The sequence below is a fragment of the Enterococcus pseudoavium NBRC 100491 genome, assembly GCF_001544295.1.
Lineage (GTDB): Bacteria > Bacillota > Bacilli > Lactobacillales > Enterococcaceae > Enterococcus_A > Enterococcus_A pseudoavium.
The window spans coordinates 1-56,646 of sequence record NZ_BCQF01000019.1; the positions used below are offsets into that span (position 1 = coordinate 1).

Annotated in this window: 57 protein-coding genes and 2 pseudogenes; 17 read left to right on the forward strand and 42 right to left on the reverse strand. The window is 42.1% G+C overall.

The features are described 5' to 3' along the window. Positions 1 to 8 precede the first annotated feature (8 nt). The 3 genes from EP1_RS09410 to hbs all read right to left on the reverse strand — a co-directional run bounded on the left by EP1_RS09410 (position 9) and on the right by hbs (position 2,272). A complete protein-coding gene (locus EP1_RS09410; RefSeq protein WP_067626780.1) occupies positions 9 to 848 on the reverse strand; it encodes a TIGR03943 family putative permease subunit in 840 nt (279 codons plus the stop codon). Positions 849 to 863: 15 nt separating this feature from the next. After that, entirely contained in the window at positions 864 to 1,760 is an 897-nt protein-coding gene (locus EP1_RS09415; protein WP_067626782.1) for a permease, read from the reverse strand. Between the two features lie 236 nt (positions 1,761 to 1,996). Further along, positions 1,997 to 2,272 carry a non-specific DNA-binding protein Hbs gene (gene hbs, locus EP1_RS09420; protein ID WP_067626784.1) on the reverse strand — a complete coding sequence of 92 codons (276 nt, stop codon included), beginning with the start codon at positions 2,270 to 2,272 and terminating at the stop codon, positions 1,997 to 1,999. A 344-nt stretch (positions 2,273 to 2,616) separates the two neighbouring features. Here hbs and EP1_RS09425 point away from each other — a divergent pair, with 344 nt between their 5' ends. Further along, a complete protein-coding gene (locus EP1_RS09425; protein WP_245630603.1) occupies positions 2,617 to 4,122 on the forward strand; it encodes an AcpB/EbpR/MafR family transcriptional regulator in 1,506 nt (501 codons plus the stop codon). Further along, positions 4,100 to 5,614: an AcpB/EbpR/MafR family transcriptional regulator gene (locus EP1_RS09430; RefSeq protein ID WP_067626788.1), complete on the forward strand. Its 1,515-nt coding sequence runs from the start codon at positions 4,100 to 4,102 to the stop codon at positions 5,612 to 5,614. Before EP1_RS09425 ends, EP1_RS09430 begins: the two co-directional genes overlap by 23 nt. 72 nt (positions 5,615 to 5,686) lie before the next feature. Here the strand turns inward: EP1_RS09430 and EP1_RS09435 are convergent, their stop codons facing one another. Next, complete coding sequence (locus EP1_RS09435) at positions 5,687 to 6,076, reverse strand: hypothetical protein (protein WP_067626790.1); 390 nt, start codon at positions 6,074 to 6,076, stop codon at positions 5,687 to 5,689. Positions 6,077 to 6,452: 376 nt separating this feature from the next. Here EP1_RS09435 and ald point away from each other — a divergent pair, with 376 nt between their 5' ends. Both ald and EP1_RS09445 read left to right on the forward strand, forming a co-directional pair. Continuing rightward, a complete protein-coding gene (ald, locus tag EP1_RS09440; RefSeq protein ID WP_067626792.1) occupies positions 6,453 to 7,589 on the forward strand; it encodes an alanine dehydrogenase in 1,137 nt (378 codons plus the stop codon). Between the two features lie 81 nt (positions 7,590 to 7,670). Next, entirely contained in the window at positions 7,671 to 9,371 is a 1,701-nt protein-coding gene (locus EP1_RS09445) for a M3 family oligoendopeptidase (RefSeq protein ID WP_067626794.1), read from the forward strand. Between the two features lie 75 nt (positions 9,372 to 9,446). Here the strand turns inward: EP1_RS09445 and EP1_RS09450 are convergent, their stop codons facing one another. Then, the gene (locus EP1_RS09450; protein ID WP_067626796.1) at positions 9,447 to 10,229 is read right to left on the reverse strand and encodes an ABC transporter ATP-binding protein; all 783 of its coding nucleotides are present in this window, start codon (positions 10,227 to 10,229) and stop codon (positions 9,447 to 9,449) included. A 103-nt stretch (positions 10,230 to 10,332) separates the two neighbouring features. Here EP1_RS09450 and EP1_RS09455 point away from each other — a divergent pair, with 103 nt between their 5' ends. Together EP1_RS09455 and EP1_RS09460 are read left to right on the forward strand one after the other, a co-directional pair. Continuing rightward, on the forward strand, positions 10,333 to 11,028 hold the full coding sequence (locus EP1_RS09455; protein ID WP_067626798.1) for a TIGR00266 family protein: 696 nt from the start codon (positions 10,333 to 10,335) through the stop codon (positions 11,026 to 11,028). A 257-nt stretch (positions 11,029 to 11,285) separates the two neighbouring features. Continuing rightward, positions 11,286 to 12,872, forward strand: a complete 1,587-nt coding sequence (locus tag EP1_RS09460) for a putative polysaccharide biosynthesis protein (protein ID WP_067626886.1) — start codon at positions 11,286 to 11,288, stop codon at positions 12,870 to 12,872. 16 nt (positions 12,873 to 12,888) lie between these two features. Here EP1_RS09460 and EP1_RS09465 read toward each other — a convergent pair whose 3' ends face one another. The 6 genes from EP1_RS09465 to EP1_RS09490 form a co-directional block, all read right to left on the reverse strand. Continuing rightward, entirely contained in the window at positions 12,889 to 13,395 is a 507-nt protein-coding gene (locus EP1_RS09465) for a YbaK/EbsC family protein (RefSeq protein ID WP_067626800.1), read from the reverse strand. 4 nt (positions 13,396 to 13,399) lie between these two features. After that, complete coding sequence (locus EP1_RS09470) at positions 13,400 to 13,858, reverse strand: hypothetical protein (protein ID WP_067626802.1); 459 nt, start codon at positions 13,856 to 13,858, stop codon at positions 13,400 to 13,402. A gap of 528 nt (positions 13,859 to 14,386) precedes the next feature. Then, a complete protein-coding gene (locus EP1_RS09475; RefSeq protein WP_067626804.1) occupies positions 14,387 to 15,613 on the reverse strand; it encodes a DUF1015 domain-containing protein in 1,227 nt (408 codons plus the stop codon). Next, positions 15,613 to 16,800 (reverse strand): 3-phosphoglycerate dehydrogenase family protein, encoded by a 1,188-nt coding sequence (locus EP1_RS09480; RefSeq protein ID WP_067626806.1) that lies wholly within the window; start codon positions 16,798 to 16,800, stop codon positions 15,613 to 15,615. The genes EP1_RS09475 and EP1_RS09480 overlap by 1 nt, the downstream gene beginning before the upstream one ends. Then, positions 16,801 to 17,883, reverse strand: coding sequence for a 3-phosphoserine/phosphohydroxythreonine transaminase (gene serC / locus EP1_RS09485; RefSeq protein WP_067626808.1), 1,083 nt, complete (start codon positions 17,881 to 17,883; stop codon positions 16,801 to 16,803). A gap of 297 nt (positions 17,884 to 18,180) precedes the next feature. Further along, a complete protein-coding gene (locus tag EP1_RS09490) occupies positions 18,181 to 18,603 on the reverse strand; it encodes a MarR family winged helix-turn-helix transcriptional regulator (protein WP_067626810.1) in 423 nt (140 codons plus the stop codon). A 126-nt stretch (positions 18,604 to 18,729) separates the two neighbouring features. Here EP1_RS09490 and EP1_RS09495 point away from each other — a divergent pair, with 126 nt between their 5' ends. Next, entirely contained in the window at positions 18,730 to 19,029 is a 300-nt protein-coding gene (locus EP1_RS09495; protein ID WP_067626812.1) for a DUF2316 family protein, read from the forward strand. Positions 19,030 to 19,040: 11 nt separating this feature from the next. Beyond that, entirely contained in the window at positions 19,041 to 20,036 is a 996-nt protein-coding gene (locus tag EP1_RS09500) for an amidohydrolase family protein (RefSeq protein ID WP_067626814.1), read from the forward strand. Between the two features lie 56 nt (positions 20,037 to 20,092). Here the strand turns inward: EP1_RS09500 and EP1_RS09505 are convergent, their stop codons facing one another. The 5 genes from EP1_RS09505 to EP1_RS09525 all read right to left on the reverse strand — a co-directional run bounded on the left by EP1_RS09505 (position 20,093) and on the right by EP1_RS09525 (position 25,984). After that, on the reverse strand, positions 20,093 to 20,665 hold the full coding sequence (locus EP1_RS09505) for a helix-turn-helix domain-containing protein (RefSeq protein ID WP_067626888.1): 573 nt from the start codon (positions 20,663 to 20,665) through the stop codon (positions 20,093 to 20,095). 184 nt (positions 20,666 to 20,849) lie between these two features. Further along, on the reverse strand, positions 20,850 to 22,334 hold the full coding sequence (yjeM, locus tag EP1_RS09510; protein WP_067626816.1) for a glutamate/gamma-aminobutyrate family transporter YjeM: 1,485 nt from the start codon (positions 22,332 to 22,334) through the stop codon (positions 20,850 to 20,852). 626 nt (positions 22,335 to 22,960) lie between these two features. Continuing rightward, positions 22,961 to 24,556 carry an ABC transporter gene (locus tag EP1_RS09515; protein ID WP_067626818.1) on the reverse strand — a complete coding sequence of 532 codons (1,596 nt, stop codon included), beginning with the start codon at positions 24,554 to 24,556 and terminating at the stop codon, positions 22,961 to 22,963. Next, entirely contained in the window at positions 24,549 to 25,307 is a 759-nt protein-coding gene (locus EP1_RS09520; RefSeq protein WP_067626820.1) for an ABC transporter ATP-binding protein, read from the reverse strand. The genes EP1_RS09515 and EP1_RS09520 overlap by 8 nt, the downstream gene beginning before the upstream one ends. Positions 25,308 to 25,420: 113 nt before the next feature. Next, positions 25,421 to 25,984 (reverse strand): TetR/AcrR family transcriptional regulator, encoded by a 564-nt coding sequence (locus EP1_RS09525; protein WP_067626822.1) that lies wholly within the window; start codon positions 25,982 to 25,984, stop codon positions 25,421 to 25,423. Between the two features lie 158 nt (positions 25,985 to 26,142). Here EP1_RS09525 and EP1_RS09530 point away from each other — a divergent pair, with 158 nt between their 5' ends. Further along, positions 26,143 to 26,997, forward strand: coding sequence for an SDR family oxidoreductase (locus tag EP1_RS09530; protein ID WP_067626824.1), 855 nt, complete (start codon positions 26,143 to 26,145; stop codon positions 26,995 to 26,997). 196 nt (positions 26,998 to 27,193) lie between these two features. On the opposite strand, the gene EP1_RS09535 is transcribed toward EP1_RS09530, so the two are convergent. The 10 genes and pseudogenes from EP1_RS09535 to EP1_RS09580 form a co-directional block, all read right to left on the reverse strand. Next, a complete protein-coding gene (locus EP1_RS09535) occupies positions 27,194 to 27,394 on the reverse strand; it encodes a hypothetical protein (RefSeq protein WP_067626826.1) in 201 nt (66 codons plus the stop codon). A 113-nt stretch (positions 27,395 to 27,507) separates the two neighbouring features. Beyond that, complete coding sequence (lpdD, locus tag EP1_RS09540) at positions 27,508 to 27,897, reverse strand: prenylated flavin chaperone LpdD (protein ID WP_067626828.1); 390 nt, start codon at positions 27,895 to 27,897, stop codon at positions 27,508 to 27,510. Beyond that, positions 27,890 to 28,459, reverse strand: a complete 570-nt coding sequence (locus EP1_RS09545) for a UbiX family flavin prenyltransferase (protein WP_067626830.1) — start codon at positions 28,457 to 28,459, stop codon at positions 27,890 to 27,892. Before EP1_RS09545 ends, lpdD begins: the two co-directional genes overlap by 8 nt. A 9-nt stretch (positions 28,460 to 28,468) precedes the next feature. Then, positions 28,469 to 29,932: pseudogene (locus EP1_RS09550) on the reverse strand (UbiD family decarboxylase). Between the two features lie 86 nt (positions 29,933 to 30,018). Next, positions 30,019 to 30,900: a LysR family transcriptional regulator gene (locus tag EP1_RS09555; protein ID WP_067626832.1), complete on the reverse strand. Its 882-nt coding sequence runs from the start codon at positions 30,898 to 30,900 to the stop codon at positions 30,019 to 30,021. A 67-nt stretch (positions 30,901 to 30,967) separates the two neighbouring features. Then, the gene (locus tag EP1_RS09560; protein ID WP_067626834.1) at positions 30,968 to 31,540 is read right to left on the reverse strand and encodes an NUDIX hydrolase; all 573 of its coding nucleotides are present in this window, start codon (positions 31,538 to 31,540) and stop codon (positions 30,968 to 30,970) included. Between the two features lie 84 nt (positions 31,541 to 31,624). After that, positions 31,625 to 32,476 carry an AraC family transcriptional regulator gene (locus tag EP1_RS09565; RefSeq protein WP_067626836.1) on the reverse strand — a complete coding sequence of 284 codons (852 nt, stop codon included), beginning with the start codon at positions 32,474 to 32,476 and terminating at the stop codon, positions 31,625 to 31,627. Between the two features lie 73 nt (positions 32,477 to 32,549). Beyond that, positions 32,550 to 33,701 (reverse strand): pyridoxal phosphate-dependent aminotransferase, encoded by a 1,152-nt coding sequence (locus EP1_RS09570; protein WP_067626838.1) that lies wholly within the window; start codon positions 33,699 to 33,701, stop codon positions 32,550 to 32,552. A 20-nt stretch (positions 33,702 to 33,721) separates the two neighbouring features. Next, a complete protein-coding gene (locus EP1_RS09575; protein ID WP_067626840.1) occupies positions 33,722 to 34,444 on the reverse strand; it encodes an amino acid ABC transporter ATP-binding protein in 723 nt (240 codons plus the stop codon). Next, entirely contained in the window at positions 34,437 to 35,888 is a 1,452-nt protein-coding gene (locus EP1_RS09580) for an ABC transporter substrate-binding protein/permease (RefSeq protein ID WP_067626842.1), read from the reverse strand. The genes EP1_RS09575 and EP1_RS09580 overlap by 8 nt, the downstream gene beginning before the upstream one ends. Before the next feature lie 149 nt (positions 35,889 to 36,037). Here EP1_RS09580 and EP1_RS09585 point away from each other — a divergent pair, with 149 nt between their 5' ends. After that, positions 36,038 to 37,120, forward strand: coding sequence for an iron-containing alcohol dehydrogenase family protein (locus EP1_RS09585; RefSeq protein ID WP_067626844.1), 1,083 nt, complete (start codon positions 36,038 to 36,040; stop codon positions 37,118 to 37,120). A 92-nt stretch (positions 37,121 to 37,212) separates the two neighbouring features. Here EP1_RS09585 and EP1_RS13770 read toward each other — a convergent pair whose 3' ends face one another. The 6 genes from EP1_RS13770 to EP1_RS09610 form a co-directional block, all read right to left on the reverse strand. Continuing rightward, positions 37,213 to 37,440 (reverse strand): DUF4368 domain-containing protein, encoded by a 228-nt coding sequence (locus EP1_RS13770; RefSeq protein ID WP_083507532.1) that lies wholly within the window; start codon positions 37,438 to 37,440, stop codon positions 37,213 to 37,215. Positions 37,441 to 37,446: 6 nt separating this feature from the next. Continuing rightward, positions 37,447 to 37,593 carry a hypothetical protein gene (locus EP1_RS13430; RefSeq protein WP_157065588.1) on the reverse strand — a complete coding sequence of 49 codons (147 nt, stop codon included), beginning with the start codon at positions 37,591 to 37,593 and terminating at the stop codon, positions 37,447 to 37,449. Positions 37,594 to 37,733: 140 nt separating this feature from the next. Further along, positions 37,734 to 38,225: an AraC family transcriptional regulator gene (locus EP1_RS09595; RefSeq protein WP_067626848.1), complete on the reverse strand. Its 492-nt coding sequence runs from the start codon at positions 38,223 to 38,225 to the stop codon at positions 37,734 to 37,736. 41 nt (positions 38,226 to 38,266) lie between these two features. Further along, complete coding sequence (locus tag EP1_RS09600; RefSeq protein ID WP_067626850.1) at positions 38,267 to 38,659, reverse strand: helix-turn-helix domain-containing protein; 393 nt, start codon at positions 38,657 to 38,659, stop codon at positions 38,267 to 38,269. 85 nt (positions 38,660 to 38,744) lie between these two features. Then, entirely contained in the window at positions 38,745 to 39,614 is an 870-nt protein-coding gene (locus tag EP1_RS09605) for a carbon-nitrogen hydrolase family protein (RefSeq protein WP_067626852.1), read from the reverse strand. Between the two features lie 651 nt (positions 39,615 to 40,265). After that, positions 40,266 to 40,802, reverse strand: a complete 537-nt coding sequence (locus EP1_RS09610; RefSeq protein WP_067626854.1) for a GNAT family N-acetyltransferase — start codon at positions 40,800 to 40,802, stop codon at positions 40,266 to 40,268. Positions 40,803 to 41,112: 310 nt separating this feature from the next. Here EP1_RS09610 and EP1_RS09615 point away from each other — a divergent pair, with 310 nt between their 5' ends. Next, positions 41,113 to 42,543: a basic amino acid/polyamine antiporter gene (locus tag EP1_RS09615; RefSeq protein ID WP_067626856.1), complete on the forward strand. Its 1,431-nt coding sequence runs from the start codon at positions 41,113 to 41,115 to the stop codon at positions 42,541 to 42,543. Positions 42,544 to 42,579: 36 nt separating this feature from the next. On the opposite strand, the gene menA (EP1_RS09620) is transcribed toward EP1_RS09615, so the two are convergent. Genes menA (EP1_RS09620) through EP1_RS09630 form a run of 3 tightly spaced genes read right to left on the reverse strand, consistent with a single transcriptional unit; the run spans position 42,580 to position 45,562 of the window. Then, entirely contained in the window at positions 42,580 to 43,527 is a 948-nt protein-coding gene (gene menA, locus EP1_RS09620; RefSeq protein WP_067626890.1) for a 1,4-dihydroxy-2-naphthoate polyprenyltransferase, read from the reverse strand. 46 nt (positions 43,528 to 43,573) lie between these two features. Further along, positions 43,574 to 44,524, reverse strand: coding sequence for a 1,4-dihydroxy-2-naphthoate polyprenyltransferase (gene menA / locus EP1_RS09625; protein ID WP_067626858.1), 951 nt, complete (start codon positions 44,522 to 44,524; stop codon positions 43,574 to 43,576). A gap of 9 nt (positions 44,525 to 44,533) precedes the next feature. Further along, entirely contained in the window at positions 44,534 to 45,562 is a 1,029-nt protein-coding gene (locus EP1_RS09630; protein WP_425552595.1) for an FAD:protein FMN transferase, read from the reverse strand. Positions 45,563 to 45,871: 309 nt separating this feature from the next. On the opposite strand from EP1_RS09630, the pseudogene EP1_RS09635 reads away from it, so the two are divergent. The 4 genes and pseudogenes from EP1_RS09635 to EP1_RS09650 all read left to right on the forward strand — a co-directional run. Beyond that, a pseudogene (locus EP1_RS09635) lies at positions 45,872 to 47,293 on the forward strand (FAD-dependent oxidoreductase); the annotation flags it as partial. Between the two features lie 114 nt (positions 47,294 to 47,407). Beyond that, positions 47,408 to 47,824: a NusG domain II-containing protein gene (locus EP1_RS09640; RefSeq protein WP_067626862.1), complete on the forward strand. Its 417-nt coding sequence runs from the start codon at positions 47,408 to 47,410 to the stop codon at positions 47,822 to 47,824. Between the two features lie 11 nt (positions 47,825 to 47,835). Then, positions 47,836 to 48,399, forward strand: a complete 564-nt coding sequence (locus EP1_RS09645; protein ID WP_067626864.1) for a Gx transporter family protein — start codon at positions 47,836 to 47,838, stop codon at positions 48,397 to 48,399. Then, positions 48,396 to 49,382: a polyprenyl synthetase family protein gene (locus EP1_RS09650; RefSeq protein WP_067626866.1), complete on the forward strand. Its 987-nt coding sequence runs from the start codon at positions 48,396 to 48,398 to the stop codon at positions 49,380 to 49,382. Before EP1_RS09645 ends, EP1_RS09650 begins: the two co-directional genes overlap by 4 nt. A 65-nt stretch (positions 49,383 to 49,447) precedes the next feature. Here EP1_RS09650 and EP1_RS09655 read toward each other — a convergent pair whose 3' ends face one another. Both EP1_RS09655 and EP1_RS09660 read right to left on the reverse strand, forming a co-directional pair. Next, positions 49,448 to 50,146: an alpha/beta hydrolase gene (locus EP1_RS09655; RefSeq protein WP_067626868.1), complete on the reverse strand. Its 699-nt coding sequence runs from the start codon at positions 50,144 to 50,146 to the stop codon at positions 49,448 to 49,450. After that, the gene (locus tag EP1_RS09660) at positions 50,147 to 50,782 is read right to left on the reverse strand and encodes a pentapeptide repeat-containing protein (RefSeq protein ID WP_067626871.1); all 636 of its coding nucleotides are present in this window, start codon (positions 50,780 to 50,782) and stop codon (positions 50,147 to 50,149) included. It abuts the gene before it with no gap. Between the two features lie 191 nt (positions 50,783 to 50,973). Between EP1_RS09660 and lepB the strand changes: the two genes are divergently transcribed. After that, the gene (gene lepB / locus EP1_RS09665) at positions 50,974 to 51,543 is read left to right on the forward strand and encodes a signal peptidase I (RefSeq protein WP_067626874.1); all 570 of its coding nucleotides are present in this window, start codon (positions 50,974 to 50,976) and stop codon (positions 51,541 to 51,543) included. Positions 51,544 to 51,572: 29 nt separating this feature from the next. On the opposite strand, the gene EP1_RS09670 is transcribed toward lepB, so the two are convergent. The 4 genes from EP1_RS09670 to EP1_RS09685 form a co-directional block, all read right to left on the reverse strand. Continuing rightward, positions 51,573 to 51,995 (reverse strand): hypothetical protein, encoded by a 423-nt coding sequence (locus EP1_RS09670; RefSeq protein ID WP_067626876.1) that lies wholly within the window; start codon positions 51,993 to 51,995, stop codon positions 51,573 to 51,575. Between the two features lie 2 nt (positions 51,996 to 51,997). Beyond that, positions 51,998 to 53,296: a Y-family DNA polymerase gene (locus tag EP1_RS09675; RefSeq protein ID WP_067626878.1), complete on the reverse strand. Its 1,299-nt coding sequence runs from the start codon at positions 53,294 to 53,296 to the stop codon at positions 51,998 to 52,000. A 157-nt stretch (positions 53,297 to 53,453) separates the two neighbouring features. Beyond that, a complete protein-coding gene (locus EP1_RS09680; RefSeq protein ID WP_067626880.1) occupies positions 53,454 to 54,398 on the reverse strand; it encodes a permease prefix domain 1-containing protein in 945 nt (314 codons plus the stop codon). 3 nt (positions 54,399 to 54,401) lie between these two features. Beyond that, positions 54,402 to 54,728 carry a PadR family transcriptional regulator gene (locus EP1_RS09685; protein WP_067626882.1) on the reverse strand — a complete coding sequence of 109 codons (327 nt, stop codon included), beginning with the start codon at positions 54,726 to 54,728 and terminating at the stop codon, positions 54,402 to 54,404. 185 nt (positions 54,729 to 54,913) lie between these two features. Between EP1_RS09685 and EP1_RS09690 the strand changes: the two genes are divergently transcribed. After that, positions 54,914 to 55,999: an NAD(P)/FAD-dependent oxidoreductase gene (locus EP1_RS09690; RefSeq protein WP_067626884.1), complete on the forward strand. Its 1,086-nt coding sequence runs from the start codon at positions 54,914 to 54,916 to the stop codon at positions 55,997 to 55,999. Positions 56,000 to 56,335: 336 nt separating this feature from the next. Here EP1_RS09690 and EP1_RS09695 read toward each other — a convergent pair whose 3' ends face one another. Beyond that, positions 56,336 to 56,608: a zinc ribbon domain-containing protein gene (locus tag EP1_RS09695; protein ID WP_067626892.1), complete on the reverse strand. Its 273-nt coding sequence runs from the start codon at positions 56,606 to 56,608 to the stop codon at positions 56,336 to 56,338. Positions 56,609 to 56,646 lie beyond the last annotated feature (38 nt).

Below are 56,646 nucleotides of genomic sequence, written 5' to 3' on the forward strand. Positions count from 1 at the left end.
TTCTATTATTAAAATGCGCGATAGACGTATTGATTTTTTGGGGCACTAACCGTTTGCGCGTTTGTCACCGCCACGGTTGGGATCTGACGCTGGAAAGGTTCAAAGAAATCTAAGGTAATCGTCCCCTCCACATGAAGCCACTGATTATTTTTGACGGTTAAATTGGCCGGTAATTTGGTCATTAACCCGAAGACACCTGAGTCTGCAACACAGTGAATGATCCCAAAACGGAAAAGAAAATCATATTTTTGCTGGTCTTTTTGCGTCTCGTAGACAAAGCCATTGAAGGCAATTTTTTTACCTACAAAAGAGTTGGGATAATTATAGATCAGCTCCATCACTTCTAAGTAATTTTCATCCGTTACTTCTAGTTTTTGATCGGACTCATATTTACTCATCAATTTGGTCATCTGTTCATTATAATCGCTTTTATTGTAATAAATACTCGTATCTGGTTTTAAGTATTGGGTGTTCATTTCAGGATCACCAACGGACTCTTTGCTGACGGGAAAACTAAACCCTTTTGCTTCAACGATCGTAGTATCTAGGCTGATGGTGGGAAATAACGTTCCGACAACTAACGGCAACACCAATAACAGATAAGCAATCCCTCGTTGATATGGCTTAGTTAGACCATGATCATGCCCATGATGTTCCGTAGCGGCTTGATCTTTTTGCTCACTATTCGCCCAAATCCGCAGTTGCACCAAAGCCAGTAATAGCGACAGTCCCATCGTCAGAAAGACTAGGTACCGATAATGGACGTTGATGTACTGGTCCAGTTTGCCTGAAACTTGCAGATACATCATCAATTCAAAATAACCGGACAAAATTAAAAAACGAATCATTGACGGCCCTCCTTCTTAAATCACTAATGCATAAACTGTTACGATGACACTAATCAAAGCAATCAGCTGCACGATAAATTTCCCATGAAAACTGTGTTTCATCATCATCAAGTTTTTGATATCCACCATTGGGCCAAAAACTAGAAAGGCTACGATCGCATTGGTACCAAATAAACTCAATAGCGAAGAACCGACAAAAGCATCGGCTTCAGAACAAAGCGACATAGTAAACGCTAAAACCAACATGACTAAAATACCGATCAGTTTAGATGATGTCAGCTGTAACATGAATTGCGTTGGCAAGAAAACCTGCATCCCGCTGGCAATCAATGCCCCGATAATCAAGTAACGGCCGGTATCAAAGAATTCATCGATCCCATGAACTAGGACGGACCAGACATTGCTTTTAAATGATTTTTTCTCCTGCTCTCCGTGATGGTGCTCGTCATGCTCGTGTAATTCTGCTTTCAGGATCGGGCTGCGGTTGAAATAAGCGATCCATGAACCGATGATCAAAGCAACGATCAAGCTACCCAAGGCCCGTAAAAAAGCGAATTTGAAACTGTTGCCAAAGGCGATATAAGTCGCGAACAACACGATCGGATTAATGATCGGCGCAGTCACCATGAAGGCAAAGGCCGTATGTTCCGGGACTCCTTTACGCATGAATTGGGTCACGATCGGCACGATCCCGCATTCGCAAGAAGGAAAAAAGAAGCCTAAAAAAGACCCGACTAAAATGGCTAAAAATTTATTTTTAGGTAAGATTTTTTGGACACGCTCGGGCGTTAAAAAAACTTGCAACGCTCCTGAAATAATACAACCTAATAAAACGAAAGGAATGGCTTCGATTACGATTGATAGAAAAATCGTCCCCATCTGCAAAACTGAATGTGGCAGAAAATTAAACATCTGATTCCTCCAAATTTTTCACTGTTTTAAGATATACTCTTTTTCAGCAAAAGACACAAGAAAAATTTAATTCACAAACTTTTTTTAAGCTTTTTTTTATAGTTTCCGGGTTATTTTCTCGAAAAAAAAAGACGAGTACGACTGAATGTCCATCGTACTCGTCTGCTAGTTGTCCAGTTTGAAATGGATAGTCCGCTTAATCCGCTCTGAGCTATCCTCAATTTCTTAATGACGGTTTATTTAACTGCGTCTTTTAACTGTTTGCCGGCTTTAAAAGCTGGAGATTTGCTAGCTGCAATCGTAATTTCTTCGCCTGTTTGCGGGTTACGGCCTTTGCGGGCTGCACGTTCACGGACTTCAAAATTTCCAAAGCCGATTACTTGAACTTTTTCGCCAGCTTGTAATGATGATTGGATGCCTTCAAATAATGCATCTACAGCAGATGCTGCGTCTTTCTTTGTTAATCCCGTTTTTTCTGCTACTTGTTCAACTAAGCTTTGTTTATTGATCATAATGTATAGCCTCCACTATCTTTTTAATGTATTCCAAAGACAATTTTATTCGTTATTGCTTAGAAAGGCAACCGTTAACTCTCTTTTTTCTTTTTTTCTGGTTTTTTATTTTTTTATTTTTTATAAATAAAAAAATAAAAAAATAATTCATATATTTATAAAAAAAAGTTGTCTTTTAATTGATTAAATTGGTATTCTAAATTAGAATAATTCTTATTGACCACTAGTTAAATAACAAAAATAGTCGATAATTAAGATATCTTAGCTTGTTTTAGCCCCTTTCGGACATTATATTAAATAAAAAAATCATTCGAGGGGTTTTATTGATGAATCTTAGAGGGCTCATGAAACAAGAAACAACTAGACGCTTACGATTAATAGAAGAATTATATTACGCCAAAGAATGGTTGTCTTCAGAACAACTGATGGAACGGCTGAATTGTTCATTGCCGGCGTTGATCGGTGATGTTAACTTTCTAAATGAGGAGCAACTGCCGTTTAGAATCACGAAGACGAAAGGACTTTATTCCATCGACTTTGACTTTCATGCCACAATCGATGTAGTGTATTCTTACATTTTACGTAGCAGCCTCGAATTTCAAATTATCGAGAGCCTTTTCTTTGAAAAAAGTCGCGGGATTCAACCGGCAGCCGAGCGTTTAAACTGCAGTTTTTCCAATATGCAGCGCTATTTGACAGCCATCAAAAATACCATGGATGGCTGGGGAATCTGGGTCTGTCACCGCCCTTTACGCATGATTGGTGATGAAGCGGCGATTCGCCATTTCTACTATTTATTCTTTCGTGAATCACGCCTTTCCTTTGCCGAATATGGTTTCTCCAAGGACTTGGTCGAGAGCGTTGATCAGCTGATCCGCCGCATTTTAGTAACGAATCAAGTCACTAATAATTTAACTGTTCACTTCCAATTGATGCACAGTTTCCTGATTGGCCTGCAGCGGCAAAAACAAGGCCATTCTCTGAAAATAAACTTCCTAGAAAGCGGCTTGCACATTCCTGGGGTCTCTGAGCTTAGCCGTTTGGCTCATTTGATTCGGCGGGAGTCTGGCTTAGTTTTTGATGACTACCAACTAAGAGAGTGTCTATGGCCACTATTTTCTCATCAACTGATCTTAAATCAGCAGCAACAGGCTTACGCTTGTAAAATAAATAAACAGCTGGCCGTCTTCTACGAAACACATCGATTTTTACTGGAAAAAGTTAGTCATCTGCTGGCCGAGCCGCTTTCGCAAGCCGAAATGCTCGAAACATTGCGGTTGTTGGGGAATGAACTATCCAACCATGCTCCGCAAAAACATTCCATGGAGATCATTCAAGAAACAGACGCGATCATGCTGAATTTAATCGATAAAAAATACAGCCGTGAACTGAAAAAGTTAGAAAAGGTCGTTAGCGACTTTTTATTTCCCAAACAGTCGAGTACCTTAGTCTCCCTTTATATCAGTCGCTTAATCATTACCATCAACAATCTATTGCAACGCTTAGTCGATGCCCAACGACCGATCAAGGTGCTCTTATTATCAGATACCTCCACGACCCATGAACGCTTCTGGCATTCGATCTTTCCGGCATACATTAAAGGCGCGGTGGACTATGAGTATTTTGAGACACCTTTTATTTTACAAGGTCAGTTAGCCAGCCTAACGCAGCAATACGACTTGATTATCACAAATATTACAATGGCTGAACTAGTTTCAGCTTGTCCATTGATTGCGATTAATGCTTATCCGACAACTAAGGACTTTGAGCGGATCCAGCAATTTATCAATCAATTTGACCCCATCTCTCCCCGAAAGGAACGATCCAATGAACTTACGCCGACTACTTAAACGAGATAGCCAGCGTCAACTGCAGCTTATCGAAACCCTCTATTATTCTGAACATGCCCGCTCCAGTGAGGAATTGGCACACATCATCCACTGTACGCCACCGGCGCTGTTGAATGATATTCGGGCCATCAACCTTCAGAGTGATTATTACAAGATCATTCGTGAAAACAGCTTGTACCGTTTAGAGCAAAAGGACAACGCGACAATCGATGTGTTCTTTTCAAACTTATTGAACCGTTCCACGGCTTTCAAATTATTGGAAGCCATTCTATTTGAAGAATGCTCCAGTCTAGCCGAACTTTCCCAAAAATTATTTTGTAGTCTGACGACTGCCCAGACAGTGATGAAAGATCTACAGGAAGCCTTGAGCTGTTGGAAACTGACGATCTTGCGGCGCCCTTTTCGCTTAACGGGAAATGAAACGGCCATTCGTCATTTGTTTTTCTTATATTTCTCGGAAAAAAAAGTGGCTCGTGAAAACACCCGCTTTAGCTCAAAGTTCTTTCAGCTGGGGGATGCAGTGGTTCTTTCCATGATTGAAAACAATCATTTATCCGTTTCACTGGCGCAATACCAGCGCCTCTCCCTATGTTTTTTCATCAGCTTGGTCCGGATTTCAAAAGGTCATCGTGTAACCTCACGAACGCTAAATTCGACGAGCCTCGTTCCACCAAGTCAAAGAGCGACCACTCCGTTTAGCACCTTTTTACGCAAAGAATTAGGGTTGCTATATTCAGAAGATGTTATGAAAGATAGCTTTTGGCTGTTATATTCCGACATGTTCTTGTTAGGCGAGGAACAAAAAAGACAGGTTTTGAAAACTAATTATTCCATCGCCTATCATTATGAGACCCATTATGAATTAACCGAAAAACTCAGTCTGATGCTCAAAAAGCCTTTAAGTCCCCAGCAAAAAGATCTGTTGACAACGACCTTGATTAATCAGCACCTTTTTCATGCCAAAACCAAAGAAATCATCGGAGTCTTGCGGGATCGAAAACAAGATTGTCTGCGCCTTTTAGAAAACTTTCATGCCCATTGTGTCCATCAGCTGCGCAACTTAGTGATTGAATTTACCGAAGAATATCAGCTCTTTGGTTCACCAGAGTTTGTCGATAATTATGTTTATCAAATCATCGCCACGATCCCTAGCTGTTTGAACGATATGAAGCAATCCGAAAAAAATGTCAGTCTGCTAATCGTTTCAACCGATTCTAAAATGCAGGAAAGCTTATTGATTGAACTTTTACGTTTTTCCCTTAGAGGAAACTACACTATCCAACAAATCAACGTTAAGCAATTACATAATAAAAGCTACTTAGAAGTTTTTGAAGAGCACGATATTGTGATCAGTACCTCGACTTTTGATGTTCCTAATTGCCGCACTCCCATCATCGCCGTCGAGCTGTGTCCCAGCATTCAGTCTTTAAGTAAGATCCAGCAACTAGTTGATCAAACCAACAAGCAAAATAACCGCAACTTTTCCAACTAAAAAAGATTGTTGCAGCTACAAAGCATCTGATTCAGTAGTTGCTTTTAAAAAAACAGGTATGACCTAATTGGGTCATACCTGTTTTTTGGCAGCGGTTAAGCGCGCCAACTCTTTATCCATCGAAGTTTTCTCAGCCGTTAAGCTATCAATCATACGTTGGTATTTTTCTTTTCCATTCTTTTTCCGGATCACATTTAATTGTAGCGCCGAAAACAAAATGACGACTAACGCTAAAATCACGATTATACCGAAAAGCATATTATGATTTATGCGAATGAATGTATATATCAAGACGACCAAGGCAATCAAAATCTCAATCAGGCTAAGTTTTGCCCTGCGGCCGCCCCCAAATAAGATCCGGCTTAATGTGGTGCCGTTTAAGAGATCCTCATAACGCGTCAAACGCGCTTCTAAGAAACTGACTTGTTCTTTTAATTGATCGATTCGTTGATTTTCTGACATCGTGCGTTCGCTCCTTATTATCCTTGCCTTATTATCTCCAGTAATCGCCAATTGCGCAAATATTTTATTTATTATTATAAAAAAAATTGGCTTTTTAACACTCCTAGAGCAAGCGGATCGAAAATTAAAATATGCAAAGGGTTTCATTTGGTCAAGGTCATTCAGCAAACTGGAAAACTTTGCAAATTCTTATTTGAAATTGTCGCAAAGTCTTGTACAATTACCTTGTAAGCGAATTCATTTCGTGAACGATAGTCAAAGAGTAAACTTGGCTTTAGTTGATTTTCTTTCGATTAAAACTAGGGATACGAATGACGCCCCGCGAATTTTCAGTGTGAAAATTCGGACATATTAAACAGGATTAGGAGTGTGTCGAATGATTATTGGAATCCCAAAAGAAATCAAAAACAATGAAAACCGTGTTGCTTTACCCCCATCAGGTGTATTTGATTTAACCAATCGTGGTCATCAAGTACTAGTTGAAAAAGATGCTGGTAAAGGGTCTGCCATTTCAGACGAAGAGTATATCGAAGCTGGCGCTACGCTGGTTGAAACTGCAGCAGAAGCTTGGTCAGCCGAAATGGTTATGAAAGTCAAAGAACCACTTCCTGAAGAATACCAATATTTCCGTAAAGGATTATTATTATTCACTTATTTACATCTAGCAGCAAACAAACCACTGACTGAAGCCCTAATCAACAGCGGTGTCAATGCGATCGCTTATGAAAATGTTCAGCCAGCCGATAATACCTTGCCATTACTAGCACCAATGAGTGAAATCGCTGGTCGGATGGCTGCCCAAATTGGCGCCAACTTCTTAGAACGGGTCAATGGCGGTAAAGGAATCTTACTTTCTGGTGTTCCAGGGGTTCGTCGCGGCAATGTCGTTGTCATCGGTGGCGGTGTCGTTGGTTTGAACGCGGCGAAATTAGCCGTTGGTCTAGGGGCAAACGTAACGATTCTTGATGTGAGCGTCCCTCGTTTGAAAGAATTAGACATTATCTTCGGCAACACTGCCCAAACCATGATGTCAAATTCCTTCAATATTCAAGAAAGCTTAAAGAATGCTGACTTAGTAATCGGTGCGGTCTTGATTCCGGGACACAAAGCGCCAACACTTGTAACAAAAGAAATGGTTGCCAATATGCCCGATCATGGCGTGATCGTCGATGTTGCGATTGACCAAGGCGGAATCTTTGAAACAGAAGATCGCGTAACCACCCATGATGCACCAACCTATATCAAAGAAGGCGTCGTTCATTACGCAGTCGCTAATATGCCGGGGGCTGTTCCACAAACTGCTACTTATGCACTAAGCAACAGCACGATGGCTTACGCTAACTTATTAGCAAACAATCCGCTAGAAGAAATTTTGAAAAACAATTTAGCTCTTCGTCGCGGAGTCAACACCTTCAACGGCAAACTTACGATCGATGCCGTTGCTAAAGATTTATCAATGGACTATACACCTATTGATGAGATCTTAAACGAAGAATTAATGATGAATTCATAATAAACAGGAAGAGCCTGTCAGCCCAACGCTGGCAGGTTTTTTTGTTATAATAAAGTGATTCTGTATTTTAGGAGGTTTGTCATGCTTTTTTCTGATATTATTTATCAACGCCCCGATTTAGAGACTTATGAAACGCGCTTCCAACAAACCAATCAGCAGTTTGCGACTGCACCGGATTACCCGACTGCCAAAGCGGCCTTGGAAAGACTCAATCAAATGCGCGCAAATATGGCTAAAAATATGAAACTGGCCTATATTCGCCATTCAATCAATACTAAAGATCCCTTTTATTTACAAGAAAACGATTTTTGGGACCAGCATGAACCACTCGTTGATCAAATCCATAATCAGTTCTACCAAAGTTTGCTGGACTCCCCTTTTCGTTTGCAATTAGAGCAAGATTTCCCAAAAACGTTGTTTCTTTTTGCCGCCGATCAATTACGCCTGTTATCCCCTGACGTGATCGCTCTTAAGCAGCAGGAAAATGAACTTGTCAGCCACTATACACAGCTCATCGCTTCGGCCAAATTAGAATTTCAAGGCAAAAAACGCACGCTGGCGGAATTAGCAGGCTTCTTCAGTGATCCCGATCGAAAAATCCGGAAAGAAGTCCACGAACTTTATGAAAGCTTTTTTGCCGCCAATGAAGAAAAATTTGATACGCTTTATGATCAACTCATCAAGTTGCGGCATCAGCAAGCGCTGAAACTTGGCTTTAATAATTATGTGGAATATGGCGACCGATTAATGAATCGCTGGAGCTATGATCGGCAACAGCTCAAAGCTTACCGCCAATTTATCGCCGAAGAAGTCGTGCCCATCAATCAAGTACTCTATCAACGGCAACAACAACGACTAGGCGTCGAAGAGTTGCAGCATTATGATTTGCCACTAGTCTTTCCGCAAGGGAATCCGCGTCCGCAAGCAGATGCAGAAACTTTAGTGCGGAGTGCTCAAAACATGTATCATGAGCTTTCCAGTGAAACGGGCACATTTTTTGATCAAATGATCGATCAAGAACTGATGGACCTACTCAGCCGTCCCGGAAAACAAAGCGGGGGGTATTGTGAATTTATCGATGAAGTCGAAATGCCCTTCATTTTTGCGAATTTCAATGGGACTTTAGACGATGTTGACGTTTTGACTCACGAAACCGGTCACGCATTCCAAAGTTATTCCTCTCGTTGGATCAAAGAACCGGAATTGATTTTCCCAACGTCAGATACCGCTGAGATCCATTCCATGAGTATGGAATTTTTGACTTGGCCTTGGATGGAACATTTTTTTGGCACCAAAAGTGAACAATATAAATTGGCCCATTTAAGCAGTGCGCTGCAATTTTTGCCTTATGGCGCACTAGTGGACCATTTTCAAGAAGAAGTCTATCTGCATCCCGAATGGAGCCCTACCCAGCGAAAAAATTGCTGGCGGGAATTAGAACAGCGCTATTGTCCCGAACGAAATTATCAAGACTCCGCTATCTTGGAACGAGGAACTTATTGGTATCGGCAAGGTCATATTTTTGAAGTGCCCTTTTATTATATCGACTATACGCTGGCACAAGTCTGTGCACTGCAATTTTGGCAACGCAGCATCGTTGAAAAAGATCCCACAACTTGGCAAGATTATTTAACAATTTGTCAGATTGGCGGAAACCAGACGTTCTTAGAAACGGTCGCTTCAGCCCATTTAGCCTCCCCTTTTGATCGCCGGAAAATGAGCGCTCTCATCCAATCTGCTGCTCATTATTTAGCTGAAATCCCTGAAACAAGCCTACGCTAACAAAGGAACTCCGCTGCCTTTGCAGCGGAGTTCCTTTGTTAGGACATCATTCAAAAAGCTACGTGCTCCTCACTTTTAGGATTTAGGGATCACCATCAGCCGTTCTTCCCCCATCGCATGCAGTGCGATCGGCCGTTGATAAAAATCGTTCAATACTTGCTCCTGTAACAATTCGTTTCTTTTGCCTTGTTTAAATATTTTACCGTCACGAATCATCAAAACGTGGGTGAATTCTGGTAAAATCTCTTCGGTATGATGGGTCACATATAACAGGCTCGGCGCATCGGCAGTTTGTTTCAGCTTTTTGATGCGAGTTAAGAGTTCTTCACGGGCGAATAAGTCTAACCCATTACAAGGTTCATCTAAAATCAGTAATTCGGGTTTTGCCATCAAGGCGCGGGCGATTAAGACCAGTTGCTTTTCCCCTTGAGACAAGACTTGATAGACTTTGCCGATCAGTTTTTCCCCACCCAAAGAAGACAGGATTTGGCAGGCTTCTGCCAATTCTGCTTCCGAGTAATTTTGATAAATCCCGATACTAGCAAATTTTCCTGATAAGACAATATATTCTGCCCGCTCTTGGCGCAAAATTCGTTCCTGCAACGATTGACTCACCCAGCCGATTCGTTTCGTTAGATCCGGAATCGAGGTCCGCCCAAAAAGCTCACCTAAAACGGTCAATTTTCCGCTGGAAGGCCACAGATTGCCAGAAATCATATTTAGCATCAGACTCTTACCCGCACCGTTTAAACCTAGAACAACCCAATCCTCCCCCGCTTGAATCCGCCAATTGAGGTCTTGGAGCAATACTGTTTGCTGGCGTATAAACTGCACTTTTTCAAAAGCTAGAATTTCCATCGCTTCTCCTCCTTTTTTCCTTTTAATAATCTTATCAAAATCTTACCGTAAAGAAATCGAAAATGATATAATTTTAGCAACTATCCTTGAAAGGGGTTTTATTATGAATTACGAATTGTCAGACAGTACCTTTGCACCAATTGCTAAAGTGACTTTAAAAAGAGACGAACAAATCCGGATCGAACCCGGTGCAATGGTCTATCAATTAGGTGAAATCGAATTAGAAGGACATATGAATACCAATGGAAAAAAAGGCTTAGGCGGAGCTTTAAGCGCGCTGGGTCGCTCGGTCACTAGCGGTGAAAGTTTCTTTGTCAGCACGGCTACGGCCCATTCCGATGGTGCCGTCATCGCCATTGCACCGGCTGTACCAGGGAAAATTTTTGCTCTAGAGGTGGGGGCCGAACATTGGCGATTGAACACGGGCGCTTTTCTAGCCAGTGAAGAAACGGTCAATTACCAAATGAAACGGCAAAAACTTTCTGGGGCACTCTTAGGCGGCACCGGCGGATTATTTGTGATGGAAACTACCGGCAGCGGCCAAATTTTAGTCTCGGCCTTTGGTGATATTGAAAAAATCGAATTAGACGGTCAATCCCCTGTAATTATCGATAATCAACACGTGATTGCCTGGACTAGTTCATTAGATTATAATATTCGGGTTGCTTCTGGTACCTTTGGCTTCAAGACTGGTGAAGGCGTCGTCAATGAATTCCACGGTCGCGGAACAGTCTATATCCAAACCCGTAATCTTGAAAGTTTTGCCAACCAGATCGACACGTTCATTCCTAAATCTTAAAGATTCTTAGACAAGATTGTAAGTCAGGGGAAGAACGGGTAAAATATGGAAGACACTGTTGCAGAAAGTTGGTTTATATGACTGAAGAAAATCAATACAAAGACGAGTTGCCCAAAACATCTTCACGGATGACCCGTTATCATAGCGAAGTAGCCAAACCGGCTAAAAATGTCCGGCAAAAGCAAACTCCGCCAGTGACAAATGCGGCCCCGCAAGCAGCTGCGGAACCTAAAAAACAAGCCAGCGCCCAAGAAAAAATGGTTCAAAGTACGGCTTGGCTGACGGTGGGAAATATTTTTTCTCGTTTATTAGGTGCTGTTTACGTCATTCCTTGGATTGCTTGGATGCAGCCCCACGGCTTAGAAGCCAATTATTTATACACCAAAGGCTATAATGTCTATGCGCTGTTTCTCATGATCTCGACTGCCGGGATTCCCGCAGCAGTTGCTAAACAAACGGCCCGTTACAATTCCATGAATGAATACGGGTTAAGTAAAAAACTATTGTTCTACACGATGCGACTGATGACGATCGGTGGCGTGATTTTTGCGGCAATCATGTTTTTAGGTGCGCCCTACTTATCACAAGGAAATGCCGATCTCGTTCCGGTGATGCGTTCCTTGAGTGTCGTTTTGCTGATCTTCCCAGCGATGAGTGTGATCCGTGGCTTCTTCCAAGGGAACAACAACATGAAACCTTACGCGATTTCCCAGATCATTGAACAAATCGCTCGCGTTTGCTACATGCTGGCTTCGGCCTACATCATCATGCAAATGAACAACGGCAGCTATAAGACCGCCGTTGTTCATTCGACCTTTGCTGCGTTTATCGGGGTCGCCTTTGCGATGGCCGTTTTGTTAATCTCCTTGCTGAAAGAACGGACTGCATTTCGAGAGTTGATTAAAGAAAGTAACAATCAGATCAGTTTCTCTGGCCGCCAATTAGTCTTACAGATGATCCAACAGGCGATTCCGTTTATCATCGTCGGCAGTGCCATCAGTATTTTCAAATTGATCGATCAATATTCTTTTGAAAAAATCATGTCGATCGTGACCGATTACTCGGCTGCGAAAAACGCCGATTTATTCGCCTTGATCTCTGCTAACCCGGATAAATTGACGATGGTGGTGATTGCTCTAGGAACCGCCATGGCTACGGCTGGTTTACCGCTGATTACTGAGCGCTTCACGAAAAATGATCAGGCCGGTTTAGCGAAATTAGTCAGCAATAATATCCAATTACTATTTTTTGTCATGATGCCGGCTACAGTCGGGATGATCGTTTTGGCTTATCCGCTGAATACCTTGTTCTATTGGCCAAATCCCCTTGGTGCTCAATTACTCGCCGCTTCTTGTGTGGTGGGAATCATGATGGGCTTGTTCATGGTCAGCTCCACGATGCTGCAAGGTTTGGACGGTAACATGCAAGCTGTCTGGTTTTTAGCAGTCGGGATCTTCGTTAAGCTCGTCACACAGTTTCCTTTGACGTTTTTATTCGAAGCCTATGGTCCTTTGATTGCGACCTTCGTAGGATTCTTAGTCGCCAATCTATTTTTACTGGACCGTATCCATGTCATCACGCGGTTCCCTTTGCGAGAAACCGTCGCAGCGATTGCAAAAGTTACCCTTATGTCACTCATTATGGGGCTAGTTGCTTGGGTTGCGAGATTCGGTAGCGAGCTGATTTTAAGCCCGGATTCAAAAGTTCAATCGATGATCATTATTTTGATCGTAGCAGCTTTGGGGGGCTTCACTTATGTCCTCATAGCCTTGAAGAGCCGAATGGCTGATAAATTATTAGGACCACGAGTAGATGGCATCCGCCGTCGTTTGCATATCCATTAAAAAAACAGCGGGAAGCTTAGGCTTCCCGCTGTTTTTCTGGGATTGGTAGATAATGCGGTTCAATCCCTAATTTGGTTAAAAATCTTTGAAAGTCACTAAAGGCGATCACCAATGTGGCTGTGTTGGTATTAGGATGAAAGCCAATTTTTTGTGTTCGATCAATTGCTTCATCGATAACCAGCGTGATCTGATGTTCTGTATCGTGGGGCAAGGCTAACGGTGTCACCGATCCCTTCGTTAAGCCTAACAAATCAAACAATACTGCTTCAGAGGCAAAAGATAGATGTCTTTCATTCAACCCCTTTGCCAACGCCTTAATATCTAAACGCTTTTGTCCAGGACAAATCACAAAATAATACTTTTTACTCTTTTTCCCCTTCAGCAATAAATTCTTCACGTCACTGCCATCGATCGTAAAATCGATTTCGGCAACAGTAAAAACGGCCTGATGCTCTACTTTCTCATAAGGAATTGCCCAGTCAGCCAAAAGTTGATAGACTTCCTCTGCGGTCGCTTTTCCCATCTACTTACCTACTTTCCTTCAGAAAATTCCGCCAAGTAATGATTGTTTTGTTGACATGATTCAACACTTCCAGCTCGAGTTTTTTCGTATCTGAAACGTCCTGTCCTTGAAAGGCCGCCAACTTTTCGTAATTCAGTTGTAGTAATTCAAAAATCGGCTGGTTCGCTTCAGAAGGGACCAAACTAGCCGCCTCCGCCTGAAGTTGTTGAATAACAAACGGTGTTGTTTCCTGAAAGTAGGCATAGCCGTACTTCTGCAAATTATTTTTATAGGATTGTAGCGTAGCCAGTGAGGCTGCTAAAACTGCTGGTCCGTCTGCGGTTCGTTCCGGCACTTGTACAATTTTTTGAGGTGGCTGTGGCTTTTTCTTACGGGTAATTGCCCAGCGTGTTACCAAAAAAGTCACTAAACAAACCACTACGTTTGACAGTAAAACTGCCGGGTGTAAAAGATTTTCAATCATGACGTCACTTCCTCCAAGAGATGATACCATTATACCGGACTCCTTCATCAGAAGGAATTCATTTTTCTAAAATCAGAAAAATGAGCTGATTTTCACTTCGCATACGATCTAATTAAACAGTTCTATTGTTTTGAGACTCAAAATCATCGTCTGCGACTCCAACGCTTACTAACTGCTAAAAATTAGACTCGCAACTCCTTCATCAGAAGGAATTCATTTTTCTAAAATCAGAAAAATGATCCGATTTTCACTTCGCATACGATCTAATTAAACAGTTCTTTTGCTTAGAGACTCAAAATCATCGTCTGTGACTTCAATGTTTACTAACTGCTAAAAATTAGACTCGCAACTCCTTCATCAGAAGGAATTCATTTTTCTAAAATCAGAAAAATGATCCGATTTTCACTTCGCATACGATCTAATTAAACATTCTTTTGTTTTGAGACTCAAGGATTTCCCACTGCGACTTAAATAAAAAGGCCCTTCAAGTGCGTATTGCTTACACTTGAAGGGCCTTTCTTTTCTGGTTTATTTTGTTTCTAAATCATGTAAGAACAAACCGCTCAATAATTTTGGTTCAAACCAAGTTGATTTCGGTGGCATGATTTTCTGGGCATCGGCGACATCCAATAAATCTGTCATTTGGGTTGGGAACATCGAGAAGGCTAATTTCCATTCGCCGGAATCGACTAATTTTTCTAGCTCCTCGGTACCGCGAATCCCGCCGACAAAATCAATCCGTTGATCGGTACGAATGTCCTTGATCGCGAAAATATCTTCCAGCACATATTTTTGCAGCAAAGCCACATCGAGTTTCTCCACTGGATCATTGGGAACTTTCTCAGGCTTGATGCTCAAGGTATACCAAGCAGTGCCATCATATAATTGGCAATCACCGGCTTTAACTGGTTTTTTGACACCGGTTTTGGTCACTTGATAATTTTCAGCCAAGCGCGCCATAAAATCAACTGGCGGCTCCTCTTTCAACACCCGATTGTATTCCCAGATTGCTAATTCATCTTCTGGGAAAATAATCGACAAGAATTGTTCCGTCTCAGGATTTTCTGCACCGGCTTGCCGTTTTTCTAACCCAATTTTCACCGCTGATTCTGTTCGGTGATGGCCATCGGCGATGTACAACGCCTCCACCTCAGTAAATAAGGCAGCTAACTGTTCAATCGTAGCGCTTTGATCGATTACCCAAACACGATGGGTCACATCATGATAGCTGGTAAAATCATAAACCGGCTGGTGTGCTTGTTGCCAATCTTTGATGATGGTTTGTATTTCTGTCTGGGGACGATAGGTCAAGAAAATCGGACTAGTATTCGCATCGCAGGTCCGGATATGATTCATCCGATCGATTTCTTTTTCATGGCGTGTGAATTCATGTTTTTTGATTTTTTCATCAAGATAATCTTGGATCGAGGTACAAGCCACAATCCCTGTCTGGCTACGCCCCTCCATTACCAATTCATACAAATAAAAATAGGCTTCAGTTTCTTTAAACAACCAACCTTTGGCTAAAAAATCTGCTAAATTTGCAGCAGCTTTTTGATAAACTTTTTCGTCATAAGGGGAAAGATCAGTCGGCAGATCAATTTCCGCTTTGTCGATGTGAAAATAACTATAAGGATTATCCGCTGCCAAGGCTTTGGCTTCTTGGGAATTCACCACATCGTAAGGGAGTGCCGCCACTTTGGCTGCCAAGTCTTCTGCCGGACGAATTCCTTTAAAAGGATGCACTTGCACCATTAAAATTCACACTCCTCATTCCGCTTGATGGCCCGAACCCGAATAACTCCTTCTTTCTTACTCAACTGTTGGGTAATCGCAGCAATTTTAGCAGAATCCGTTTCTGAGACATCTACCAAAGTATAGGCATGCTCATCTTTCCCACGATTGACCATATTGTCGATATTGACCTCTAACGCGGCGATTTCTGAAGCAATCAAGCCTAACATATTCGGAATATTGCGATTGATGATAGTAATGCGATAAGGCGATTCGAAGGCCATTTCAACATTAGGAAAATTGACCGAACGTTTGATCACACCTGTTTCCAGGAAACGTTTCAAGCCGCGAGCGGCCATTTTGGCACAATTGACTTCGGCTTCTTCAGTTGAAGCACCTAAATGCGGTAACACCGTGATTTTCTCATGATGCAACAGTTTCTCTTCCGCAAAATCGGTGGTAAAACCGGCGATCCGTTCTTCATTAATCGCCTTCACTACCGCATCCGTATCGACGATCTCGCCTCTGGCAAAGTTCATTAAATGAGCGGTCTGCTTCATTTGGCTCAATTCCTCTGCACCGATCAAATGACGGGTCTGTTCCGTCAACGGCACATGAATGGTCACAAAATCGCAATTCGTCAAAACTTCCTTCAGATCCTTTGCGCGTTTGACCCGGCGTGAGATACTCCATGCCGTATCCACCGAAACATACGGATCGTAACCGATCACTTCCATGCCTAAACGATAGGCATCGTTGGCTACCATCGCACCGATTGAACCGAGTCCAATCACCCCGAGCTTTTTCCCTTCTAATTCAGTTCCCGCAAATTGCGCCTTTTGCGCTTCCGCTTGTTCATCGACATTGGCTCCCTTTAACGTTTGGACCCATTCAATCCCTTGAACCATTGGACGCACGGCCAAAATCAAACTACCAACCACCAATTCTTTCACGGCATTGGCGTTGGCTCCGGGTGTATTGAAAACTACAATGCCTTGCTCTGTACATTGTTTAACCGGAATGTTGTTCGTCCCTGCGCCTGCCCGTGCAACCGCTAAAACTGATTGAGGAAATTCGTAATCATGCAGTTTTTGACTACGTAAGATAATACCATCCGGTTCTTCGCTTTCATTGATACGATAATCTTCTTGATCAAAACGCGCCATGCCCTCTGGAGCAATCGCGTTGAAGGTTTTGATTTGGAACATCTAATTTCCTCCGTTCTCTTTTTCAAATTTTTCCATGAAAGTAACTAAAGCCTCGACCCCTTCTAACGGAAAAGCATTGTATAGACTGGCCCGCATACCACCAACAGAACGGTGGCCTTTTAAGTTTTCAAAGCCTGCTGCTAAAGCTGCTTGATTGAAGGCTTTATCCAAGGCTTCATCACCGGTGACGAAAGGAATGTTAGTGATTGAACGACTCGCTTTTTCAACGGGACTACTAAATAGCTGTGATTTTTCAATCGCATCATATAATAATTGAGCTTTGGCTTGATCCTTAGCGGTAATTCCGGCCACACCACCTTGAGCTTTGACCCATTCAAAAACGAGCTTAGCGATATAGATCGCATAAGTCGGTGGAGTATTATACAATGAATTATTTTTGGCTTGTAACGCATAGTCCAACATTGGCGCAAAAATCGCTTCTTTGTTTAGTAAATCTTCCCGAATGATCACGACCGTAAGTCCTGCTGGGCCGATATTTTTTTGCGCCCCCGCGTAGATCACACCAAAATCTTCCACTTTATAATCATTGGCCAAAATATTTGAAGACATATCTGCTACGACGGGAACTTGACCAAAGTTTGGAATCTTGGAATAGGCAGTTCCTTCAATCGTGTTATTGGTCGTAATATGCACATAAGCAGCTGTTTGATCGACAGCTGTTGGAATTTCAGGGATATAGGTAAAGTTTTGGTCTTCGCTAGAGGCAATCACTTCAACCTCCACATCAGATAACGCTTTAGCGGCACTGATGGCTTTTTTCGACCATGAACCAGTATTCACGTATAAGGCTTTTTTCCCCTGTGCCAAGTTCAAAGGAACCATCGTAAATTGCAAGCTCGCTCCGCCTTGTAAAAACAAGACTTTGTAATTATCAGGGATCGCCATTAGTTCACGTAATAAGCTTTCTGCAGCTTGAATGATCTCTTCAAATAAGGAGGAACGGTGACTCAGCTCCATCACCGACATGCCGCTATTTTTGTAATCAAGCATTTCGGACTGTGCGATCTCCAGCACAGCTTTCGGTAATACTGCAGGTCCTGCGGAAAAATTGTAAATCGTCATACTCATTCGCTCCTTCTTTATATTTGGCTGGACTTTTCTATAGAAAGCCAGCCCGATCTTCAAGCCAACACCTCCCTAGCTGTTAAACTGGTTTCAGCTGAACAGCTTCATTCACAGATTGATTGTGAAAAAGAGAACTAGCATTTTCGCTTTAAGATGTGATGACAATTATAACAGATGTTTGTAAATGATAAAAGACTAATTTTTAATTAATTGACTTATAATTTGAAAAAGAATTAGAAATTTTCAGTTCTGCTTGCATACGCTTATCCTACAAAAAAACGTAGCTACATTTAGCTACGTTAATTGTTCCTCTACTCGCTTTAAAAACGTTTGAAATTGCTGCTTTTCTTCACTTGAAAAAGCTTTATCAACTTGCTCACCTAAATCTTCAAAGATCGCTTGGACTTGCAGAACCATTTTTTCCCCTTCAGCTGTCAGATAGATATTTTTCTGGCGCTCATTGGCTTTAGGAATCTCACGATAAATGAATCCTTTTCCCTCTAACACTTTCAAAATATTCGTGACCGTCGCCTGCTGCTTGCCTAAATACCTCGCCAAATCCCGTTGAATCGTTGCTGGATGCTTAGAAATATAATTCAAGCTATGGGCTTGTAAACTGTTTAGTTGCACAGCTCGTAATTTTTCAAGTACAAAGTTTTGCTGTAAGATACCGATCTGATAGATTTTTTCAGCTAGATCTTTTCTCTGCGAAATCATGGACTCCCTCTTTTCTTTATCAATAGTTTAAATCACAACTATTTATTTGACAACTTTTTCCAATCAGCGTATGCTAAAAACAGTTAAAAATACAACTATTTATTTTAAAAGAAAGAAGCGGATATTATGTCCTTAAGCCCACAACAAATACAACATACTAAAGAAGAATTCCAAGCAAATTTTAAACGGAGTGGTCTGAGTTTAGAACAGATCGCAACCGACCTGGAGACGACTCCCGCGGTGATTGCCGCGACTTTGAACCTTGATGTTAGTCGCCTTGAAGATCCTTGGGTCTTGAAAAATTATTTAGAAGCTGCCTTAGCGCAACAAGGTAGCGCTAGTATCCCCTTCACCGCTCTAACGGGTGATTATCATCGCTATTGGTTTTTGAACAGTCGCCGAATTGATCAAAGAAAGATTGGTTAGGAGGAACCAAAATGAAACTAATTACTATTGAAGAACACTTTATTTCACCGACAGTCAATCAAGCATACACTCAGGTCAAAACGCAAAATGCGACCCCTGAGGAAAAAGCAAAAGCAAATTTTATCGCCGATTTCATCGCAAAAGACCCCAGAATTACCGAGATTGGTCCCACACGCTTAGCCTTTATGGATCAACAGGGAATCGACGTTCAAGTAATCAGCTACGGCAATAATAATCCAATGGACCTGCCGGCAGAATTTGCGATTCCCCTTTGTCGGCAAGCCAACGATGAATTGGCCGAGAAATGCGCCCAGTATCCGGGACGTTTTTACGGCTTAGCTTCATTGCCGGTCGCCGATGTTCCTGCTGCGGTGAAAGAGCTAGAAAGAGCCGTGACTGAACTAGGGTTAAGGGGCGCCCAGTTGACAGGAACTTTTAACGGCGAATTTTTTGATGATCAGAAATATTGTCCAATTTTCGCTAAAGCAACAGAGTTGGATGTCCCGATCGCATTACATCCGGGGGAAGTTAACCCCCTAATTACTGAACATTATTATCAAGGTGCTTGGTCGCCGGCAGTTACAACAGTGCTAGCTGGTCACGGATTTGGTTGGCATGCAGATACTGGTATTCATGTCATCCGCTTGATCCTGTCCGGACTTTTCGATCACTACCCCAATTTAAAAATTATTTCTGGTCACTTCGGTGAACTGGTTCCTTTCTTTTTGGAACGTTTGGATGAAAATTTACCGCCTCAATTGACCGGACTGAAAAACAATTTTGCGGATTATTACCGCAATCATGTCTACTTTCCTAGTGGGATGTTTTACGATGCTCCTTTCCAACTTTGTTTGAGTGAGCTTGCAGCCGATCATCTACTTTGGTCGTTAGATTATCCTTATGTTCTGCGGGATAATACTAGAACATACTTAACAGACTACCCAATTGATGAAGCATTGAAAGAACAGATTGCTTATCAAAATGCCGAAAAATTATTTAGACTCTAAAAAAAAGCCACCTCTGTCAAAAACAGAGTGGTCTTTTTAAAATTAGTTTTATCTCGTTACAATATCCCACTTACCCACATACTGAGCAATGTAACTACTACGACTAGCGCGGTAAAGGCTAGGACCATCCCCGTTTTAGTGAGTAGGTCTTTCCCAAAGTTTCGTCTATGGCGCTGTTGCTCTACATCCTCGCCTTCCATATAGGCAACGATCTCTTTGTAGGTCTTGATATTTTTTTCTTTTTTGATTTGCTCGATCTTGATTGACGCCCACATTCCGATTGCCCATAAAATAAATGGAATCACTAAGCCTCTGTTGCCAAAAAATTTCCAGGCTGGGCCGAATGATAGCGCTGCTGCACCAATCGTCCCTAACATGATCCAGCTATACTTATCCATCGCATCGTTTTTGATCCTTCTTTTCATCGTTTCCACGTCTCCTTTGACCAGTTCGTCTAAAGTCACGTCAAAAAGTACACTCAGCAATAACAGATTATGGATATCCGGATAGCTCCGTTCGTTCTCCCAATTCGAAATCGTCTGTCGGGAAACATAGATTTTTTCCGCTAATTCCTCTTGGGAAAATCCCGCCTCTTCGCGTAATCGTTTGATCTGTTTGCTTAAATCCATTTCATCCGCTCCTTCATCCTCACCATAAGACAACCCACCGATTCCCACTAGCAAAACTCTTTGTCATCGGCCATTTTTGCCTTGTCAAAAGTCTTTATCAGCCCGAAAAGCCTGTTAAATCAAAGCTTACCTTAATACAAAACAAAAGAAAAGCCCCAGCGAAATTTCGCTGAGGCAGTTTTTATTAAGCTTTTGAACGACGCACATAGTTTTGGTAAAGAATAAAACCAACAACTGTAAAGCCAACTGGACCTGCGATCATCCAAAGTGTATCACGTACGCCAGCACCTTCGATGATCGGTTGGAAGATCGTGAAGACGTTAGCACCTAATACTAATAGGAAGACAACAACACTGATAGCCATTGTCACGCCATGAGATTTGTACACTTCGAAAGGACGATCCAAACCTTCTTTTTTCTTGAATTTAGGGAATGCATAAATCAAGAACAAGTAAGGTAAGGTCATTGACACGTTTGCCATCAAAGTCAAAATGTTATAGAACGCAGATGGATCTGGAGTAGCAAAAGAAGCAATCAAGATAATCGCTACAACGATTGCACATTGTGCCCACATTGCATAGCTTGGCATGCCATTTTCGTTTAGTTCAGTAAATTTCTTAGGCCATAATTTTTTCGGTGTTCCCATGATCAACGTTTTCAGTGGAGAATACGTTAATGTAAAGAAGGCACCACTGTAAGCTAAGAACATACCTAGACCAGTGTAACGAGCAAACCAGTTACCCATACTGATAGCAGCTGCTTGGCTTAGGCCGATGCCTTTACCAAATTCAACCCCTAAGTTGTTCATCATTACGTAAGAAATGTTACCTAAGTTTGTTGTATCGCCTGATAGAACACTTTCCCAGTTAGTACTTACGCCCCATAGGAAGATTCCTAATGCGTAACCAACTGAAATAATCAAGGCAGAAAGAACGACCGCTTTAGGGAACGTTTTTTCTGGATTACGTGTTTTATCAACCATCCCACCAACAGCTTCTAGTCCGCCGTAAGCAAAGATTGCGAATACCGCGAAACCTAACAAACCGATTGGGCTTTGGTAACTAGGATTTGGAGAATTTAAAATGTGGTCGAATGGTTGAGCTAAATGTCCGCCATTGGCAACCAAAATAATACCTGAAATCACGATTAAAACAACGTTTAAACTAGTTACCGCAAGACCACCAAGACTTGTGATCTTAACAATTCCTTTAACCCCTTTGATTGAGACTAAAGTTACGATGATCATCCACACACAGGCTAAAAGACCAACCATTTGAGTGGAGTTTAAACCAAACATTCCTAATTTTTGCGTTTGGTCACTTCCGGCAAAAGCCGTTGTGAAAGGAATCCAAACTTTAGATGAGGTAGAAACCATCCAGACAACGTAAGATGCAAACCACATGAATGTTCCGATAAATGCGAAACGTGGTCCTACGCTGACTTCCAACCATTTGTACATCCCGCTGTTTTCACCTTTGATCGTTGAACCAAATTCAGCCATCATCAGCGCAAATGGGATGAAAAATAGAATCGCAGCTACGACATAAAAGACGATTGAGCCATACCCCATCAAGTAAAAGGCCACTGGTCCATTAGCGAACCCAAATACTGAGGTAAAGATCATCATGACTAAAGCACCAAGCGTCATGCCTTTTTCTGCTTTGGACATTGAAATCACTCCTATTTAATTTTATCTCGGGTTTTTTTTGTCAGTAATTATTCAAAATCTTCAATTAGTTATTCATTGAGCAAGAATTCATTACAAACTAGAAAACCCTAAATGTAACTTTACCTTGAAAAAACACAGAGTGCAAGATGTTCCCCTTTCCAAAATTTTCAGACAATTGTTGCTACTAATTGCTCAATCGCTTCTCATAATCCCTTATCAACAAATGATAAAATAACTATAATCCAACATTTTATCCACATTTTTTCAAAATCGTTTTTTTATCAATTTTGCAAACGACTTGAAATCACTGTTATATCACTCTTCATTTCTCCCTTGTTATAAATAGAAAGCGCTGTCCTTCTATTCGAAATATTTATTTAAAATTAAAAAAATACAGCGATCTTCCGTTGTTAAAACGCAGAAAGCTGCTTCGGCTAGCTTGAAGGCCCATAAAATTAAGAGAATGATTTAAAAATTTTTAGCAAAATGCCATTTTTATTCCATCAATCAACAATTAAAAAGCGTCGATAATTTAATGTTTTAGCCAATTTTACCTTCCATAATTGTTTTATGTAAACTTCTTTTTGTAAAAAAAAAGAATCTCATTGCGAGACTCTTTTGCTTAATTAATCGTTTAATTTGCGCCAGAAATTATTTCGGTTGATAAACAACCATGCACCGGACAAGATTGCTAGCCACAACATGACTCCGCCGTTTAATAAAAGCGGATTGAGATTCATCATCACTCCGATCACATACAACGTAATCAAGAGCACACCGATAAAAAGGGTCCCGAACATCCACAGCATCAAACCATAATTCCCGATGCCGCGGGTGAAAAGCTGACTGACATTGGTCCATGTGACATTCAACAAACGATAATCTCGGCTGAAGAAATGCAAGGACAGCAAATAAGTGCCCCATAAAATTCCCGCCACCAATGAAAACAACAGACTCAAGGGCAAATGCAAGACTAGCGCAATAATAGTCCCGACACCGCCAGCGATCAGCAGTTGAAGCTGACATCCCACCCAAAATTTTTGACGAAGATAGTTTGCTAATGACAACGGCAACGATTGGATAAAGGCGAAGTTCTCGCGATCCAATGAGATAATATTACTGATAAAGGACGTTTGGTTGAGCATAAGACAAGCAAAAACCAGGCCGCAGACGAAAAAGACGCCCATGAATTTTGTTGATAAGCTGGCTAAGTCAACCGGATTAGTCGTCACTAGCGTTCCTAGTAAAACGATCGGCATCACCAAAGAAGAGGTCAAAACTTGCATGATCAAATTCGGATTCTTCAGTAATTGGTGATTATAGCTGGCTAATTGCTTTTTCAAGGATTGATTGTTTTTTCGTTTACGTTTCGTCGCAACCGTTCGCGAGCCCTCATCACTGAATTGTTCATATAAGCTAGGGACTACGAAAAAGCGGAGAGCTAACAAGAACAGGCCGGTTAAAAGCAAGAGCCCTAGCAGTGGCACCAAACCTCTGATGGTCAATAATTCATGCATTACTTGATAGAATGGCAAAAAAATGCGAAAAGCATGGCGATCGACTATCTCGGTCCCATGATCCACTGAATTTTGTGAAAAATTGATGGCTAAAATCCCACCGACTGAAACGACCATCGAAAAGCCTAACATTAAACTAGTAAATAGTTTTTTGTGCTGACGAAAGAGCTTGGTTTTGGTCATCCCAAAAACGATCAAACTACAAAAACTGAACAACAAGCTGAAAAAGATTAAAAATAGTAAAATGGCACCGATCACTGCCAAAATAATTCCATAACCGCTTTTTACGGCGGTCAAAAAGAAGAGAATCAACAGGGGCAATAAAAACGGGACGATCGTCATGCCCACAGCTAGGAATTTGGCAACAAAAACCTCCCCTTGTTTAATTGGTAGCGGCAGATAATCTTGTAAATCTTTGCTCTCGAAAAAGACGTTAAAAATGGCCGATAGTGATTGAGAAAAGCCGATTAAACCAAACAGCGCCATATAATAAGTAAAATAGCCGGGCAATTTTGCAAAATCGATCATCACCATTGCCAGACCATAGATGACTAAGAAAACCACTCCAGACATCAAATATTGCTGGAGGATGCCGCGAATTACTTTTTTACCCTTACGACCTTTTTTACGAATTTGGTTCGTCGCAGAAGGATTGACATACAACATATTTACCGCGATCAAACGTTTTATGATGGCACTATTCATGCTGCTCACCCTCAATCTCGGCTATCAAGTCATCATCCGCTTGACGTCCGGCCATTTTAAGGTAAACACCTTCTAAAGATTCATTAGGATGATCTTGCAGTAAAGCTGTCACCGAGCCGTTGTAAATCAACTCGCCCTGTTTCAAGATCGCCAGCTCATCACACAACTGCTGAGCGGTATCTAGCACGTGGGTCGAAAAAATCACCGTTTTGCCCTTTTCAGCATGACGCTTGATCATTTCCTTGAGGTCAAAGGCCGCCTGCGGATCTAGCCCTTGCAGTGGCTCATCTAAGATCCAAATATCCGGATCAGGCAGTAGCGCGCCAATAATAATCGTTTTTTGCCGCATCCCATGAGAAAAACTTTCTAACGTCTCGTCTTCATGCCCTACTAAATCAAACAATTCAATCAATTCTTGCCGACGTTGCTCTTGCGACTGAAGTTCATAAGCCGCTGAAATCAAATCCCAGTATTCATTCGCAGTCAATTGTAAAAACAGATCGGGAGAATCCGGCACATAAGCAATCTTTTTCTTGATTGCTAAACGATCCGCCTTCAGATTTTTCCCATCAAATAATATTTCACCGCTTGTCGGCTCAAGAATACTGACCAAACTTTTAATCGTTGTCGATTTGCCGGCCCCATTATGTCCTAAAAAGCCAAAAATCGTGCCGGCTTTAATCGTTAAGCTCAAATTATTCAGCGCCTTTTTTTCTCCGTAGACTTTCGTCACACCTATTAACTCGATCATTGCTATCACTCCTTCCCTAAACTATACGAGAAAAGCCCCTTCATGACAATCCATCAGATAAAAAATGTGCCGCCGAGCAGATAGCTTCGTGGGGAGTCCAGTATTGATTAAATTTAGTTAATTGGTGCAAGCTTCGTAATATGATTCGAGAAACGTTCACAAATGAGTGTGGCCATTTGATCCTCGGATTCCACCATTCCCCCCTGACACCAAGTCAGCAGAACATTAAAAATTCCTCCTGCAATAAATTTGATATTGTACTTGCGATATTCTGGTGTGCATTCGATATCACAAATCAAATATTCAGAAAGCTCTTCAAGAAACGCAATCAATTGATCCAGTACTAACTGGGTCAGACCCGCATCAAAGAGTTTCATTAGAAAATCCTTGTGACTTTTCATATGGGAGAAATAGCGTTTGGTCATTTCATAATTGTTAACGTGCTCTCGATCAATCACCTGCACAAAGGCGCGATTGATCGTATCTAAACGCTCCATCAGAACGTCTTCTAAAATTTCATAGTTCCGATAAAAGGCCATCCGCGAAACTCCGGCCTTTTGTGAGACTTCACTGATTGAAATTTTTTTGAACTCCTTTTTATCCATAATGATCAGCAGCGCACCTAAAATCGAGTCTTTGGTCAGCTGCTTTTGATCCAAGTTATACGCATTAGTCATAACAAAATACCCCCTATTGTAACAGCACAGGCAAAACGAATTGAATTTCAAAATTGGCTCCACTATACTACATTCCATCGGGCGTTACAAATGCAACGCCGCAGTCCCCTCGTATTTTTGGTAGAGAGGACGGCTAATTAGAATGGAGGATTTTTAATATGCAAACATGGTTTATTACAGGCGCAACAGGTGGCCTAGCTTCAGAAGTCATTCAAGAATTACTGGAACGGGGAGATCGGGTAGCCGCAACTTCTCGAAAATTGGGTGCCTTAGATTCGTTGAAGGAAAAATATGGTTCTCAATTGTGGCAAACAACGTTGGATTTGACTAATGAAGCTGAGGTAAATGCAGTAGTCGCCCAGGCTTTTTCTGAGCTAGGAACGATTGATGTTTTGCTCAACAATGCCGCCTACGGACTTTATGGCGCCATCGAAGAGATCAGTGAGCAGCAAATGAAAAATGTCTTTGAGATAAATCTATTTGGTTCTTTAAGAACTGCGAAGGCCTTTTTACCCTTCTTTAGAAAACAAGGCCATGGACAAATCATTCAGATTTCAAGCATGGCAGGCCATTACTCGACACCTGCGATGGGCCTGTATAGTGCCTCAAAATGGGCGGTCGAAGCGGCGTTTGAAGCCTTGGCAGAAGAGGTCAAGCCCTTTAATATTCAAACTACCATCGTTGATCCAGGCGGAATCAGAACCAATTTTGTCAGCGGAAACGGTGCTTTCGGTGAACAATTAGAAGTCTATCAGAACACTGAAGTCGGCCAAGTAATCAGCATGATGAAAGGAGAAGTTCCAGGATTAGATATAGCCGCTTTCAAAAAAATGATTGTTGGTGATCCTGCCAAGATGGCGCATCAAATTATCAAACTTACAGAGCAGAAGACGAACCCCTTACGTATCGCGTTAGGCAGTGATTCTTATCAGAAAATCCACGAGAGCCTTGCCAAGCGCTTATCTTCCCTTGAGGCGCAAAAGGAATTGGCTTATTCCACCGACGCTGACTAGATAAGAACTACTCAATGACGAAAAAAGCGCCCGATCCTTTTCACAAAACGGATCTGGTGCTTTTTATTCGTCAATTTCCGCAAAACGCGGAAATTCTTTCAGTTTGTACTTCAACATCAGCTGTTGATTATCCTTTGTCCTTTTCGGCTTTTCGAACGGAATGCTTCAACCAATGAAATCTACTAGATCAAAATACTTAACTGGCCCGCTGCCACTTTTGCTCAATGTGGGAATCAGGCGTCTGACGCTGCTCCAGCTTGATGGCAGTCGCTAAGATTTGTCTTTTTCGTTGCGCTTCAAATTCGTTGATGCGTTCCCAATAACGCGCTTGGGCCTTTTGGTGTCTTCTAACACCGATAAACATAGCGCTAATCAAGATCAATAGAATAAAGATCATCCTTTTCAGCACCTCCTATGCCCTTATTCTACGGTTCTTACGAAAAAACAAATAGGACATATGTCACATATGCGAAAAAACTGCCTAACATCTAGTAGGCAGTTAGTTTTTGCTTATTCATAAAACGGTTCTTTTGCTAACGGATTCTCTGAAAGCCAGCGTTTGAGTGCTTCCGCAAGTTCTGTAGTCATGGAAAACGAAGCCTGAATCTGCTCCTGAGAAATATGATCCACATGCACACCGGCTGTGATGACACAGTTTCCCGGTAATTCTGCCGCAATCTGTTTTAACAACAACTCCGCCAGGACATCATCTTTGTGAAAGCGTCCGTCATGGCTAGGAAAGCGTTGGACTTGCTTTTCCGTCTCCCTTGAAAAGGTAGTCACCGTACCGATATGCGGTGTGTCGCCGCCGAAAAGACACAGGAACAAATCGTTGCCGATCCATTCAGCCTGCAACTTGATCTCATAGTCGGCAAGCTTGCTAGTAAATATTTTACTCATGGTCTTTCCACCGTCCCGAAACGTGGTTTTCGATTCCTAACGCATCCAGCAATTTCATCGACTGATGGGCCACGATCTCGTCGATTGTCTTTGGCTGGCTGTAAAATGCTGGGATCGGCGGGATGATTTGGACACCCAATCGTGCTAGCTTGGTTAGATTTTCTAAATGGATCGCATTCAGCGGTGTTTCCCGCGGAACTAGAATCAACTTGCGCTGTTCCTTCAGAGTCACGTCTGCTGCTCGAGAAATCAGATTGTCACCAAAGCCCAGCGAAATGCCAGCGACTGTTTTCATACTTGCCGGGACAATCACCATGCCATCCGTTAAAAATGAGCCGCTGGCAACTGCCGCGCCTAAATCACGATTACTGTAATGATAATCCAGCAGCCCCTCCAGCTCCTGTAAGCTCAGATCCGACTCCAGCTTCAAGTTTTGTTTGGCCCAATCACTGATGATCCCGTGAGTTTCGATCGTAGGATCAGCCTTCAAACGGTTGATCAAATCAATCGCATAAACAATCCCCGACGCTCCGCTGATTCCTATAACAATACGCTTTTTCATTTGCCTCACCTACTTCAAATATTTTTCCCAATTAGCCACTTCTTTGAATTCCGCCCGAACAAAATCAGCCTTCAAATCAAACGGAACGGTGCCGTCTAAGATCGTTTTGCTGCTCATTCCACGGAAGCGGATCGATTTTGGATCATATTCTGGTCGTTCAGACGGATCGAGTGGATGATTCCGCATACCCGGCAACACGAGAATATCCTGATCACCTTGGAAGCGGGTGTTCAAGGTCCACATCACGTCATTCATATCAAAAATATCGACATCATCATCCACTAAGATGACGGTTTTTAATTCTTTAAAAGCTGACAGGGCCAAGATCGCCGCTTGCCGCTGGATCCCTTCATCCGCTTCCGTTTCCTTGTGGATCTGTAAAATCGACATTAATTTTCCGCCGCCTGCAGGTGGATTATAAACATTGGTGACCTTTCCGGGAATCGCTTTGTCAACTAAATCCAAAATACTGGCTTCAGTCGGAATCCCCGCCATCGACACATGTTCTTCGGAAGGGCCGATCGTTGTCTGCATGATCGGACGGTCTTTGCGATGCGTGATCGCCTTGACTTTCACCACGTTGACTGCCGGATTGGCGTCGCCATTGTAGCCGGGAAATTCCGGCATCGCTTTGCCAGTCTTCGTGTTAATGTCCTCTTGGATCGTTTGATGAGGTAAAATCTCGGCTTCAATAATAAATTCTGAGCGGGCGATCCCGACTTCATCGACTGCCACGCCATCAACTAATTGAACAGGCTCTTGACGCAAGGCACCAGCTACCCATAATTCGTTATAGCCAAGCGGTGTGGTAGGCGGCTCAAAGGTCGTCCCGATGGAAATCGCCGGGTCCAGCCCAATATTGATCGTGATGGGCATCGGTTGATTCAACGCTTCGTATTGCTTTTGAAAATGGCCGATATGGCGACCACCGGGCATGATATACATGCCGATCGTGTCTTTATCTTCTAACACCATCCGATGAATCGTCACATCACTCATGGTTTTATCAGGATCAGAGCCATAAACTACCCCCATTGTGATGTATGGGCCGGCATCATATTCTGTATTGGTCGGTGCCGCTAAAATTTTACGAATATCAAAACCTTCATCACTTGCCAAATGAACGACTTCCTACGCAGGGGCCTCAGCCTTTGAGACTTTCACCGGCTTAACAGGATTTTGCACCGCATCCTTCAGTAATCGTCCTAAATGTTTCGGATCATGATGCAAAATTTTCCCCACGCGCTCACGACTGGCGATAATTCCAATCAAGACGCGCGAAGCGGGAAAGCCTTTGACGTTGTTAAACATCATGGCCGGTCCTTCTTTGGTAGGCCGTTGGACTGTTCCCCCAGCTCCGATATAGCGGTAAACACCGGATAATTCTGCGTGTGGATCAACTGCTACGTCCGTTTCATGGTATTCTCCCGGCATTTCCTTTAGTTCAGCTAGAACTTTTCGCAAATCATACATAAAAAAGCCTCCTTGTATTGTGGTCGATCTCATAAACTAAGCTTAGGCTCATCCATGACACAATACAATTCAGCTTTCACTCTAATTTATTCCATTTTAGAATAGTTCGATTGTAAAAATTTGAAAAATTCTTTTGGCGCAGGTGCATCGGCTGCTTCAGATAGATAGAAATTCAAAAAACTTTCTTTGGTGGGCTCGATTTTTCGAACAACTAATTCCTTTGACAACGAGCTGCCTAATGATTTTTCCATGATCAGGGAGATGCCTAACCCTTCTTCGATCATCCGCAAAATCAAGTCGATCCGCGTTCCTTGATAATTTATTTCAGGAGTGAAGCCCGCCTCACGGCAAAGCTCTTCCACGGAATAATAGGGACTAGCTGGCAACCCCAATAGCAAAAAAATTTCCTCTTCCAGTTCGGTCAGCGGAATCGTTGCCTTTTCCGCTAACGGATGACTCTTAGGCATGACCGCTACAAAGCGATCCTTTTCCGTCCGTATAAAGTTTTTACCCACTTGCTCCTTTAATGAACGAAAGAAATAGATCGTATTCTTTTCAATTTCAAAATCTCCTAGCGCTGTCGCTTCAGATTCCTGCAAATTCAAATGGATCTCAGGATGTTGTTTCAAAAAGGTCGTTAATAACTCAAAGCCCCGATAATTCGGCATCGTCGGGATCGTATGGACAGTCAGGACCCGCTCTTTTTTCTCGCGATATTCGGTCAAGGTCTCTGCCAACGCTTGGTAATCCTGGACGATTCTTTTGATCTTCGGTAATAGCAACCGTCCTTCTTCTGTCAGTTGAATCTGCCGATTGCTGCGGTCAACCAGCGGCACCTGCAGCTCTTTTTCCAGTGCACTGATTTTTTTCGAGACATTTCCCTGCGTCATATAATTCCGTTCGGCCGTTTCCGTATAGTTCAAGGTTTCTGTCAAATCAAGAAACAGCTGTAATTTTTGCTGATCCATCGCCTCACACCCTTTTATGATTTTTCATTCCATTTAGGAATAATATAGAGCAAAATGATTCAGCTTGCTAGGGCTGCTTTTTGAGCAACAAGGCTTTTTTGATCATTTTATGATAATAGGGACGCATTTCTTCTTCTGCGACTGCCTGATCGATAGCTGCAATCTCGATCCATTTCACATCGCTATTCTCATCTTCTTTGACCTGCAGCGCCTGATCTTCCGGTGCCATAAAAAGATAGGTCGTATTGATGTGATAGTGCTCTTTAATAAACTGCCCTCTTTTGTAGTGCTCGTGTACCGGCAAAATATCAAAGGCAAACAGGCCTTCGTGGAGCAGCTGATACTCCGTGATCCCCGTTTCCTCCGCTAATTCCTTTTTAGCCACCCGTAAAAGATCACTGCAGCCATCTGCATGACCACCTGTCCAAGAATAAGATTGATAAATATTGTGGTAAACCATCAGTACCTTGTCATAACTAGGATTAACGACCCAAGCCGAGGAAGAAAAATGATAGTCGGTGTTTGCTCGTGTCAGTAAATGCTCTTGAAATTGCAGCTTGTCTAAAAATAGTTTTTTATCTGCCGCTTCTTCTTCAGTAAATGGTTCATAAGCCTGGATCTCTTCAATCAGTTTCTTCACGATACTGCCCCTCTTCTTATCGATTGCTTTATGTATAGAATATAACAAAGAGGCTGCAGCTTCTAGCCACAACCTCTCAACTTCTTATTTCGCACGGACCGGCAACCAAACTTGGAAATGAGCGTCTGTCGGATTGGCATCTAAATACAATTCAATGTCCGGCAATTCCGCATACTCAAACCCAGAAGTCGGCAGCCATTCCTGAAAAATTTGCCGCTGCAACGCTTGAATCGCTCCTGGCATCGGACCTGTTCCACTAAAGATCGCCCATTTTGCTGCTGGAATCTCATACTGCTGAAAATCTGCCGGAACTTCCTCGCTAGCCACCGCAATCGCATATTCCCAGTTCTCTTCCGTCTCGGCCGTCATTAAACTGATCCCCATCACTCCCGGATTGGCTTGATCCATCAATGGCAACAATTGCTGCAACTGACCACTTGTGCTGACTTCATTCCAAAATTGAGGAATCTCTTTTTGTGCTTTCTCCATGTCTTTGGCTAATTTAAGACTAACTCCGGTTACTTTGAATGCTGCTTTGTCGATTAATTGATATTCCATCGCATTAACACCCTTTACTGTAATTTTGAAGGTCAACATCGGATAGCTAGTCAATTTGACACCGGCTTGCTTAGCGGCTTGTGGCGTGATCTGATGCACACTTTTAAAGACTCGATTAAAAGACGTCGGTGAATCATAGCCATACTTATTGGCCACATCGATTACCTTTTCACCCCGCTGCAAATCAACTCCCGCCAAGCTCATCTTACGACGGCGAATATACTCCCCCAGCGTCACCCCAGCGATATACGAAAACATTCGCTGATAATGATAACTAGAACACTGCGCCAATTGCGCCGCCCGTTCTAGGTCGATCGTAGTTGTCAAATTTTCCTCAACATAAGCAATACTGTTATTAAATTGATCCAACCATTCCATTCATCTTCCTCCTGCTTCTACTATAATAGGACCAGTAAAGAAATACCTCTCAGAACGTGCCGACTTTTGCGAGCTAGAACTCTAGCTGCGCCAATCGATCAAAGGCTTCTGCTAAGACTTCCAATGGCTGGGTGGCAGCCAAGCGAATATAATCGTCGCCCACCGTTTCGCCAAACGCTTTTCCTGGAACGAACAGCACGCCGCTTTGCTCCAAAACTTTTTCCACAAACGTCACTGAATCGAGTCCGCTTTTACTGATATTAATAAAAGCATACATGCTCCCAGCGACCGAAGGCAAGGACAAATAAGGAATTTCCGCTACTCTTTTTTCAATATAAGCTAAACGCTCCTTAAAAATCGCAACTGTTGGCGGGACTAGTTCCTCATAATGCTTCAACGCATAAATCGCCCCCCGCTGTGAAGCCGTCGGTGCAGAATAGGTGATACTCTCATTGATCATCCCAGCGACTTGGTTGATATAATCCGGCGCGATCATGTAACCTAAACGCCAGCCTGTCATGGCAAAGCCCTTTGACACACCGCTAATGGTAATGGTATTTTCTGGCGCAAGGCTAGCCATCGGCACGAATTTCTCCTTAAAAGCAAAGTCTTCATAGATTTCATCAGAAATAATGAATAAATCCTGCTCGATCGCTACTTCCGCGATTTGTTTCAAGGTCGCTTCGGAAAAAACGGCGCCTGTTGGATTATTCGGTGAATTGATGATGATCGCCTTTGTTCGATCCGTGATGGCGGCTTTTAAATCTGCCACAGCTAATTGAAAACCATTTTCCTCATACGTCGGGACAAAAACAGGGGTCCCACCCGATAAAACAACCTGTTCACGATACGGTGAAAAATAAGGTTCATGAATAATCACTTCATCGCCGGGATCAAGCAGTACCTGCATGACTAGATACATCCCATGCAACGCACCGACCGTTGCCCGAACTTGATTGACTTGAAAGCTTAAATCGTATTTTTTTTGATAAAAATCAACGACGGTCTGTAAAAATTCCTTACTACCATCCGGTGCGGTATAATTCGTAGCACCATTTTTCACATCGGTATACGCTGCTTCAATAATTGCCGGATTGGTGATCAAATCGGGATCACCAATCGACAAATCAATAATATTCTCTTTTTCTTTTGCTAAAACGGCAATCTTCATCAGCAAATTTTCTGCCGGCTGCTGGAAGCGTTGCGCGATTTTCTTTTTATCCATCCTGATTCCTCCCCCGCTAATTACAATACTTTGTTCAAGAAATCCTGCGTCCGACTGTTTTGCGGATGATCAAAGAGTTCCTCTGGGGTGCCTTCTTCTTGGATGACACCGTCCGCCATGAAGATCACACGATCCGCCACCTCTTTCGCAAAGCCCATCTCATGCGTCACCACGACCATCGTCATGCCTTTCTTAGCTAAATCCTGCATAACCGCTAAGACTTCTCCTACCATTTCTGGATCAAGTGCCGAAGTTGGTTCGTCAAACAACATTACGTCCGGATTCATCGCCAGCGCACGAGCGATCGCCACCCGCTGCTGCTGCCCACCAGACAGGCTAGAAGGATAGCTGTCGGCTTTTTCCTTCAAACCGACCTGATCTAACAAAGCTAAAGCCTTTTCCTTGGCCCTTGTCGGATCTTCTTTTTTAATTTTCACCGGTGTGATCGTCAAATTTTCTACCACACTCATGTGGGGAAATAGGTTAAAGTTTTGGAATACCATCCCCATCTTTTGACGAATCTGATCGATATTGCTATCAGGAGCCGTGATATTCTGCCCTTCGAAAAAGATCTCTCCAGAAGTCGGCTCTTCTAATAAATTCAAGCAGCGTAAAATCGTACTTTTCCCGCTTCCGGAAGGACCGATGATGACCACCACTTCTCCCTCTTTCACATCAAGATCGATGGATTTTAAAACGGCATTATCGCCAAAACTTTTTGATAGTTGTTTTACATTAATCATTCAGACCCATTCTCCTTTCAACTAATCCCAATAGGCGGGAAATACAGAAGGTTAAGACAAAGTAGATCAGTGAAACCAGCACGTATGGTAAGAACGGCTTGAAGCTGGCCCCTTGGACCACCCCTGTCTGGAAGATCAATTCTGATACCCCGATAACCGAAACGACCGAAGATTCTTTAATGATCGTCACGAATTCATTTCCCAATGCCGGCAAGATATTTTTGATGGCTTGCGGGAACACGATGAAACGCATCGCTTCTTTTTGGTTCATTCCCAATGAACGCGCAGCTTCCATTTGACCTTTGTTGACCGCATTGATCCCTGCCCGCACGATTTCTGCAACATAGGCTGCACTGTTCAACGAGACCGCGATACAACCTGCCAGTAATTTCGACAAGTCTAACCCGATCACCCCTGTTCCGAAATATACGATAAAGATTTGAACCAATAAGGGTGTCCCCCGCACATACTCAATGTAGATAACAGCTAAGGCCTTCAAGATTTTGCTCTTGCTAAGTTTCATTAAGGCTAATAAACTACCGAAAATCAAGCCAAATAGCACACCTACAAAAGCCAGTAGAATCGTATACTTTGCTCCGTCTAAATAGTAGGGCCCATATTTTTGCAAGAAAGATTGTTCTCCTTGGAACATCAGTTCATTGGCATCTTTTTGATAGCCTTTTAGTAAATCCTTGTCATTGATCGTTTTGATCGAAGCGTTGACGTGCTTCTGTAATTCCGGTGTATTTTTCGACATTGCAATCGCCGTCATTTTTTCCCCTTGTTCAAATTTCACAGGGGCCAGTTCTACATTGTCACTTTGTTGAACATAGGCTTCCGCAACCGGCTGCTCCAACACAACGGCTTCAACTTTTTTATTCAATAGATTGTTGATTAAATCGGGAACTTTCTGCAACGATGTTGGTTCCGCTCCAGTCATTTCATTTTTAACTAAATCCTCTTGTGTCGTTTGCTTTTGTGCCCCGACGGCCATTCCTTTAAAATCTGCTGTCGTCTTGAATTTGTCCTCGTCGCCTTTACGAACTAGAACCTTTTGCTGAACGATGAAATACGGATCTGAAAAATCCACTTCCTTCAACCGTTCTTCCGTAATCGCCATACCGGAAATAACCAAATCGATCTTGCCTGTTTTCAAAGCGCCCAATAACGCATCAAAACCAAGTTCTTCAATTTTCAGCTTCACGCCCATGTCCTTCGCAATTTTTTTAGCGATCGACACATCAAAGCCGACGATTTTATCCTTTCCATCCACCTCCGCATGGAACTCATACGGGGCATAATCTGCCGACAAGCCGACGACCAACTCTCCGCTTTGTTGAATCCGTTCGTAGATTGCATCTTGTTCTGCTCCTTGTGCCTTTGCCGGTAAAAAGCTCAACAGCATCAGTAAAACTGTAAGTAATGCGCCAATTTTCTTTTTCATCCATCCCACTCCTTTTTTAAACAATGAATAATAATATGATTATACGAATAATAAAAGAATAAATATCCAAAAGTTGCTTGCGTTTATACTACCATAACCATTATAATAAAAAAAGAGGAATCTAAAAAAATAATGAAAGAAGTTTTTCCATGTCAAAACAACTAATCGTCCGCGGTGCGCCGCAGGAATATGAATTAAAAGCCCATGCTTGGGACTCGTTGGAATCCCATCTTAATAGAAGAAAAATGAAGAATGTTCTGATTCTCCATGGTGAAAAATCTTGGCAGGCCGTTAAGCCTTCTTTTCCAGAACTATCAATAACAACTACTTTCCATTATTATGGTGGTCAGTGCACCGATGCCGCTGCAGAAAAATTTGCGTCTTTATGCAATAAAGAGGATTTTGATGGCATTATTGCAGTGGGCGGCGGAAAAGTTGCAGACTTAGGAAAGCTTGTGGCCTATAAAGTCCAGCTAGCCATCATCATCTTGCCCACTCTAGCAGCCACTTGCGCTGCTTATACACCATTAAGTGTGGTCTATGACGAGTCTGGCGTCATGCTACGCTACGATGTCTTTCCCAAAGCCAGTGACCTTGTATTAATCGATCCTGAGATTATTTTGCATTCACCGCGGGAATTGATGATCGCCGGGATCGGCGACACCTTGGCAAAATGGTATGAATCTCATGCAATCATTTCACAATTGACCGTCAAGCCAGTCGAAGTCCAAGTAGCAGCGTTTGCTGCTCAAAAATGTCGCGAGATTCTGCTCACTCAAAGTATGGAAGCCTTAGCCGCGATGGCTAATAAACAGATCAATCAAGCCTTTATTGATGTGGTCGAAGCCAACATCTTATTGGCCGGCATGGTGGGGGGCTTTGGCGATGAATATGGTCGAACCGCTGGTGCTCACTCACTCCACGATGCGATGACCGTCTTACCTGACAGCCATCACCAGCTCCATGGCAATAAAGTAGCCTACGGGATCCTAGTTCAATTGATGATCGAGGAGAATTTGGCGGAGATCGAAAAACTTCTGCCCTTCTATCATCAACTAGATTTACCTACAAACTTAGCCGCAATGGATTTATATTTGACGGAAGAGGACTATCGAGCGGTTGCCGAGCGCGCCTGCAGTCCCGGTGAGATGATTCATTTAATGAAGCAAACCATCACACCAGAACTAGTGATTCAAAAAATGAAGGCCTTAGAAACCTTGATGCAAAAATAAAAAAGAGAACTTGCGATTTAGCTAGGTGCCCATAACCTACTAAATTGAGATAGTGCCCGACAAGTGAAAGCTTGTCGGGTCTTTTGTTGTCTTCAAATTTCATCTAGTTTTCCAACAAATCGGTAGTAGATATCGATTTGTTGGATTCGCTTGCCTGTGCTTTTGTCTGGTTTGTGAATTTCGATTCGGTCAATGAGTTCATTCACAATGCTAGGCGTTAAGCTTTCAAGCGTGGTATATTTTCGGACAATCTCAAGAAATTTCTCAACGTTTTTCACGTCTTCCTTTTGTTTAGAAAGTCGTGTTTCAAGTTCGTCAATTTCTTGCTAAAAGCTAATATCACAATCTTCTAAGCTGTCTAGCTGGACTGAAAACCCTAAATTTTGATATAGGGTACTCACTCGAGCATACCCGATTTTCACCTTGTCTAATTTCTCCAGTTCATTTACTTTCTTTTTCTGCTGTTTTTCCATGTTGGAAACCTCCATATATATTATTTTGTCTTACATATATATAGTAAAACGAAATGGAGGGAATGACTAAAAGAAGGTATAGAAAAAGCCTGTAGCTTTGAGGGCTACAGGCTTAAAGTTCCTAGTTAGTAAATGATATTCTAAAGAATCGGAATATAAATGTCAGTTAAACTTGTATCTTTTAAATTTTTAGGCGGTTCTGTGATATACATTTCAAAAGGAGTCGCATCTCTTGGTTTGGCTTTATCTTTAAAAAGCCACTCTTGATACATGTATTGCCAAGCTTCTCCATATTGATTACCTGACATTTCAAAATGACCGACTGCAAATTTACCTGAAATACTTGATTCGCAAATGTTTCCAGTCTCAACAACTTTCGAATTTGCTGGAATAGTCATTGCTACACTAGTGCGGAGATTCTTTTCATCTATGATAAAAGGGTTGTCATCATAAATTGTCAAAACTTTTGTTTCGTCTGGAATAATCAAATTATTAGTAGTAGCAAAGTCAAATAATTCTTTGAATAATTTTCTGCTTTGTCTTCTAAATTCAGCATAGCTTCCTCTAAAACGAATATAGATAATTCTTTGATTCTTAATTTCTTCTGTAGTAATATTGATCGGCTCAATCATACTTATTCCTCCTTGATTTTTTGATTACCTTACGCAAACTATTATTCCATGAACCGACTTTTATTTCTTGACAATTCTTGCTGTTTTCTATATTCCATTGGACTTAAGTTAAAATGTTTTTTGAACGTCCGACTAAATGAGCTAGAGTCATTATATCCATATTCCATTGCAATAGTAGTTATAGAAATATTAGGACTTACACATAGAAAAATTGCAGCTCGTTCTATTTTAAATCTGGTTACAAATTCGTTTACTGTTTCAGAAGAGTATTTCTTAAAGATTCTATGAAAATGAAATTCTGATAAATTGGCATTTTTAGCTAAGTCTTTGAGCTGTATAGTTTCTTTCAAATTTTTTTCTATGTAATCCTCGGCTTTATTTATCAAACGGACGTATGATTGTTTGGAATTGATACTTTCTACTTTTTTATCCATTGTCGTTATTCCTTTGTTATAGAGTTTTTAGTTCAATAGTTTTATAAAAATAGTGCTTTATGGAACCCTAGCTTACTAAATTAGGTTATTTTTTCTCTGCATTTTTACGCAAAAAAGGATCTGCTTTATCATCGTCAATTAAATCCTGATAAAGCCAGGGCTTACGATATGAGTCACCCCAAAGTTCTCGAGAACGGTACTTTCGCAATTTTTCGATATCGAAATATGCGTAGAATAAACCTTCGGTCTCATCTGCTACAATTATCTCAGAATTGTAATCCTCTCCCTTTATTCGCAGACCGTCATATACTGAGGAATGACCGTTTTCTTTTGGGGACGGATAATTTACAGTCACCATTCCAACCATGTTCTCGAATGCTCTAGACCTGAGTTGAGATAAACGATTTGTTTCAATGAAGCAGGCGTTGGGCACTAGGATTATTTCTGCGCCTTTATGCATAAGGATTCTTGCTGCTTCTGGAAATTCACGATCATAACAAATCATAGCCCCGATTTTTACGATGTCATTTTTTATGTGCAAATCCGCGACGAAAAATTCATTTCCAGATTGAATTTTCTGTTCCCAATTCTTACGAACTGTATGTACTTTACGATAATTTAAGATTACTTGACCGAATCTATCTATTTGAGCAACAGAGTTATAAATTTTATCTTCATCTGCTTCAAGGTAAGCAAAAGCTAATGCAATCTCGTTATTCTTAGCTATTTGACAATATTTTTTGAAGTCTTCACTTCCTTGAGAAATTGCATCTTCTCTCCATCCTTTTTGTCCATCAGGGTATTCTTCTGGCGAGGAGTACCCAGTATTCCAACACTCAGGGAGGATAGCAATATCTGCGCCAGATTCTGCAGCTTCCTTTATATATAAGGAGGCTTTTTGATAGTTATCTTCAGCACTACCAGTTGGTAATATTTGGAGTAAGGCTACTTTCATGTGTTAATTATATCACAAATATAGTTTTCATTTTAGATACCTACTAAAATATCATGGCTATAACCATCAATAAAAGAAAAACAGGACTTGCTTTTTAAACAAGTCCTGAGGTCTAGCCGTAGAGTTTCTCAAGTTCTTCTATTAAATAGTTTTATAAAATAGTGTTTTATGGAACCCTAGCTTTTTCGCAAGTTCTCTTTTTGAATCTAGTTTTTAGCAACAAAAAAAGATACTTAAAAAGCCAAGTATCTTTTAAAAAATCTTTCCGGTTCTTATGGCATAAATAGTTAGGGAAATCAGAATGAACAACGCCAACATTTCTATTAGAAAGTCGGTGGTTTTTACTTCGTTTCTCGAAGTGTCCTTTTCTCGTTTCATTGTGCTATTAAGGCCCTCCTCACTTTTACAATTCAAGGATAGCAAACCATTGGTATAGGTCCGTAACAATTCTTATTGAATTCAATTAGAATTTTATGAACGAAACCTAATTTGGAAGTTTTTCTTTTCAAATGAGGGTTTGGTCTTGTTTCTGACGAGTCAAACGACTGCAGATCAGCAAATGATTTGAATCAAAGGTATTCCCGCCCCTTAGCGAAAAACAAAAAGGCAATTTCCCCGAAAGGAACCGCTCGCGCTAGCAACCATTTTTACTCACAGCTCAGAAAAAGGGATAAAAGGCGGAAGCTTGCCCGCAGTTTCCGTTAAGCATTTTTGGAGCCAGAGCACGTCCAACCATTGATCAAATTTGTAACCGATCTTAGGAAAATTGGCTACCTGTTCATAGCCCATCTTTTCATGGAACGTTAAACTACCTTGATTGCCGCCGGTAATACAGGCCGTTAAAATCGCTACATTTTGTTTTTTTAAGGTTGCTTCTAGGACTTGATACAATTGTTTCCCTACACCGTGACTTTGCCGCTCTCGGTCGACATAGACGCTGACTTCGACGGCCCAATCATAAGCCGCCCGATTTTTATACGCATGGGCATAGGCATAGCCTAAAATTCTCTCATTTTCGGTCGCTACAAAATATGGATATAAATGCAACGTCTCCGCAATTGTTGCCGCAAAGTCCGCTTCTGTTGGCACTTCGTAGTCAAAGGTAATCGTGGTTTCTTTTACATACGGCGCATAAATCGCCTGTAACTGCGCCGCATCTGCGGGTGTTGCTACTCGAATTTCGATCATTATCTCCCTCCTTATTTTGTTTATTCTATCATTATGAAAAATGAAAAACAGCCAATGAACCATCTATTTTTGATGAAAAAACGCTTACTTAGATTAACTAAACTGCCCCCAACGTAAAAATCTTGGCTGGCACTTTCTTTTTAAGTCCTGCTTTTTTTGCTTAGCTCGTCAAGCATAACAAAAATACGGGATTTTTATTAGAAAAAAATGGCGAATCTTTAAGCGGAGTTTCGTGAGTTTTACCGCCTCCTTATGGCTATTTTTAGTCAAATATGCTTGAATAAAGACAGTGTTTTTTAGGAGGAAAGTTATGGAACAGAATCAAACACCTGACAATCATACTAAAGAGATGAGTTTGTTGGGGTTAACTATGATCGTGATCGGCTCGATGCTGGGGGGCGGGGTCTTCAATTTGCCTAGCAGTATCTCACAATCGGCTGGTGTGGTCGCCTCGCTTTTTGCTTGGTTGATTACCGGAATCGGGGTCTTTTTTATTGCAAAAGTTTTTCAAACCCTCTCGAATGAGGAGCCTGAGATCATTGGCGGCATTTATTACTATGCCAAAGACGGTTTCGGTGATTATGTCGGTTTTAATTCCGCTTGGGGTTACTGGCTCAGCAACATCATCGGAAATGTTTCTTTTGTCATTTTATTTTTAGATGCTTTAAGCAAATTCATTCCCAAGATTGGTGGTTCCGGCGGCCAGATTGGCTTAGTTTTAGGCACCTTCATGATCTGGGGAGTCATTTTTCTCGTAGCGCGGGGGATTCGGACTGCCAGTATTTTGAATACGATCGCCACCAGTGCCAAGGTCATTCCGATTTTAATGGCCATTTTTCTTTTATTCATTCATTTCAAGTATCAAACCTTTTCGCTAGATGTCTTCGCTAAAAATATGCAACTTAATGGCCAAGAATTTGGTAGCGTCCCGACCCAGATTCGCCATGCCATGTTGCAGACGATGTGGGTATTCGTCGGGATCGAAGGCGCCGTTGTTTTGTCTGGTCGAGCTAAGCGGGCCCGCGATGTCGGTCGGGCTACGTTGATCGGTTACGCTACCACGTTAGCTATCTATGTTTTAATCGTAATGTTAAGCTTCGGCTCATTGCCGCAAGCCCAGTTGGCGAATTTACCGAGCCCCTCGTTAAGCGGTGTTTTACGAGCTTCGGCAGGTGCTTGGGCCGCCAATATGATCGATATCGGCGTGATTATTTCTGTTTTAGGCGCTTGGATTTCTTGGACGATTTTAGCTGCGGAAATTTCTTTTGATGCGGCGCAAGACAAAATGTTCCCAGCGTTTCTAGGGAAAGCCAATCAACAGAATGCACCGGTAAACGCCTTAGTCTTAAACGGTGTCATTATGCAGATCGTCTTTTTAGTTTCTCGTTGGGCGATGGATGCCTTCCAAGCGGTAACGGATACGGCTACTACTATGGTGCTGGTCCCTTATGTCCTGTCGGCGGCTTTTTTATGGCAAATCGCCAAAGCCAAACAACACCGCGGACAAAAAATTCTGGCCCTCGGTGGAATCGTCTACGGATTTTATATGCTTTATTCGTCCGGTGCCTTAAACCTGCTCTATTGTGTCGGGATCTACGCCTTAGGTTTTGTCTTTTGGTTGTGGAATAGCCATACGTATCAGCGGCCGGTTTTCGCGACAAAACGAGACAAACTATTGTTTATCCTCGTGACGGTTTTAGGCTTGATTAGTCTACTGGTCTTTCTTTGGCAAATCCATTAAAAAAACAGTGGTCAACTGCGACCACTGTTTTTTTAGTTAAACTTGCTGGATCACCAAACTTAGCAACAGTCCTAGCGCATAAGAACTATTGAAAAACAGCAAATTATCGACGGACATCGGAAACGTCTTGCTTTTGATCTGTTCCTTTGAGAAAATCCGCGTTTGCGGGATGACTTTGACTAAGCTGATCAAAGTCACTAAGATCGGCCATTGATAAATACCCACTAGCCAGCCAATCAGAATCACCGCATAACAGCTGTACATCAAGACATTAAATAAACGGACGCCTTGTTTACGTCCAATATAAAATGGCAGTGTGTAGCGATGATTTTCGATGTCTTGTGCTAAATCACTGAGATTATTTGCTAACATGATATTGGCAATCGTCAACATCAATGGCAAGGCCGCCCAAATCATTGCTAAAACCGCCGTCGTACTCCCAACTAGCGAAAAATGTTGCAGATCCAACTCCATAAAAAAGAGCCGCTGATCGTAAGTATTTAGATAGATCGTGATGGCAAAAATGCCTAACCCTTCTGTCACGCCGCTAAAAATCTCGCCTAATGGCATCCGCGACAACGGAATCGGGCCGAAACTATAAAAGATCCCCACAAAAAAGCAGGCCCCTCCCAGTGGCAACAACAGCCAGCCCGTTTGAAGTACTAAAAGAATCCCAATAATGGCCGCAAAACCGACTAAGCCATAAATAATTGCTTGAACAACGTGTTCTGATAACTGTTCGCGACCAATCACGTTTTCTTCATATTTATAAACTAGCGACTTAGCTTTCAAAAAGTCCATATAATTATTGATCGCCGTGATAGCTAGATCAAAGGCACACATCCCGAAAAAGAAAAGCAGTGTTTTGCCGGGATGGAAGGCGTGAAAATACGTATTGCTAAACAACACTGCGATGATAAACGGAAAAAGACCGGCTAATTTAGTACGGATCTGGACTAATTCAAAGAAATTCGCCCAAGTCATTTTATGAACGGGTTTAAGCTTATTACTTTCCATGTAGCACCTCTTCTTAATGAATCAGCTGCCAGATCAAGGTCAAGATCAAACCGATCCCGTAGCAACTGTTAAAAGCCACCAAATTTTTGATCGACATCGCAAAAGTCTGGCTTTTGATTTGTTCCTTAGTAAATAAGGTGGTCTGAGGATAAACCTTCACCAGACTCAAAAAAACAATCAAGATCGGCCATTGGTAGATTCCCGCAAGCAAACCGATTAAAATCACACCGTAACAACTGTACATCAATAGATTAAACAAACGGACCGCATTCGTTTTCCCGAGATAAAACGGCAACGTGTAACGGCGATTAGCAATATCTTGTTCCAAGTCACAAATATTATTGGCCAACATGATATTGGCGATGGTGGCAATCAGCGGCAGCGAGGCCCAAATCAGCGCCAAAACAGCCGTCGTATCACCGGTTATCGCAAAGTGTTTCAAGTTCAACTCCATAAAAAAGAGTTTTTGATCATACGTGTTCAAATAGATCGTGATGGCAAAAATTCCGAGGCCCATCGTCACGCCGCTAAAGACTTCTCCTAGCGGCATCCGTGACAACGGAATCGGACCAAAGGTATAGAACACCCCAATAAAACAGCAAGCCAAGCCCATCAACAGCAACATCCAACCAGTTTGGAGCGCCAGGACGATCCCGACGACAGCCGCAAAACCGATCAAGCTGAAGATGATGGCGACTACGGTCCGTTCAGATAATTGTTCTTTACCGATCACGTTTTCTTGATATTTATACTCTTCTGAATGGGCTTTGCGAAAATCCATGTAATTATTAATCGCCGTCGTTGCCATATCAAAAGCGATCATCCCAAAGAAAAAGAAGAGCGTATTGCCTAAATGAAAGGAATGAAAATAGCTATTTGTGAATAATACGCCAATCAAAAAAGGAAATAAGCTGGCCAATTTGGTACGAATCTCTACTAAATCGAAAAAATTTTTTCTCGTCATTTTATACTCCTACTTCAACTCTTTGTCGTTGCCCATGGTGTAGCCGGCTTCCTTGTTCAACTTAAAGACATCCTTCAAGCCAGAAGTCACGTAGACCTGATCGTCTTTCGTAACAAAAATCGCTTCCGTATTCTTCAAATCTTCCACATAATCCATCCCATTTTTAACACCCATTGAGAAGACCGCCGTTGATAAGCCGTCACCGTCAATCGATTTTTTAGAAATGATCGTGACTCCGGCAATGTCATTGTCAAATGGATAGCCAGTCTTTGGATTAAATAAATGATGATAGGTCTTTCCATCGGCCTCCAAGTAACGTTCATAAATCCCTGAAGTAACCAAAGACTTGTTGCTTTCTGGCACACTGCCTAAAACCACATTGCGGGCTTGATTAGGATCTTGGATACCGACTGTCCAGTCTTCTTTTTGATCATTGCGGGGACTATGACCCAAGACGAAAACATTCCCCCCAAGGTCAACGATTGCTGTCGTGACTTCATTTTCCTGCAAGACTTTCACGACTTCATCGGTGATGTAGCCTTTGGCGATCGCCCCTAGATCCAGTTTCATCCCTTTTTCTTTTAAATAAACTGTCTTATCCGTATCGTTAAATACGACTTCATGATAATTGACTAGCTTCAAAGCTTGATCAATCTCACTTTGAGCCGGTTTGCGGGCATCAGGAAAACCAATTCGCCATAATGACGTGATCGAGCCGATCGCCATGTCGAAACCGCCTTTAGAGTCTTGACTATATTTATAGGCTTCTTTCAATAAATAATACATATCCTCCGTCACCTTGACCGGTTTCTCCCCCGCTGCATCATTGATTGCGTCAATCTCTGAGCCTTTTTCATTAACGGTAATCTTATCCGCCAATTCTTTCACTCGGGCAAAAGCTGGTTTCAGAACTGCTTTTTTGCCATCATCATAGATTCGGATCTGAACATAGGTCCCCATTAGAAATTGCTTGTCTTCATAGGGTTGCTTATTGATCTTTGGCTGATTATTGCCGCAAGCAGTCAAAATCAGCGCCAATAATCCGAAAAATACTACTAGCGTTCGTTTCTTCACACAAATACTCCCTTTGCTTATTCAAAATTTTTCACCTTATCATAGCGCGTTTTTACAGAATTTGCCACGCTGATTGCTTAAACGATTATTGCTATTTTTTGAAGCATCCTCATAGATTCAGCCGTTTCAGCAAATGAACTTTTCTCACATAGGCCGTTTCAAAGTGCTGATAGATTAGCAAGAGGACTTTCCAAAAATTTCCAGCTTGCGCATTTCGCAAAAAAGGGTTTGTGACAGAACGTCACAAACCCTTCAAATGTATTCTCAAAGTTCGGTGAATTGATGGAATGGAAAGATGTGTTAGCGAAAGAATACAAATTACCAGTTGAAGAATTTTCTTTAATGGTTGTTGAAGCTTTACCAACGATCTTAAACATGCTTGATCGTAAGGACGCTGACAAAGCAGAACGCTTCATGGTGAAAAAAGGCATCGAAATGAAGAAAAATTCACCTATCACTGAAGTCAATGCTGATCATATCGTCTTGAAAGATGGCTCACAAATTCCAACTCATACCTTGATCTGGACTGCTGGTGTCAAAGGAACAACCGATGCCGCCGACTTTGGGCTTGAAACGGCGCGTGGACAACGCTTATACGCGAATGAGTTCATGCAAGCAAAAGGCTATGAAGACAAAGACATCTACATCGTGGGTGACTTGGTTCATTACGAAGAAAATGGCGATGGCCGACCAACGCCGCAAATCGTTCAAGCAGCGGAACAAACCGCTCATACTGCCGCAGCCAATATCGTTGCGAAAGTCAAAAATACTGAAAAACATGCCTTCAAGAGTAATTATCAAGGGTTCATGGTTTCGATCGGTTCTAAATGGGGCGTTGCCAATTTAATGGACAAAGTTCACTTGGCGGGCTTCATGGCGATCGTGATGAAACATATTGTCAACTTGAAATACTTCTTTGATATGCGTTCAGGTTATTACATGTTCCAATACATGATGCATGAATTTTTCCATATCAAAAATGATCGCAACGTCACGCGCGGACATTCTTCCCGTTATGGCAATGTGTTATGGAGCGTCCCATTACGGGTCTTCTATGGTTTGATGTGGTTAGTGGAATCGTCTAAAAAAGTTGTTGGTGACGGCAGTTACTTACATCCAAGCACTTGGTTCGGTTCAGGCTCATGGTTTACCGATAAAGTCGTCTTTCCTTTCCCTTGGTTGCAAGAGCAAGTAACGACTGGCGCTTCGGCAGCCGGTTCAAATGTAGCCGAAGCAACTAGTGCTGCCTCAGGTGCTGTTGCTACCGGTGGCGCTGACGCCGCAACTCAAGCAACACACTTTGGTCTTAGTTATGCCTTTGGTGAAAATCCAATGCCGGTCTTTGAAAAAATGCCTCATTGGTTCGCAAAAATCATGGAAGTCATGATGCCAAATCAAGAAGTTGCTTTGTTCATGCAAAAATTGATGACCTTTGTTGAAATCGGAATTGCTTTAGCCTTGATCTTTGGTTTATTCACTTGGTTGGCTAGTGCTGCCACAATCGGTTTGACCATCGTCTTCTGTCTATCTGCCATGTTCTATTGGGTCAACATTTGGTTTATCTTTGTTGCCTTCGCTTTAATGAATGGTTCCGGCCGTGCATTAGGTCTTGACCGTTGGGTAATTCCTTGGATTCAAAAAACGGTTGGCAAATGGTGGTACGGTACCCCTAAAGCTTTTTATGGCAAAAAATAATTAACAAAAAAATGTAGTACGAAGAAAAGTTCTAAAGGGCTTATTCCCCCTCTTTAGAACTTTCTTTATGTTATGATAAGAAAAACTCAAAAAAAGAAGTGTGAGGGATTTGTTTTGAAACTGAAGGATTTTGTCAAAAGTAGTTTGCTGCGTCCTTGGGATGGGATTATTGTGGCACTGCTGATTTTACTATCCTTTGCTCCACTCGTGATTTTTAGTCTCAATCGAGCCAACACACCTTCCCAGCAGGCCGTTCTTTCGGTGGATGGCCATGAGATCAAAACTTTTGATCTTTCCGATAAAACAAAAGCGGCCTACACCTACAAATACCAAGAGGCTGACGGCCATTATAATTTAATCGAAGTTAAAGGAGACCGCATTCGCATCAAAGAAGCCAATTGTGGCGATCAAATCTGCGTCCGACGGGGTTGGATCGACCAATCCGGCGAAACGATCGTCTGTCTCCCCCACAAATTATTGATTGAAATAAAATCCTCAGATGGAGGGGAACCTGGCAGTGTGATTTATTAACTGCTTCAATTATGAATAAAACGCAAAAATTGATTTACATCGCGCTCTTAGTCGCTCAAGGTGTCATTTTAGGTTTGGTCGAGAATCTGATTCCTTCTCCTTTCGCCTTTGCACCAGGAGCTAAATTGGGCCTGGCCAATTTGATCACGATCGTGGCAATCTTTACGATGCCCAAAAAAGATAGTTTTAGCCTGATTTGGATGCGGCTGATTTTAACGACCCTCTTAGGTGGGACTATCTCGACGTTCCTATACAGTATGAGCGGTTCGCTTTTGAGTTACTTCGGGATGTTGTTAGTTAAAAGTCTCGGACCAAAACGCGTCAGCATTATCGGCATCAGTGCCACCGGGGGCTTTCTTCATAACGTCGGCCAATTGATCGTCGCCAGCTGGATCGCCCAGTCTTGGACGGTGATGCTTTATTTACCGGTCATGTCCTTTTTAGGGATCTTAGCTGGGAGCGTAATTGGCATTGCCGGAAATTATCTATTGGAACACGTGCGAACCTTGCAAAGATTTCAACTCGATTATGAGAATCAAAAAGCGCATAAGCGATCAGGAGGCTATCCAAAATGAAATTACATCCAATGTGGCAAGACTATCCTGACCTTGCTAAACGATTGACGACGACGCTGGAATTAATGGAAAATGTCGTTAACTTGAAAAATAAAAAAGTGGAAACAGCGGTTTTAGAGATGATCCACGCTGGCGGAAAGTTATTACGACCGGCGTACCAATTATTATTTTCTGAATTTGGACCCGAGCAAGACGAAAAAAAAGCGACAGCTTTGGCGGCATCGATCGAAATGCTCCATACTGCCACCCTCATTCACGATGATATCGTGGATGACTCGACTCTCCGGCGTGGCTTGCCGACGATTCGTTCCTCATTTGGCAATGATACGGCCGTTTATGCTGGCGACTACCTTTTTGTTTGCTGTTTCAAGCTGCTTTCAGATTATGCAACGTCTTTAAAAAGTCTGCAGCTGAATTCCCGCAGTATGGAAAAAATTCTTGACGGCGAGCTCGGGCAAATGGATGATCGCTATAAATTAGATCAGACCGTTGAAGAATACTTAGCCAATATTTCCGGCAAGACGGCTGAATTGTTTGCTTTAAGCTGTTCGGTTGGCGCCTTTGAAAGTGGCACTAGTGAACGCTTCGCTAAAAAAGCCGGCATGATCGGTAACAATATTGGTTTAGCATTTCAGATTATGGATGATCTGTTGGACTACCAAGCCAATGCGACTACATTAGGCAAACCGGTCTTAGAGGATGTCCGGCAAGGCGTCTACTCATTGCCGCTGATCTATGCCTTGAGCCAAGCGCCCCAGCAATTACGCCCTTACTTAGAAAAGAGAGAACAAATGACTGCCGATGATACATTAAAAGTCCAGCAGTTGGTGCAAGAATTAGGCGGTGTCCGTTATGCTCAGGAATTAGCCGCTGATTATACCGAAAAGGCCTTAAAAGAAATTCGCAAGCTGCCAGAAAATTTTTATGACACGAAAACAAAACTTGAACGGCTGACTAGCCAAATTTTAACCCGCCAAAACTAAAAGGGGCTGTGACAAAAAAATTGTCACGCCCCTTTTTTGTTTTGTAACTGGCTGTTAGTAACCATCTATTTAAGCTTTTTCTCCAACCACTGCTGGTAAACTTGCAACTGATCCGGCGTGTGGAAAAAATGCTCGCCTGCTTCAAAAATCGTCAAAGAAATTTGCGGAGCTGCAGCAAATGTTTCGATCGTACCTCTTTCTGTAAGCGTATCTTGTCCGCCATAAAGAATAGCTGTAGGCGCTGTCCAAGTGATGGGATGATCAACAACATAAGAATAGTACTCCCACTCCAATGTTTTGATCGGTGTTTCGATTATTTTTTTTTGCCGTAAATCGGTGGGCGTCAAATCTGACCAACGCATGATGTTTTCGATCAATTTTTGCATATCCACGATCGGCGACAAAAACAAACTCTGCTCGATCGATCGATTTTGACAGGTTAGCATACTAAAATACGCCCCAATGCTACAGCCAAATAACGCAATCCTAGCTGCCTGCTTTTCCAATTCAAGCAAAATTTTATTGACATCCGCTACAACATTTTGCGGATTCAAGGCGTAATCCTGCCCTTTTCGTTCACCGTGTTCCGGCAAATCAAAACTCCAGACTTGATAACCTTTTTTCGTAGCAACATCTGCTAAAAATTGAATAACTGGATCTTCCTTATGGGATTGATCCCCATGAAAAGCTAGGATTATTTTTTCGCTCGGTTCGCCCCAGCAGATGACCGGAATTCCTTGGATCTTTTTCTGCTTTAACTTCATCTAGCTATCCTCAATCTGCAAACCAAGACCGGCCGCGATCGTCAACGCCTGATAAGAATCGACTTTCAAGCCCTTCAGCTGCTCCAGCGAAAAAGCGATCTTATTGAAGCGATTGGTGGTAAAATCCAAGCCTGCTAAATTCGTTCGCAGCCAATTACTGTTGTCCAATTCATTATTGGTCAAAAATAAATGCTTCCAGGTCACTTCAAAAAATTCACTATCCGTCATTTGACAATTTTCAAACGCCACATTTTTCAAATTTGTCCCGCTGAAGGAACCAAAATTGATCACACAATCCTTGAATTGGCAATCCCGTAAATAACTCTCGGCAAAATTACAGCCCGTCAACTTACAACTTTCAAACACCACTTGATGGAAACTGCCGCCGATCCACTCCAGATTCGAGAAATCACAATTTTTAAAGATCACATTCCCCGCTTCAAAACGAATCAGTTTGGCCCGTTGCAAGGTCACTTTTTCTAAAATCGAGCGCCGCAATACGACATTTTCACAGGTCAAATAACTATAGTCAAACCCAATCCCATGGACCTCTTCAATTGTTGCCTCCTCTTCCAAATAGAAATCATCAGAAAAATTCCTCGGCAAAATCGGGGGTGCCGGATAATTTTTTTTCATCGCCTTGCTCCTTGTTCGTTTTTGATAGGATAATTTTTTCAAATTACTCTGCGTCTCAGTTCATTCTGCTTGTTCTAAGTTTCCCACAACTCAACAGTTTTCTCCACCCTTAATCGCCTTTTTCTGCTGTCAGAGTCTCAAAAGAGCTTTTTATTTTGAAGCATGATAAAATTTAAGCTCGAGGTGACTTTATGAATAATAAAATAAAAGAATGGCTGCCGATCGTCATTATTATCGCATTGATTTTTCTAGCTAGGATGTTTGTCTTTTCTCCGGTAAAAGTCGAAGGGCATTCGATGGACCCCACGCTGCACGACAAGCAACGTTTGATTACATCTAAAATTTCTAACTTAGACCGACAAGACATCATTACTACCAAAGAACCAGATAATCAAAGTCTGTATGTCGTAAAACGAATCATCGGTTTACCCGGGGATCGGGTCGTGATGAAAGAGAATGTTTTGACCATCAACGGCAAAAAATATGATGAACCTTATCTTGCGAAGTTCAAGGAAAAATTCAAGAAGGATCATTTGGCGGAAGAATATTCCTACAATTCAGCTTTCCAGCAGCAAGCCGCCAACGCTACAAGTTTTACCAACGATTTCACTGTAACCGTCCCTAAAAACCAATATTTCGTTTTAGGCGATAATCGCTTGATCTCCAAAGACAGTCGAATTTTCGGTTTCGTTGACAAATCTTTGATTCAAGGGAAAGTCGTTTTACGCTTTTGGCCGCTAAATCAATTTAAGCTTTTTTAAGTCATGGTAAGCCATGACTTTTTTTGTCCTTATTCTCTCGTGATTTTTTGATTCAAGATTTTCTTAGGACCTAAGATATCTACATGATGGATCTGCTCCAGTGCTAAATGAAGCATCCCCCGTTCTTCTTCTAGCAAATAGATTTGGTCTTCTTTTTGACCAGTGATTTTCCCTACCAGATCGTCTAAATAATGCCCTTCGTCGTTCAACATTTCTAACTGAATGGCTAGCCGTCTATTTTGTAAATAGGCCTGTTGCAACACTTCGCCGATTTTTTCTAATGTCATTGGTTCTTTTGCCAGATTGATCTGATGGCGTTTTTGCTCTTCCTTGTTCAATACGGCGGTATGATCCGATAAGTAAAAACCGATCCACTTCAGCATGCCCCGATCTTGATAGACCTGTTTGGCTTCCATAAACAGCTGTTGGGCACTTTCATCATCATAGATCATCGCTAATCCATCCCTTCCATCCCACCGGCGTGACCACCAACGAGTCCGGCGCGTTTAATCGCTGTTGCACCCTCGCTTAAAGAATGGGCCCGCACGATCGAGGTAAATTTATAGCGGCTGCGAATTTGTGCAATGACTTCATCGATTTTTTCTTCTTTGATCGTCTGTTCCGGCTCTTCAAATAAATTCAGTTGTAAATTTCCAGCTGGACGCAAGCTTGAGACGGTGATGGAAATATTGCGGACTTCTGAATGATCCCAGTATTTTTCAAAAAGGTTCTTGGCCACACGGGTCAATTCTTTGGCTTGATGCGTCAACGGGATTTTCTGCTGATGATGAAATCCGCCCCGCTTGCCGCTACCGTAATAAGCATAACCGATCCCTAAATGGAGAGTCCCCCCAACTACGTCTGCTTTGCGTAAGCGTTGTGCGACTTGCTCGCAGATCTCAGCGATCACCGTTAAAATATCTCCTCGATGCGCGTAATTTTTAGGTAACACTTGTGAATTGCCGATCGATTTTTCCTTTCTAGGATAGAGCGCTTTTTGTGCAAGAACGGAGCGATCGATCCCCCACGCGTGCATGTAATGCTGCATTCCAATCACCCCAAAATGATTTTTCAGTTGGAACGGATCCCCATGAGCCAAATCCCCCATCGTTTGAAACCCCATCAATTGATAACGACGTTCCATTCGTTGACCGATCCCACAAAAATCACTAAGTTTGATGGGCCAAATCTTTTCCGGAACATCTTGATAATGCCACTGAGCAAAACGAGTCGGCGCGTGCTTGGCTTCGATATCCATCGCAATCTTGGCCAGTAACGGATTGTCCCCCATGCCTAACGATGTATAAATGCCCAACTTGTCAATAATCTCATTTTGGATTTGTTGAGCCACCGCCGCCGGACTTTCACCAAATAATTTCCAGCTGCGGGTCAAATCACCAAACTGTTCGTCGATACTGTAAGTATGGATGTCCTCTTCCGCCATATACGAACGAAAAATCGCTTGAATCCGCATGTGATAGTCGATATACAAATTCATTCGCGGCGGAACGATCGCTAAATCAGGATGATTCGGAATTTCGAAACCACGACTGACATTACTGATTCCCAATACTTCTTTGGCTTTGGGACTAGCGGCTAACACTAAGCCGGCATTTTCCCGATCACCGCTCATTACCACTAATAATTTTTTCAAAGGATGCCAGCCATGTTCGACACATTCCACGCTGGCATAAAAACTTTTGGAGTCCATACAAAATATCTTTCGCACTGGCTCCCCTTCATAAAGATCCAACAAAATCACCTCCAAAAAAACAAACATGTGTTCGCTTTTTAGTTTACGGTCATTTGGATTGTTTGTCAATTGTTTACCGATCAAGCTTCGTTTAATAGGTACAAAAAAATGTTCTAAGCCTGTCAGACTCAGAACATTTTTACTCGATCAAACTATGCTACTTTTTTACAAAGAGTGCCTCCAAAATCGTATAGAAGATCCCCGCAAAAACAAAAATCAACCAACTTCTGCCCCATTCATTACTGCTGAAAGAAAACCAGAGAAAGATCAACGTCACAATTGGCCAATAAATACGCGTTAGTAAATGTTTCCCTTGAGCGGAACTACCGTATTTCACCTGCATCGCATTCGGTCCTAAGGCATCTTCATCGGCGATAAAATATTTTTCTTTGATAAATTTATCAAAGCTGGCGTAATTGACACCGCCGTAGATAATCAAGAACACACCGATCGCTAAAAAGAAAAACATCACGGGAATGCCGTATTCCGCGTAGGTAAACATTTGGAAAAGAAAAATTGGCGAGATACTCAAGACACACAATCCAATCCCGAACACCAAACTGATTTGGAAACTTTTCTGGTAGCCTTGCTTGAGTTTTTGGGCTTCTTTATTCAACTCCACCGGTACATAGCGATCATTCAATACCAAGCCATTTTTAGAAAATTGCATGCCGTAGTAGATAATGATACCCACGCTGATGGCGAGGATAATAAAGAATAATAAAAAGCCGAACATCTCAGCCCCACTGATGCTGAGACCAATCAAGACACCCACCGCCAGTAAACAGCCGCTGATTCCTAGGCTCAGCCCTCTTGTATCTTTTTTGCGCTCAGTCAAATAGTGATACATTTCAGCTTCAGCAATCGCATTTTCAGGTTCTTTTTCCCGAGTCGCAAATTCTAATTCTTCGCGTAGTTCATCGATCGAACCAAATTCACTAATCACTTGGCCAATCGCTTCGTGTTCGCTTTTCCCTTCGTCGATCAGCGCTAAATAATGATCCTCCATGATCGTTAAAATTTCTTGCTTCGCCCGTTGTACTTCTTGCGTATTAGGAAATTCGAGAAACAAAGTCTCTACATAATTTTTTATCGTATCCATTATTTACCCCTCTTTCAAAAATCGATTGACTACTTTTTGCGTTTGCTTCCACTCATTCCGTTTTTCCGCTAAAAAAGCCAATCCTTTATCGGTGATTTGATAATACGTGCGTTTTTTCCCATGGGTCACTTCCCCTGGATAAGAATGGATATAGCCATTTTTTTCCAAGCGGTTAAACGCCGAGTAAAGCGTCGTCTCTTTGATAATATAGACCTCTTCACTCACGTCGCGAATCTTTTGCGAGACCGCGTAGCCGTAAGAATCCCCCTGCTTTAATACGGACAAAATGATAACGTCATTGTATCCGCGAATACCATCACTGGAAATCATTTTGCCACCTCCTGAAATTACTTCATCTGTCGTTGTAATCATTGTACGATAATTACTACGACAGGTAAAGTAAAATATTGCAAATTAATTGTAATAACTTTGTGAGTATGTCAAAATCGATCACACAGTGTTGCTTGATTCGGCAGCTCCAAAAAATATTTTTAACGATAGAAAGAAGTTTTAACATGAAAAAAATCGCCATTATCGGCGGCGGCATTATTGGTCTGACCTTAGCCAATTATCTAGATCCGCAAAAATTCCAAGTCACGCTATTTGACGAACCTACTGGTCAAGCCACCAGCGCCAGTGCTGGCATCATCTCACCGTGGTTGTCCAAGCGCCGCAATCAACAATGGTATCAGCTGGCCAAAGACGGTGCGGCCTTTTTCCCGAAACTAGTCCAAGATTTCCAATTAGATCACACGATCTATCAGCAAGCTGGCACGCTGATTTTACGTTCTGAAGAACAATTGACAGAACTTTTTGCTTTAGCAGAGGAACGTAAAAAAAACGCACCAGAAATCGGCACGATCGAATTGCTTTCTGGCGAACAGACTCAACAAGCCTTACCGCTGTTAAAACCTTTGCCCGCGCTTAAAATCAGTGGCGGCGGTCGCTTGGACGGCAAAGCCTATTTGAAACGTCTGCGACAATTGGCGATGGGAAAAGGTGTAGAAATAATCCCTCAGCGAGTTCAGTTGGCGAATGCTCAGACAGTCAGCTACGGCGAAAATAAAATAGTTTTTGATCAAATCATTTTGACCGCCGGCCCGCACTTGAAGGAATTATTAGCGCCTTTAGGTTATCACGTCGATATCCGACCGCAAAAAGGACAGCTCTTAGTCTTTCAGACCGCCCGCAAAGACAGCGGGAAATTTCCGGTTGCCATGCTAGATGGTGAAGCCGATTTGATCCCTTTCTTAGCTGGCAAAATTTTATTAGGGGCGACCCATGAAAATGATGCTGGTTGGGATCTGAGGGAAACCTCCGCAGCGTTTCAACAGCTGACGAATGGGGCCAAAAAATTTCTAGCTGAACCCGCGCAACTTTTAGCTACGCCTTTTCATTATCGCGTCGGCACTCGGGCTTATACCTCGGACTTTGCCCCCTTTTTTGGTCAATTAACCGAACAACTCCTCGTAGCCAGTGGCCTGGGCTCCTCGGGTTTAACCACTGGACCTTATATCGGCTATTTGCTGGCACAAGCTTTGAATACTGGCAAGACCGACTGGTCAGCTTATCAAAAAGAGTTAAGCAATTATATTCACTAAACCTCAAAAAAGCTGGAATCAAATAAAGATTCCAGCTCAGACCGCAGACAAATGTTCACAACCCCATATACTATGCGGATTGTGAGCATTTATTATATTTGCATTACTTCACGTTTTCTATAAAAGATATAAAACAAGCCTTATGGAAAACAGTATCTCGGCGCATGAAAAGGGTATTGCCGCCTTTTTAGAGCAAGACCGTCAAAAGTGGCTTGTTCTAAATGTGGCGGAGTTTTTTCCCTCCATGATGGCGCTTGTAGTGAGTGTGGAAATACAGAACGCGAATCAACACTTAAAAATATAAGTCCGACAAACTGAAAGTTGTCGGGCTTATTATTAGGCTCTCCACCGTTTGAGTTTAGGAAAGAATGATTGCATTTTAGCTACAGCTTTCTGCTCATTGTAACTGGAATCATTTGCAAAAATCTCACTCATGTGCTTTCGGCTAATTTCAATCATTTCATCCATTGTCACATCCTGAGTAAATTCCCCATCCTTAAAGCAATAAATACAATAATCCTCATTTTTGCTTTGGTCAGCATTTGTACCAACCACCTCTTGTTTATCCAATGGCATGCCACAGCTTTGGCAAAATTTTTGTTCATTCATGTTCATTTCTCCTTTATCATTTTATTTGACTACATAAC

What these genes read in the sequence shown, in the direction of transcription:
- EP1_RS09660 (WP_067626871.1), bottom strand. Translation starts at nt 50,782, where the DNA reads ATGAAAAAAAATTATCCGGCACCCCCGATTTTGCCGAGGAATTTTTCT.
- menA (WP_067626890.1), bottom strand. Translation starts at nt 43,527, where the DNA reads ATGACTTGGGCGAATTTCTTTGAATTAGTCCAGATCCGTACTAAATTA.
- ald (WP_067626792.1), top strand. Translation starts at nt 6,453, where the DNA reads ATGATTATTGGAATCCCAAAAGAAATCAAAAACAATGAAAACCGTGTT.
- EP1_RS09695 (WP_067626892.1), bottom strand. Translation starts at nt 56,608, where the DNA reads ATGAATGAACAAAAATTTTGCCAAAGCTGTGGCATGCCATTGGATAAA.
- EP1_RS09415 (WP_067626782.1), bottom strand. Translation starts at nt 1,760, where the DNA reads ATGTTTAATTTTCTGCCACATTCAGTTTTGCAGATGGGGACGATTTTT.
- EP1_RS09580 (WP_067626842.1), bottom strand. Translation starts at nt 35,888, where the DNA reads ATGAAAAAGAAAATTGGCGCATTACTTACAGTTTTACTGATGCTGTTG.
- EP1_RS09465 (WP_067626800.1), bottom strand. Translation starts at nt 13,395, where the DNA reads ATGGGAAAAGCGACCGCAGAGGAAGTCTATCAACTTTTGGCTGACTGG.
- EP1_RS09505 (WP_067626888.1), bottom strand. Translation starts at nt 20,665, where the DNA reads ATGGATTTAAGCAAACAGATCAAACGATTACGCGAAGAGGCGGGATTT.
- EP1_RS09475 (WP_067626804.1), bottom strand. Translation starts at nt 15,613, where the DNA reads ATGGTGCAAGTGCATCCTTTTAAAGGAATTCGTCCGGCAGAAGACTTG.
- lepB (WP_067626874.1), top strand. Translation starts at nt 50,974, where the DNA reads ATGAATAATAAAATAAAAGAATGGCTGCCGATCGTCATTATTATCGCA.
- EP1_RS09605 (WP_067626852.1), bottom strand. Translation starts at nt 39,614, where the DNA reads ATGAAAGTAGCCTTACTCCAAATATTACCAACTGGTAGTGCTGAAGAT.
- EP1_RS09460 (WP_067626886.1), top strand. Translation starts at nt 11,286, where the DNA reads ATGGTTCAAAGTACGGCTTGGCTGACGGTGGGAAATATTTTTTCTCGT.
- EP1_RS09430 (WP_067626788.1), top strand. Translation starts at nt 4,100, where the DNA reads ATGAACTTACGCCGACTACTTAAACGAGATAGCCAGCGTCAACTGCAG.
- EP1_RS09655 (WP_067626868.1), bottom strand. Translation starts at nt 50,146, where the DNA reads ATGAAGTTAAAGCAGAAAAAGATCCAAGGAATTCCGGTCATCTGCTGG.
- EP1_RS09490 (WP_067626810.1), bottom strand. Translation starts at nt 18,603, where the DNA reads ATGATTTCGCAGAGAAAAGATCTAGCTGAAAAAATCTATCAGATCGGT.
- EP1_RS09535 (WP_067626826.1), bottom strand. Translation starts at nt 27,394, where the DNA reads ATGATCTTTATTCTATTGATCTTGATTAGCGCTATGTTTATCGGTGTT.
- EP1_RS09470 (WP_067626802.1), bottom strand. Translation starts at nt 13,858, where the DNA reads ATGATTGAAAATCTTTTACACCCGGCAGTTTTACTGTCAAACGTAGTG.
- EP1_RS09585 (WP_067626844.1), top strand. Translation starts at nt 36,038, where the DNA reads ATGTCAAAACAACTAATCGTCCGCGGTGCGCCGCAGGAATATGAATTA.
- EP1_RS09500 (WP_067626814.1), top strand. Translation starts at nt 19,041, where the DNA reads ATGAAACTAATTACTATTGAAGAACACTTTATTTCACCGACAGTCAAT.
- EP1_RS09515 (WP_067626818.1), bottom strand. Translation starts at nt 24,556, where the DNA reads ATGAATAGTGCCATCATAAAACGTTTGATCGCGGTAAATATGTTGTAT.
- EP1_RS09445 (WP_067626794.1), top strand. Translation starts at nt 7,671, where the DNA reads ATGCTTTTTTCTGATATTATTTATCAACGCCCCGATTTAGAGACTTAT.
- EP1_RS13430 (WP_157065588.1), bottom strand. Translation starts at nt 37,593, where the DNA reads ATGGAAAAACAGCAGAAAAAGAAAGTAAATGAACTGGAGAAATTAGAC.
- EP1_RS09530 (WP_067626824.1), top strand. Translation starts at nt 26,143, where the DNA reads ATGCAAACATGGTTTATTACAGGCGCAACAGGTGGCCTAGCTTCAGAA.
- EP1_RS09610 (WP_067626854.1), bottom strand. Translation starts at nt 40,802, where the DNA reads ATGATCGAAATTCGAGTAGCAACACCCGCAGATGCGGCGCAGTTACAG.
- EP1_RS09685 (WP_067626882.1), bottom strand. Translation starts at nt 54,728, where the DNA reads ATGATTTCCAGTGATGGTATTCGCGGATACAATGACGTTATCATTTTG.
- EP1_RS09565 (WP_067626836.1), bottom strand. Translation starts at nt 32,476, where the DNA reads ATGGAATGGTTGGATCAATTTAATAACAGTATTGCTTATGTTGAGGAA.
- EP1_RS09690 (WP_067626884.1), top strand. Translation starts at nt 54,914, where the DNA reads ATGAAAAAAATCGCCATTATCGGCGGCGGCATTATTGGTCTGACCTTA.
- EP1_RS09555 (WP_067626832.1), bottom strand. Translation starts at nt 30,900, where the DNA reads ATGGATCAGCAAAAATTACAGCTGTTTCTTGATTTGACAGAAACCTTG.
- EP1_RS09525 (WP_067626822.1), bottom strand. Translation starts at nt 25,984, where the DNA reads ATGACTAATGCGTATAACTTGGATCAAAAGCAGCTGACCAAAGACTCG.
- EP1_RS09680 (WP_067626880.1), bottom strand. Translation starts at nt 54,398, where the DNA reads ATGGATACGATAAAAAATTATGTAGAGACTTTGTTTCTCGAATTTCCT.
- EP1_RS09480 (WP_067626806.1), bottom strand. Translation starts at nt 16,800, where the DNA reads ATGTTCCAAATCAAAACCTTCAACGCGATTGCTCCAGAGGGCATGGCG.
- EP1_RS09450 (WP_067626796.1), bottom strand. Translation starts at nt 10,229, where the DNA reads ATGGAAATTCTAGCTTTTGAAAAAGTGCAGTTTATACGCCAGCAAACA.
- menA (WP_067626858.1), bottom strand. Translation starts at nt 44,524, where the DNA reads ATGACGAGAAAAAATTTTTTCGATTTAGTAGAGATTCGTACCAAATTG.
- EP1_RS09455 (WP_067626798.1), top strand. Translation starts at nt 10,333, where the DNA reads ATGAATTACGAATTGTCAGACAGTACCTTTGCACCAATTGCTAAAGTG.
- EP1_RS09570 (WP_067626838.1), bottom strand. Translation starts at nt 33,701, where the DNA reads ATGGATAAAAAGAAAATCGCGCAACGCTTCCAGCAGCCGGCAGAAAAT.
- EP1_RS09650 (WP_067626866.1), top strand. Translation starts at nt 48,396, where the DNA reads ATGAAATTACATCCAATGTGGCAAGACTATCCTGACCTTGCTAAACGA.
- EP1_RS09520 (WP_067626820.1), bottom strand. Translation starts at nt 25,307, where the DNA reads ATGATCGAGTTAATAGGTGTGACGAAAGTCTACGGAGAAAAAAAGGCG.
- EP1_RS09670 (WP_067626876.1), bottom strand. Translation starts at nt 51,995, where the DNA reads ATGATCTATGATGATGAAAGTGCCCAACAGCTGTTTATGGAAGCCAAA.
- EP1_RS09595 (WP_067626848.1), bottom strand. Translation starts at nt 38,225, where the DNA reads ATGATTGAGCCGATCAATATTACTACAGAAGAAATTAAGAATCAAAGA.
- EP1_RS09425 (WP_245630603.1), top strand. Translation starts at nt 2,617, where the DNA reads ATGAAACAAGAAACAACTAGACGCTTACGATTAATAGAAGAATTATAT.
- EP1_RS09615 (WP_067626856.1), top strand. Translation starts at nt 41,113, where the DNA reads ATGGAACAGAATCAAACACCTGACAATCATACTAAAGAGATGAGTTTG.
- EP1_RS09575 (WP_067626840.1), bottom strand. Translation starts at nt 34,444, where the DNA reads ATGATTAATGTAAAACAACTATCAAAAAGTTTTGGCGATAATGCCGTT.
- EP1_RS09645 (WP_067626864.1), top strand. Translation starts at nt 47,836, where the DNA reads ATGAATAAAACGCAAAAATTGATTTACATCGCGCTCTTAGTCGCTCAA.
- EP1_RS09545 (WP_067626830.1), bottom strand. Translation starts at nt 28,459, where the DNA reads ATGAAAAAGCGTATTGTTATAGGAATCAGCGGAGCGTCGGGGATTGTT.
- lpdD (WP_067626828.1), bottom strand. Translation starts at nt 27,897, where the DNA reads ATGAGTAAAATATTTACTAGCAAGCTTGCCGACTATGAGATCAAGTTG.
- EP1_RS09495 (WP_067626812.1), top strand. Translation starts at nt 18,730, where the DNA reads ATGTCCTTAAGCCCACAACAAATACAACATACTAAAGAAGAATTCCAA.
- hbs (WP_067626784.1), bottom strand. Translation starts at nt 2,272, where the DNA reads ATGATCAATAAACAAAGCTTAGTTGAACAAGTAGCAGAAAAAACGGGA.
- serC (WP_067626808.1), bottom strand. Translation starts at nt 17,883, where the DNA reads ATGACGATTTACAATTTTTCCGCAGGACCTGCAGTATTACCGAAAGCT.
- EP1_RS09410 (WP_067626780.1), bottom strand. Translation starts at nt 848, where the DNA reads ATGATTCGTTTTTTAATTTTGTCCGGTTATTTTGAATTGATGATGTAT.
- yjeM (WP_067626816.1), bottom strand. Translation starts at nt 22,334, where the DNA reads ATGTCCAAAGCAGAAAAAGGCATGACGCTTGGTGCTTTAGTCATGATG.
- EP1_RS09435 (WP_067626790.1), bottom strand. Translation starts at nt 6,076, where the DNA reads ATGTCAGAAAATCAACGAATCGATCAATTAAAAGAACAAGTCAGTTTC.
- EP1_RS09600 (WP_067626850.1), bottom strand. Translation starts at nt 38,659, where the DNA reads ATGGATAAAAAAGTAGAAAGTATCAATTCCAAACAATCATACGTCCGT.